The sequence below is a fragment of the Acinetobacter sp. CAU_H_S170_2 genome (genome assembly GCF_058890445.1).
The window spans coordinates 2,761,295-2,818,965 of the sequence record NZ_JBZYAE010000001.1; the positions used below are offsets into that span (position 1 = coordinate 2,761,295).

The following is a 57,671-nucleotide window of genomic DNA, read 5'->3' on the forward strand; positions in this document are numbered from 1 at the left end:
TGCGCACCTGTTTGTACTAAAGCAGGCGTATTTGGCATCACACGAACAATACGATCACTGTCAACTAATGCAGCAATCGTGGCAATTTCAGCACCCGCAACAATCGAAATAATCAACTTACCGTCAAATAAACCGTTTAATGGCTTTAAAACATTGGCTAAAACTTGAGGTTTAACCGCTAAGACCACGACATCGGCTTCACGAATAGCAGATGCGTTGTCCTCAGTCACCACCAAGTCTTTTTCAGCCAATAAATGACGAACTTGTTCAACAGGATCAGAAACCGTAATGCGAGTTGAAGGTAAACCACGTGAAATCAAGCCACCAATGAGGGCTTGAGCCATGTTACCACCGCCGATAAAACAAATATTACGATTCAACACTGCGCTCATGATTATTTCTCTATCCTGAATTTTTTAACTAAGCGATTAAATTTGGTTGCCATCCACCCGCTTCACAATAAGCCGACTCGACCAACCAAAATCCTTTAGGCGTAAAAACACCAAGCATAACATTATCTATGCTTAATATTTGTATTGTATGACGTTGCCACGGAAAAATTTGTGCGCTCTGAATGGCTTTTTTCAACGGCCATGCCCCAACACGCCCATACAAATGCAATTTTTCTCCACCTAAACGTGGTTTTATCTGTAAAGGCTGCTCTAACAATTTAGCAGACAGTCCATATTTTTGTGTTTCAATGCGAAATTTCCCTGAAGCCAATGCATAAGCTTGATCTAAACTAAACCGTTGCTCAATTGACTCAATCGTCTGAAATTGTTCCGCCAAATACTCGGCTTTACTAACACGAAAGAGCTGTTGTTGATAGCGTACATAATAATACTGATTCCAATGCAATGCGGCTTGGGCATCCACTTTGGATTCAATCACTTCATCAAACAAGCGTTGCACCATATCAAAAGCAGGGCGATATAAATCCTCACCTTTCATCCAAGCAGAGAGCAACTGTCGCTGTCTCGGTGCAGATAACTGACGAAATGGGGTTAAGTTTAAAACCGCAGCATTCCCGCAACTGGCCCAATCTTGTGCCAACACATCAGCCAAAATCGTTTCGGCATCCTGCATCAAATAACTGGTACGTGCCAAAGCTTGCTGCATTTTCGGAAAGCGTTGTTCTAAGATTGGCCACAATTCAGCTCGGCACCATGCCCGATCATAACTGGTATCAAAATTGGTTTGGTCTTGAATATTTCTCAGTTGTATCTCAGCAGCCCACAGCTCAATTTGCTGTCTGGACAAAGCCAATAGCGGGCGCCAAATTGTAAATTGCTCTCGTATGTCGATGCTCTGCATGGCAGCAAGTCCATGAATCCCCGCACCAGAGAGTAAACGGAGTAAAACGGTTTCGGCTTGATCTTGTTGATGATGAGCGAGAACTAAAATTTCATTGGCAAGAAGATGCTTCTGAAAGGCAGCATAACGTGCACTACGTGCTTGGCTTTCTACATTGCCTGTATCAACATCCACCGCTTGAATCACACATGGGACATCCAAGACATAGCATTGTTCTTGAACAAAGCTGCCCCACTGCGGACTGACATCCTGCAATTGATGATCAATATAGATGGCACGAATGCGCTTGGGAAATAAATGAGACATCAAATGGAGTAGCAACATGGAATCCATGCCACCACTACATCCGATTAAAAAATGAGGCTGTTCAGGCGTATCCTGAAACTCAGTTAAGACACTAGCCCTAAATTGTCGCTGCCAAACTTCATTAAACGTTGGTAACGTGCTTCGCATCGTTCATTCGCATCCATTGGTTGCAACTCAGCCAATGCATCTTTTAAAACGGTTTTTAAAGCATGCATGACTTGTTCTGGGTTGAGATGAGCGCCTTCACCTTCATCGACCACATATTCAACAATACCAATTTTCTGTAGTTTTTCAGCAGTCAAGGCCAAAGCTTCGCTGGCTTGCTCTGCTTTTTCAGCTGTTTTCCATAAAATAGACGCACAGCCTTCAGGTGAAATGACTGAATAAATACTATGGGATAACATCACCACACGGTCAGCCACACCAATACCCAGTGCACCACCTGAACCGCCTTCACCAAGTACGGTTGCAATGACAGGCACTTTCAAGCTTGAAAGTTGTGCCAAAGATGTTGCAATTGCTTCAGCCTGACCACGTTCTTCTGCACCCACACCTGGATATGCACCCATGGTGTCAATAAAGGTAAAGACGGGTAGATTAAAACGTTCAGCCATATCGAGTAAACGTTGTGATTTACGGTAACCTTCTGGGTTACTCATACCAAAGTTATGTTGTAACTTTTCACGCGTACTACGACCACGATGTTGACCCACAATCATGACTGGCTGACCATCAAAGCGAGCTAATCCACCGATCATTGCACCATCATCACCAAATAAGCGATCACCATGCAAAGCATCAAATTCGGTAAAAATTTCACTCACATAATCTAAAAATTGCGGACGCTCAGGATGACGTGCAATTTGAACCGTCGTCCATGCTTTGGATTGCGCAGCTTTATTCTTCATAGCTCAACCATAAATCCCTAATTGACCAATTTATTCATCGACAAATTGTTCTGATTGGATATCCAGCTCAACATCCCAATGCTTAAATTGCGCTTGCTCATCATGCAAGTCTGCAACCAGCAAAGGCCATTGCGCGGCATTACCAGAAACACTCAGCTGCCATTGTTGCGCATTGCCTACTGTTAATTCAATGGCAGGAAGCATCTGATCGCTACGACTATGATTCAGTAAAACTGCGAGGCGAAGTAACAAACACAGATAAACTAATTTGTTGCCACCAACCTTCATCACATCGACACGTGCGTCACTGCGCAGCTTACGACGGTGATGGGCCACCAAATGCGACAGATGGTTTTGATCGATTTGCGAGAAACCCGCAATGTCAGAATGTTGCAATAAATATGCACCATGACGATGGTAGCCCGCATGACTAATTGCTAAACCAATTTCATGCAGATAAGCTGCACGACGCAGTAAATCACTGTCTTCCGTGGTTAATTTCAGTGAATCCGCCACACCATCGAACAAATGCTGAGCCATGTTCACGACTCGTTCAGCTTGTTTTGGATCGGCGTTATAACGGCCCATTAACGCTTGTACAGAACGATCTCGAATATCTTCATGTTGAAAACGTCCCAGCAAGTCATACATCACCCCTTCGCGTAGGGCACCATCTGAATACACCAGTTTATCCAGTTCGAGTACATCGAAAATGGCATAAAGTATAGCGATTCCGGCTGGCAAAACTGCTCGACGGTCTTCTTTTAGACCATCAAATTCCATCTCAGCGACATGTTTGTATTTGAGCAATTTTTCTTTAAGCTTATCTAAACCGTCACGGGTGAGTTCTTCTTTTTCATTACTCCAACCCATATTTACGGTAATTTGACGACACGCTTTGATGGTTCCACTCGAACCGACCACTGTATCCCAACCCGCTTCTTTATAGGTATTGGCAATACCTGACAGCTCCTTACGTGCTGCAACCACGGCTTTATCAAAACTTTTTTGGTTAATTTCACCATCGACAAAGAAGGCTTTAGTAAATGCTACACAGCCCATTTGTAAAGATTCGGTATGAATGGGCTCAAATTCTTCACCAATAATCAGCTCTGTTGAACCACCACCGATATCAATCACAAGGCGGCGCCCACTGTTCACCATGGTATGCGATACACCCAAATAAATCAGTCGAGCCTCTTCACGACCGGCAATAATTTCGATGTGCTTCGGCAAAATTTCTGCCGCTTTTTGAATAAATTCATGTCCATTTTTGGCTTGGCGTAGTGCATTGGTCGCCACAATTCTTAAACGATTCGGCTGAACCGAACCTAAACGTCCGACAAATCGAGATAAGCAGGCCAAACCACGTTGCTGTGCGGCTTCTGTTAAGTTTTTATTTTCATCTAAACCCGCTGCTAACTGTACTTTTTCTGACATTGACGCAACTTTTTTCACTTCGCCATGGTCCACTCGCGCAATCGCTAAGTGGAAGCTGTTCGACCCCATATCGATGGCAGCAAGTAACTCTTCATCAATCAAAAAATCAGACATGATTTAATATAAACCTATACAGAATTGTGCTTAGATTAATTCACCTCCATGCAATTTAAAAGCCATTTATGGTCAGAAATTGACGAGCTTTTAAAATTTCGGCATATATGACAATTGTGTTACACGATCAGTAACATCGTGAGCTTCAATTAGACAAATTCAAACTAAAGGTTGAAAATTTAGTAATCCATCTACTCAGTGATAGCAGGCTATGACATACTATTAGCCATAAAACTATCCAAAAATTGAAACTGGAGCTATCCATGTCTGGCAATATCGTAAATACAACTGATACAAACTTCGACGCTGATGTACTTCAATCAGACGTTCCTGTGCTTGTTGACTTCTGGGCAGGCTGGTGCGCGCCATGTAAAGCAATTGCACCTGTATTAGAAGTATTGGCGAACGAATACGAAGGTAAAGTGAAGATTGTTAAAGTTGACGTGACTTCTTGCGAAGCAACGGCTGTGAACTATAACATCCGTAACATCCCTGCATTACTTATGTTCAAAAATGGTGAAGTTGTTGCTCAACAAGTGGGCGCTGCACCAAAATCGAAATTGACTGCTTTCATTGAAGAAAACATTTAAGCATCCGTTTAGATTGAAAATGAAATACGCTGTCTAAACAACAGCGTATTTTTTTCGGCTATAAATTGACAAGTCTGTCTTTCTCTCTTATATTGCATGATCAAGAGATAAAGGATTATTCAATCCTGTCATTTTCTTAAAAGACACAACACATAAGATCGCCGCTCGGCAATACAAATTGTTTTGACACGTTTCTCTTCAAACAATGAATCAGTCCTCTGAATTGTTATAGTTCAAATACAATTGCGTTACTTCATTGCATGTCTGCGGCTAAATGTTGCTTCCTTTTCATCCTGTAATTTAGAATTTTTGATTCTTATCTGACCTCCTATGAATTTAACCGAACTCAAGAAAAAACCGATTGGCGAACTCATCAAAATTGCTGAATTTATGGGCCTCGAAGGAATGGCTCGTAACCGTAAGCAAGACATTATTTTTGCCATCTTAAAGCGCCATGCGATGAATGGCGAAGAGATCTTTGGTGATGGCGTTTTGGAAATTCTGTCAGATGGCTTCGGCTTCTTACGCTCTGCAGCAGGTTCTTACCTTGCAGGCCCAGATGACATTTATGTTAGCCCATCTCAAATTCGTCGTTTCAATCTACGTACTGGTGACACCATTACGGGAACCATTCGCCCACCCAAAGAAGGCGAACGTTATTTTGCACTGTTAAAAGTGAACCAAATTAACTACGACACGCCAGAAAACTCACGTAACAAAATCTTGTTTGAAAACTTAACACCACTTTTCCCAACTGAGCAATTGGTGATGGAACTTGGTAACGGGACGACAGAAGATTTAACCGCACGTGTAGTTGACTTGGTTGCACCTATCGGTAAAGGCCAACGTTCAATTATCGTAGCGCCGCCAAAAGCGGGTAAAACCATGTTGTTACAAAACATCGCTCAGTCGATCGTGCGTAACAACCCAGAGTGTTTCCTGATCGTTCTTCTCATTGACGAACGTCCTGAAGAAGTGACGGAAATGGAACGTACTGTTCGTGGTGAAGTCATTGCGTCAACGTTTGATGAATCTCCTGCTCGTCACGTTCAAGTGGCTGAAATGGTGATTGAAAAAGCAAAACGTTTGGTTGAGCACAAGAAAGATGTTGTGATTCTGCTCGACTCCATTACCCGTTTAGCACGTGCTTACAACACCGTTGTGCCTTCATCTGGTAAGGTTTTAACTGGTGGTGTGGATGCACATGCGCTGGAACGCCCTAAGCGTTTCTTCGGTGCAGCACGTAATATTGAAGAAGGTGGCTCACTAACCATCATTTCTACAGCTCTGATTGAAACAGGCAGTAAAATGGATGAAGTGATCTACGAAGAATTTAAAGGTACAGGTAACCAAGAAATTACACTGGATCGCCGTATTGCGGAAAAACGTGTCTTCCCTGCGATGAACATCAAAAAGTCTGGCACCCGCCGCGAAGAGCGCTTAATGTCTGAAGATAATCTACGTAAAGTCTGGATTTTACGTAAGTTACTTCATACTCAAGATGAACTTGCAGCAATGGAATTCTTACTTGATCGCATGAAAGAAACCAAAACCAACGATGATTTCTTTGATCAAATGAAGCGTAAAGCAACCAGCTAATCCGACCTGCTTCATCTCAAAAGGCTGTCTTAACGACAGCCTTTTTATTTGGTTGACTTAGCTTACACAAAGCAACATTTCATCCGATTCTCTGTAAACTTATTTGCAAGTTTTTGATAAACAAAAATTTGAAATAAAAAACCTTCATCTTTTTAAATGTTTATTCAGCACTTCTCCAATACAAACCTCATCATTGATTGTTATTTTCTGTTAAAAAAGCCCTGTTTTTAGACCTTTTTTATCACTTTTTTCATCCCAGCTAGTAGCAATTCAAAATGCGCAGTGATAGCATATTTGCAGACCAGTTAGGCTGCTCCTGCATTGTTAGTCCCTAGCAAAATTAGGAACAATAAAAGCATACAACAGACTAACGTCGGTTTTTTTTAATCTCATATTTTAGAGAGTGATGCCATGTTATTCAAAAAAATCGCTATTGCTGCTGCAGTTGCTACTACTTTAGCTTTCGTTGGCTGTGCTAAGAAAGAAGAAGCTCCTGCTGCTGCTGCTGCATCTGAAGTTGCTGCTGCATCTGAAGCTGTTCAAGCTGCTTCTGAAGTTGCTGTAGATGCTGCTGCTGCTGCTTCTGAAGCTACTGTTGCTGCTTCTGAAGCTACTGCTGCTGCTTCTGAAGCTACTGTTGCTGCTGCTTCTGAAGCTAAAGCTCACTAATCTCTTAGAGATTAGTCAAAAAGAGAGCCCGTGGCTCTCTTTTTTTATGCTCAAATTTTATCAAAAAACAAAGCTCTACTATTTGGCAAGAATTGAATCAGCCAAATGATCATCAAAAATTCTAAGCAAAAAAAAGCAGATCAATCGATCTGCTCATTTCCCACACGCTGGCGGAATTTCTGCCCTGCGCGGAAGGTCACTACACGGCGTGCAGAAATCGGAATTTCTTCACCCGTTTTCGGGTTACGACCTGGACGTTGACGTTTATCACGCAACTCAAAGTTACCGAAACCAGAAAGTTTAACTTGCTCACCAGAGATTAGCGCTTGGCTAATCTCATCAAAGAACAACTCGACCATTTGCTTAGCTTCACGACGGTTTAAACTCGTGAGCTCACTTAGATGGTCAGCCATTTCCGCTTTTGTTAATGCTGTCATGAAGCCCTCAATGTCGCCTGATAAGTGTTTTCCAACACTTGTAAAATATGATCCATACCGGATTTAATTTCAGCATCTTCAAGCGTACGTGATGGGTGTTGCCAAAGAAGTGCAAATGCCAATGAGCGCTTACCGTCTTCAACGCCTTGCCCAGTGTACACATCGAACAACCAAGTCGAGTCCAAAAGCTCACCACCTGTTTTTTCGATAAGTTGCTGAATTTCACTTACATTTATCTTATCACTAATTAAAAGCGCAATATCACGTCTAACCGACGGAAAACGTGATAATTCTGTAAAATTAGATACATAAGTTTGCAAAACAGCCGATTGATCAAGTTCAGCCACCCAAGTCGTGCTCAAATCCAATGCATCCTCTAAAGTTGGATGTAATCGACCAAAGTAACCAATAGATTGGCCATCGACTAAAACCTCAGCAGACTGTCCTGGATGCAACCAGCTACGTTCAGAGCGAACATATTCAACCTGCACACGACCTGCTGCCAATACTTCTTCAATTTCACCTTTGAAATCAAAGAAATCCATAGCTTGAGGTTTAGCATGCCAAGTTTCTGACGTTTTTGCACCTGTTGCAATCACTGCAAGGGTAGGAATTTGTTTCAAATCATGAATAGATTCAGCGTCTTGATAGTCAAAACGTAAGCCTAGTTCAAAGAAACGTACACGGCTTTGTTGGCGGTTTACGTTGTATTGCACGCACGGAATCAAACTAGAGAGCAATGTTGAACGCATCACTGCTAAATCGCTTGAAATCGGGTTAGCCAAAGCCAAAGGATTCACAGCCGTATTGAGTTGCTTCTCAAGCTTTAAGTCTGCAAAGCTAAAGCTAATCGCCTCTTGATAACCCAAAGTCACGAGAGTTTGACGAAGCTGAGCCATTTCAAATTGGTCTTGATATTGCGCCAATTGCGCTTCAATTTTTGGCAAACTAATTTGAATATTGTCATAACCATGAATACGCGCAACTTCTTCAATCAGGTCTTGGTAGATCGCCATATCATAACGGTGTGAAGGCGGTACTACAGACCACTGACCTTCTGCTTTAACCGTCACAGCACAACCTAAACGGGTTAAGGCATCCGCGATAAATGCAGCATCTACGCGATAACCGAGCAATTGATCCACTTGTGCTTGTTCTAGCTCAATCACTTCACGCTTCGGTAAAACAGCTGCTTGTTCCGCTATCGTAATCGGACCAAACTCACCACCCGCCAATTCTGCAATCAATTGTGATGCACGGTGCATCGCGAGTATTGGGAGTTCAAAATCCACGCCACGCTCATAACGCTGTGACGCATCGGTATGTAAACCAAAGCTGCGGGCACGGCCTGCAATGGCTAATGGAGCAAAGAATGCAGACTCTAAGAAAATGTCTTGGGTTTCATCGGTAACAGATGAAGACAAGCCACCCATGATGCCTGCAATCGCTAATGCTTTTTCATCATCCGCAATCACCATGACTTTTTCATTGAGCTCAACTTCTTGTTCATTCAGTAGAACCAATTTCTCCGCCGTATTCGCTTGACGAACTTGGACTGAACCTTGAATTTTTGCTGCATCAAAAGCATGGAGCGGTTGACCCAACTCCATCAGTACATAGTTGGTAATATCAACCAAAATACTATGCTGACGAATCCCTGAGCGAACCAAAGCACGTTCCATCCATTCTGGGGTTGCGGCTTTGGTATTCACGTTTTTAATCACACGACCCAAATAGCGCGGGCAGCCTTCAGTGCTCACCACAACTTTTTTCTCATCAGCAATGGTCGCAGCAACGGCATTAATTTCAGGTGCAGTCACAGTCAGTTGGTTAATTACCCCAATTTCACGGGCAATACCACGAATACTAAAACAGTCACCACGGTTTGGCGTGATGCTGATATCAATGACATGATCATCTAAATTTAAATATTCACGAATATCCACACCGACAGGTGCATCAACGGGCAGCTCTAAAAGGCCATCAATTTTGTCTTCTAGATCAATTTCAGATGCACCACACAACATCCCTTGTGATTCAATGCCACGAAGTTTGCCTTTCTTGATTTTGAAATCGCCTGGAAGCACAGCACCAATGGTTGCCACAGGGGCTTTCATACCAACCCGTACGTTTGGTGCACCACACACTATTTGTAACGGCTCGCCTGAACCAATATTCACAGTGGTCACACGTAAACGGTCTGCATCAGGATGTTGCTCTACCGTCAACACTTCACCAACAACCACGCCAGTGAACGGTTTTGCCGCAGGCGATAAATCATCGACCTCTAAACCCAACATGGTCAGTTGATCAGATAAAGTATTGCTATCAACGGCTGGGTTAACCCATGTACGCAACCAATTTTCGCTAATTTTCATTTTGTTAAAAACCTATAAATCTAAATTTTTGAATCCCCCTCTAACTCCCTCTTTTGGAAAAGAAGGAGAACCCCGAGTCATCACAAACAACTCCTCTCCTTCAAGGAGAGGCTGGGAGAGGTATAAATCTGTTTAAGCAAATTGGCGTAAGAAACGCACATCGTTTTGGTAGAACATACGTAAGTCATTGATGCCATAACGAAGCATCGCAAAACGTTCCACACCTAGACCGAAAGCAAAGCCTTTGTATTTTTCAGGATCAATCCCTGCTGCCTGTAAGACATTTGGATGTACCATGCCACAACCAAGCACTTCTAACCATTTACCACGCTCATCCATAATATCCACTTCAGCGCTTGGCTCTGTGAATGGGAAATAAGATGGACGGAAACGTACTTTTAAGTCTTTTTCAAAGAATTCGTTTAACAGATTGACCAATAAACCTTTCAGTTCTGCAAAGCTAGTATTTTCAGCTACATACAAACCTTCAATTTGATGGAACATTGGCGAATGCGTTTGGTCAGAGTCACAGCGGTATACACGACCTGGGCACACAATACGAATCGGGGGTTGCTGGGTTTCCATGGTACGAATCTGCACACCCGAAGTATGGGTACGTAACAAATGTGTCGCATCAAAATAGAATGTATCGTGCATTGCACGCGCAGGGTGATGCCCTGGAATATTTAAAGCTTCAAAGTTGTGGTAGTCATCTTCAACTTCTGGGCCAGTTTCAATCACAAAACCGGCTTTGGTAAAGAACTGACAAATGCGCTCTTGCACTTGAGTAACAGGGTGAATACTACCAATCGTTTGACCACGACCCGGTAAAGTAATATCCACCGTTTCACTTGCGAGTTTTTGCGCCAACGCCGCTTGTTGTAATTGTGTTTGGCGTTCAGTTAAAGCACCGGTAATCGCTTCGCGAACTGCATGAATTTGCGCACCAAAATTTTTACGCTCTTCAGGGTCCATCTTGCCTAAAGCTTTGGATTGCTCAGCGAGCTGGCTTTTCTTACCCGTAAACTGCACTCGTACTTGATCGAGTGTAGCAAGGTCCTCTGCTGCTGCAATCGCAGCAAGCGCTTCAGTGGTCAGGGCTTCCAGTGACATAGTAACTCTCAAAGCAACAATTTATAAAATTAATAAAACCCCATATTCTATCAGTTTTTAAGCACGTTGATGAAGCTCTACGATCAGGAAAATTTGTTTAGTACATGGTTTTATAAACAGGTTAAGATAGTGTCATCACAGAAGAGAACAACAAACGATGTCGCTTGATCCTATTTGGCAACAACAACTTACTTTAGTTACTTATGGCAATGAATATTTACGCCACAACCTAAGTTTCCAACGTTGGTTAGAACATGCCATTTTTGACCGACATTGCTTTCAGTTTCGTGATCTGAATAGCCAACATTTACTGGCTCAGCATTTTCAGGTCTGGCTTGAAGCCTTAAAAAAACAAGGGGTCAAACAGCTCAGTCTGCATAGTTCAACATTGCTAGCAGACGAAAAGAACCCTAACCCAAATGTTGAACTCCTTGCGACCCCACATATTATTGTGAGCCATCAAGCACAACAAAAAACAGCTTGGATTTTTGGTAAAGAACTGGCTGAATGGTACAGCGCTGAACACGATTTTATAACTCCAAAAACGCAACAAAGCTCAATCCGTAGCGAAAATTTATGGCGTTTTGAACTGAATCACAAGCTCAGCAAACGTATTGAATCGGATTTACAAACGCCGAAATGGGATGAAATCGAAAACTTTACCGAACAAGAACTATTTAGTGCGTCATTTTCACAAGGTTTAGTAGAACCCGAGACACTAGACTTACCGTACTATGGACAACAAGAGGCCACAGATGAAGCCCACCGTCTCGCTCTTTTACCAACAGACTATACTGCCGATTATGCACATCAAACTCTGTATCGCTTAGATGCGTTATCAGCATTGATCCAGACTAAGATTCAACATCCTTACAATGCAGAAGGCCAAGTGCTCACGCCAGATGAGCAATTGAACCTACGTCATTTTGAGCAAAAGATTGATGATTTAAGTACCAAGTTTATCGTGAAAGTGGCCAATCACTATCAAACCGCGCAGCTCACACCCAAAGACACAACTACACCACTTGATGCTCGCAATCATTCAACACCTAAATTAAGTGCGATAGAGACCAAGCCTCATGAAACACACCACAAATCGGGGAAAACCGGGGTATTTGCTTTAATCATAATTACGATTTTGATCTGTGTAGTTGGCTATTATTTTGGCTTATAAGCTATTAGAGATATATCAAAGCGCTCCTCTCAAAAAGCGCTTTTTTATGGTCTCAATTTCTTCAGGCGGTAATTAGAAGATTGAAGGGCCGGATTTTGATTTGTACCTTATGCTGATTGGCATGTTGATTAATATAATGATTAACCGAAACCACCTCACCCTCTAGCTCCGCATCAGGTCCATACATAATTTTGACTGACTCACCTTTTCTGGGAATCATTTGTAATTCCACCGTGATACTTCCCTGTCCCATCCCAGTAATTTCTGCAAGCATATCCTGCTCCTTTTCTTTTTAATCTTTTTATTTATTAGGCATCGGCCACCTTTGAGATTAAAGCAGATTTATGTAACTAAAGCTTAAAGGTTCATATTGATCACTGAGTATGCACTGATATTTTTTATTTAAACGCTAAGCTTTTCAACAGCCAACTGATCTAAAAAATGACTCACCTGTTTTGGTGTCTTTAAATGAATCCACTGTATATGTTGATATTCAGGCATCTGCATCATTTTTAAGTATTTCTGTCGGTTTTTAGCATGCGTTTTGATCATCCACCAAATAATCGAATCCCGACCAAACATCCGTAGTAAGCTTTCCCGATTATTCGAGTTTTCCCATAAATCCTGTTGCGCCCATGCCCGCTGAACCGCATGCTTCACAGAACGGTAAAGGTTGATTGGAAACGGTAAGTCCAACCAAATGACAGTATCAATTTCCGCCCATTTCACAGGAATGGCGCGAGTATAGTTACCATCGATCACATAGCCCTGTGTCGCCTTCTGTACTTCTGCCTCAATCTTAGCAAAGAACACCTCATCGGGACATTCTTGCCAGTCATCCAGCCAAAATAGATTATCCAACTCGATATAATGCAAATCTAACTTTTCGGCCAAAGCTCTGGAAAATGTAGATTTTCCTGTAGCAGAAGTTCCTACGACATTAATTTTTTTCATAACCATCTACCCAAGACTCGAAAAGAGTTAAAAACTATATCTAGAAGTTTCAATACCTAAAACATTATTAGCAATAAAATTACAATTAAAGTAATAGCCTAAAAACTTAAACACCGATATTCTCTGCACCGACAAAACAATAATTTTTAGTATTTATTCAATTAGTAAAATATAGTTATCGGAATTAAAAAGTGTATCTAAATAGAGCTTATCGCCAAATTGCTTTTGTAAGCTATGGAAATGAATATTTAAATGGTGCCGTTGATACAGAGATCCTAGATAGACATCCATTATTATTCAACCATTTTCCAATATTACGTGATACTAAATACGGTACGCTTTTATGCGGTTCTGCTTCACATCTATTGGGTCGCCTACAAGAATCCGGAGCCATAAAACTGAGTTTACATGTTGCTCAAGACTTGCATATGGAACTCAATGACTCTTCAATTTTTTATTTTTCAACCGATAAAGAAAGTTTTTGTATTGTTGTGCATTATCCTCATAATGAATATAAAGTTTTAATCCTTAGCGATGAAAAACCAACATGGCAAAGTTTTGATGAATATGGAAACAAAGATTTTTATGATTATTCCAATTATTACCAAAATGTAGAGGCATACACGTTACACCACCCATCCCCTCAAGCAATTTCTACTATAGAACAAGACTTAAAGCCAATCAATTGGGATACTTTTTTTAAAGACACAGAAGCACGTCTTTATTTTAATGATATGGCAAAACAATATGGCAGTTATCCAATTCCATTAGATATCAATAATTGCTATGTCGGCGATTTATTCAATGATTCTATAAAAGAGCAGTATCCGATATTTCCATTCACTATTCGAAAAAATTACGCTTCGAATTTGATAGAAAATACAGCTTTATTAGAACAGCAATATTCCGCTGCATCACATTCAAAAAATGAATATTCCGATTATGTTCAAATGAATAGTAACGAAAAAGATACTTTTTCAGCAGCCTATAATCAACTGACCCTACTCCGCCCACTAATCTTTAAACACTGTGCAAATCAATATCAGTTTTCAGACATTAAAAATTGCAATTACTTGTCCAATATTCCCGAAACAACAAAAGATTCTTCTTTTTCTATTGAAAAAAACACCGTTCAAATTCCGACATCTAATGATGTAGTAGAAAATACCGCGCACCTAAAAGACATAGAACATCAAGTAGAAACAAAGAGCGTAGCTGTAAGCTCTTTTAATTTATTCAAAATCATGAAATTTTTATGGTACATCATTTGGTGTTACTGTGCATTGTGGACTTTGGCATTCTATTCCGTATCGTGGGGAAATACTTTTATACTAACGATTGCATTTTTATATGCACTTTATAAAAGCATCATCCATTCAAAACAATAAAAAAGACCGCTAAAAAGCGGTCTTTCTTTAAGTCTTAAAGACTTATGCAGCTAATGCATCTTTAGCTTTAGAAGCTAAAGCAGCAAATGCAACTGCGTCATGCATAGCGATGTCAGCAAGTACGCGACGGTCGATAATCACTTGAGCTTTTTTCAAGCCAGCGATCATACGGCTGTACGATAAACCATTTAGACGAGCACCAGCATTAATACGCGCAATCCATAGAGCACGGAATTGACGTTTTTTCTGACGACGGTCACGGTAAGCGTATTGACCCGCTTTGATTACTGCTTGGAACGCTACGCGATATACGCGTGAACGAGCGCCGTAGTAACCTTTAGCACGAGCAAGAATTTTTTTATGACGGCGATGAGCCTGTACACCACGTTTTACACGAGCCATTTATAATCTCCTTAGATGTATGGGCACATACGACGAACTGAAGCAACGTCACTCACGTGAACCATTACACAGCCGCGTAATTGACGAATACGCTTAGCAGATTTTTTGGTCAAAATGTGGCGTTTGAACGCTTGTTTACGCTTGAAACCGTTAGCAGTAGCTTTAAAACGCTTAGCTGCACCACGGCGAGTTTTCATCTTAGGCATAACAACCTCTTTTGAACACCTGTTCGGAACGTTTGCACCATTGCAAAACGACCTGCAGGTAAGGGAGCGAATATTCTAATCGAACTTTGTCTAAAACAAAAGCAAATAATCAACAATAAAAGCAAGCTTAGTTTATTTCCCGATAAGCTTTAAGCGATGAATTTATAACCAAGGTTTAGTCTAAGTCATATAATGCCTCATGCATTCCATACTGTACCCTTATGAACGCTACACAGGATGCTTTTGCCGCACTCAGATACCGAGACTTCTCTCTTGTTACACTCAATCAATTTTGTCTGACACTTGCCATTTTAATTCAGGAAATTATTGTGGCGTATTCCTTATATAAAATTACCAAAGACCCTCTCACTCTAGGCTTGATTGGTCTGGCAGAAGCAATCCCCTTTATTGCGCTCTCCTTATGGGGCGGTTATTTTGCCGATCGCTTTAATAAGCAAACCATCATGAAAATCTGCTTATTCTTTGCCATTCCTCTGCCCTTGGTTTTATGGGGGTTATTTCATGCTTATGGCTTAAAGCATATTGAACTCTCCACCCTGTCATGGGGTGTCTATGCCGTGATCTTTGGCCTAGGAACAATTCGAGGTTTCTACAATCCATCCGCAACATCACTCAAACCCTTTTTAATTCCTCGGGAAATTTATGCCAATGGTGCTACATGGACCACCATTGGTTGGCAAAGCGGGGTGATTATTGGGCCAATGCTCGGTGGATTTATGCTGGCATTTTTAGGCCGTGAAACCAGTTTAATCAGTGTAGCGGTACTGCTCAGCCTATGTTTCTTACTCGTCAATCTTTTAAGCAAACGCACTTTTCCTAAAATTGAAACGGAACGTGTACTAAAAAGTTTAGGTGAAGGCTTTCGTTTTATTGCCAAAACTAAAATTGTCCTCTGGGCCATCTCACTCGACTTAGTCTCGGTACTGTTTGGTGGTGTGATTGCTTTGCTCCCGATCTTTGCTGAAGATATTTTGAAAATTGGGCCCGAAGGATTGGGCTATTTACGGGCAGCGCCATCGATTGGTGCACTCATTACCATGATTGCGCTGACACGTTTTCCGCCCACCCGACATGCATGGCGCAATATGCTGCTTGCTGTTGCTGGTTTTGGCCTATTCACCTTATTGTTCGCTTACTCAAACTACCTCTGGTTATCTTTGTTTGCTCTTGCTATGACGGGTGCATGTGACAGTATTTCAGTGGTAATTCGTCAGACCATTTTACAAATTTATCCTCCTGAAAATATGCGAGGCCGTGTTGCAGCGGTAAATGGCATGTTTGTATCGAGTAGCAATGAACTGGGGGCATTTGAGTCAGGTCTTGCAGCAAAATATTTAGGCCCTGTGATTGCAACGGTTTTTGGCGGCAGCATGACGCTCTTGGTGGTCGCACTCAGTTGGGCTAAAACCAAAGACTTATTTGGTGTAGACATCACCCAAGCTGAGCAAAAATAGTTTTAATTTAACAATATAACTTGCGAGTCTTTCTAATTCAGGAAATACTCGCAACAATTATTTAAGTCATGCGCACTGGATGCGTTATAAAAGAAATCGACCATATGAAACCACTCTTCTTGCTCGCATTATCTACACTGCCCCTTCATCTCAGTCATGCAGCTCAGCCCCCATTAGAACTCACCATTCAAAAAAGTTCAGCTCAATCGGCGCATTTGACCACGCGTATTCAATGGCTAGATTTCCCCAAACCCCAATATAAAAATAGTGATTTAAACCAACAGAACCGTGCAGCAATTATTCGTGTGTATGCAGATGAAACAGGTGATGTAACCAAAGCGACAGTCCAAGAAACGACTGGAATCAAAGCTTTGGATGAAAAGCTGGTAAATGCCGTGCTTCAAGCTAAAGTAAAACCGTTTATGGAGGACGATACCGCTTTAGCTGTGATTGGTTATCAAGTTTTTAATTTAAACTTAACCCCAGATGATGCCGAAGCATGCAACTACACCTTTGACTCGAAGAACTGGCGTGCGCAACAACAGCAGCAAAAAGTGCCTTTTCAATATCAGGCTCAACCTAAGCTTGCGCTAGATTCAACGCAGTTAAATGATCATGACCGTCAAATTAAATTTAGCTTTAAAGCCGATAAACACGGCAACATCAAGAAGCCTAAAATTAGCAAAGGTTCAGGTATTTACGAGCTTGATCAACAAGTTTTACAAGCCGTTGCAAACAGCAAAGTCAGTGTTAAACGCACGGCAAGTACACTGTGGCTCTATAAAAAATCTAAATTTAAAGATGCGATAGAATTCGCTCTAAATGCTTGTCGTTAAAAATTTAGCATGACACGAGTTTTCACTCACTCGTGTCATCTCTATATCAACTTTAAACCCATTCAGCACATATAAGCATGTGACTAGTTGGTCTCTGAAAATAATTAGAACTGACTAAACATCCAATACACAAAAAGATAGCGTCCTATTTTTGCAATACTCACCATCACGACAAAACGAACAAAGTTTTCTTTGAGTAATCCTGCAATGAGGGTAATCGGATCACCAATAACGGGCACCCAACTGAGTAATAAAGACCAAAAACCATATTTTTGATAAATACCCTGCGCCTGCAACATCTTTTGCTCTGAGACGGGAAACCATTTTTTGTTTTTGTATTCCTCAACTTTCAAGCCGAGCCACCAATTCACACAGCTACCTAGAATATTGCCTAGACTGGCAACAGCTACCAACAACCACACTGAATACTGCATCTGAGCCAACAATCCCACCAAAACTGCCTCTGACTGTAACGGTAGCAGTGTCGCTGCCCCAAAAGCAGAAAGGAAAAGTAGTCCTAAGGCCCACATCATTTTATGATTTTAAACCCAGCTTTTTCTTGGTTGAGCTGTAAGCAAAACTTGACCAGATCAATGCCAGAATCAACAAAGACCAACGTGACCATGAATATTTATCGGCAATCGGTTCAATTGCAGCTCGAAGTACCACCTGATCTTTGGTATTCAGCAGTTCAATGATTTTTTGGATGTGTACCGCTTCAGCTACAAATAGCACCAAACATCCTGCAATCCCCACAATAATACTGAGATAGATTTTAGGATTCGCTTCAATAATGCGGGTTAAATTGAGGAAAAACTCTTTTTTCATTACGCTGATGTCCAAACAACCTTTCAACAAAAAAGCCACCCATCGGTGGCTTTAAAGAATGGCTTATACCTTGAAGGTGCTAAGCTTAACACAGTTCAAGTCAGCGCTTCTGTAACTAATTCACTTGAAGCGCCAACGCACGCTGAACTGCAGGACGCGCTTGAATACGCTCCATATAAGCCTTCACATTTGGATAGTCATTTATATCAATTTGTTGCCATTCATAACGCAAAATCCATGGGAAAATTGCCATATCCGCTATCGAATACTCGCCAGCCACATAGTTTTGACCAAAAAGCTGATTATCTAGTACAGCATACAAGCGCTTGGTTTCATTGACATAGCGTTCAGTCGCATACGCAATACGTTCGGGTGCAAATTTACTAAAGTGATGGTTCTGTCCAAGCATTGGACCAAAACCACCCATTTGCCACATCAACCACTGCTCAACTTCAACACGAGACTGTTCATCGCTTGGGTAAAACTGTGCTGTTTTACGCCCTAAATACTGCAAAATCGCCCCTGACTCAAACACAGAAATGGCTTCACCTTTAGGACCATCTTGATCCACAATCGCAGGGATTTTATTGTTGGGTGAAATGCGTAGAAAGTCGGGTTGAAACTGATCATTTTCTAAAATATTGATGGGAAAGACTTGATACTCCAAACCCATCTCTTCTAATGCAATGCTAATTTTATGTCCGTTGGGTGTTCCCCAATAGTACAAATCGATCATGTGGTTATCCTGCTACTTTTCTCGTTTTAGTTCATATTGTCGAGGTTTGATACTGTTTATAACATGATTCCAGCCTAGAAACATTAGGTTAAACTGAAATTGAAATCTTAAAATATGCATGACTAGCTTCATATAAATAGAATAATTATCAACCAAAGAGAATTTTTAAAAAAATCTTATTTTTTAATCTTGAAATTTCACAGAGCATCCAAATATTAAAAGTACAGCAAACATCCACACCGATTATTGCTGTGACAACCATGCTAATCGAGTCGCATAGGTTGCTTATTTATATCACTTTTCCTAATGATGGAGGTTTTATCAATGAGTAATTTAAGCTTAATGCCATTATTCCGTCGTAGTATCGGTTTTGACCGTTTAAACGATTTGTTTGATCATGCAATGCTCAGTGAAGCACCACATTATCCTGCGTACAATATTGAAAAAGTCGGTGATGATCACTACCGCATTGTCGTAGCTGCGACTGGTTTTAACCAAGATGAGCTCGCGATCGATTTAGAGAATCAGGTACTTAATATTTCAGGTCAACATGCTGATCAGACCAAAGACAATCATGCTGAGTTCTTGCATAAAGGCATCACACAGCGTTCATTTAAATTATCTTTACGTTTAGATGAACACATTGAAGTACAAGAGGCTAATTATGAAAATGGTTTACTCACCATCCAGCTACAACGGATTATTCCAGAAGAAAAAGCACCATGCCGAATTCCAATCAGACAGAAGAAATTAACAACTGAAAACACTGCGGCATAGTCAATCAACAAAATAAAAAAAGCACTGCATAGGCAGTGCTTTTTTTAAGATCAATGGATCATTACTTTTTCTTTTTAGGACCAAGCAACATACCCATTTGACGACCTTCCATTTTTGGTGATTGCTCAACAACACCAATTTCAGCCACATCTGCTTCAACTTTTTGAAGTTGAGCCAAACCAAGCTGTTGGTGCGCCATTTCACGACCACGGAAACGAAGAGTAATTTTTACTTTGTTGCCTTCTTCAAGGAACTTAGTGATTGCACGTAGTTTTACGTTGTAATCACCAACATCAGTACCCGGGCGGAGTTTGATTTCTTTCACCTGTACTTGATGCTGTTTTTTCTTCGCTTCTTTCTGCTTTTGCTTTAGATCAAACAAATGCTTGTTGAAGTCCATGATTTTACAAACAGGCGGTTCAGCGTTTGCTACGATCTCAACAAGATCAAGCTCAACACTTTCAGCAGCGCGTAATGCTTCTGCCAAGCTAACAATACCTTTTTGCTCACCATTTTCGTCTACAAGACGGACTTCTTTCGCACGAATTTCATCATTCAAAGCAGGACGGTTTGATTTGTTACCGCCCTGTTGATTACGGTCAGGCTGTTTAATCGCTGTTACTCCACAATGTACCGGCCGCGTTCGGCAACGGCTGCTTTTACTAGGTCAACGAAAGCGTCGATTGACATAGTACCCAAATTTGTTCCTGAGCGGGTACGCACGTTCACTGTACCTTCCTCTACCTCACGGTCCCCAAGTACCAGTAAGTAAGGAATACGCTCTAATGTACGTTCACGAATCTTAAAGCCGATTTTCTCATTTCTCAAGTCTGAAATCGCACGGAGACCGTTTTCTTTAAGTTTAGCGACGACTGACTCACATGCTTCCGCTTGTGAATCGGTAATGTTCATCACACATGCTTGGATTGGTGTTAACCAAGGTGGCATAAAGCCCGCATAGTGTTCGATTAGTATACCAATAAAACGTTCAAAACTGCCAAGAATTGCACGGTGCAACATAACAGGTTGATCACGATCATTGTCTTCAGTGACATATGACGCATCTAAACGTTCTGGCAAATTGAAGTCACATTGGATTGTACCACATTGCCATACACGGCCTAAGCAGTCTTTCAGTGAGAATTCAATTTTCGGACCATAGAATGCGCCTTCACCCGGTTGAAGTTCCCACTCCAAACCAGCAGCATCTAAAGCATCTGCTAAAGATTTTTCAGCCATATCCCAAAGTGCATCATCACCCACACGTTTTTCTGGACGTGTAGACAACTTCATTTGTACGTCTTCGAAACCGAAGTCTTTATACACATCTAAAGTCAGTTGAATGAAGTCAGCCACTTCTTGACCAATTTGCTCTTTGGTACAGAAAATGTGTGCATCATCTTGCGTAAAGCCACGCACACGCATAATGCCGTGCAATGAACCCGATGGTTCGTTACGGTGACATGAACCAAACTCAGCCAAACGAATTGGCAAATCACGGTATGATTTTAAACCTTGATTGAACACTTGTACGTGACAAGGACAGTTCATCGGCTTAATTGCATAGTTACGGCTTTCTGAATGCGTCGTAAACATGCCATCTGCATAGTTTGCAGCATGGCCTGATTTTTCCCAAAGCGTGAAATCAACCACTTGTGGGGTACGAATTTCAAGGTAACCATTATCTTGTTGTACTTTACGCATGTATTGTTCAAGTACTTGATAAATGGTCCAACCGTTTGGATGCCAGAACACCATACCTGGTGCTTCTTCTTGCATATGGAACAGGTCTAAAGCTTTACCAATTTTACGATGGTCACGCTTTTCAGCTTCTTCAATACGTTTAATATATGCAGCTAACTGTTTTTTATCAGCCCAAGCAGTACCATAAATACGTTGTAACTGTTCATTCTTCGCATCGCCACGCCAATAAGCACCTGACATTTTAGTCAACTTGAATGCTTTTAAAAATTTAGTATTTGGCACGTGTGGACCACGGCACATATCCAAATAATCTTGATGATAGTACAAGCCCATTTCTGTTTCTTCAGGCATGTCTGCAATCAAGCGTAATTTATAATCTTCACCACGCGCTGTGAATTCTGCAATCACCTCATCACGTGGTGTCATTTTTTTGATGACATCATAGTCTTGATCGATGAGCTTTTTCATGCGCTCTTCAATGGCTAACATGTCTTCTGGTGTAAATGGCTTTGCACTAAAAATATCGTAATAAAAGCCATCTTCAATGACAGGACCAATCACCATTTTCGCTTCAGGGAACAATTGCTTAACCGCATGTCCCACCAAGTGAGCGCAAGAGTGACGAATGATTTCGACACCTTCTTCGTCTTTAGGCGTAATAATTTGAAGGCTGGCATCCGTGGTAATCAAATCAGATGCATCGACTAAACGACCATCGACTTTTCCTGCAACTGTATTTTTCGCAAGACCTGGACCGATGCTCAGTGCAACGTCCATCACAGATACAGCTTGATCAAATTGTTTTTGATCGCCATTTGGCAAAGTGATAATTGGCATAAAAAATCCTTAAGGAGTGATGCCCCGTACCATGGAGCATGTCACCGCGAGATTATGATCGAGGTAAAACCTCAAAAGATAAAAACGGTGGATAAATAAAATCAGTCGAATTTTACACGTGTTATCCACAGGATTAAACCTTTTCCCCTAGAAAATTCACGTTTCAGCCCATTTTGAATTCATTTGCCAATCCATCAGCCTCCCTAGAATGAGGGAATTGATGTGCCGCAATCCTCATCGCTACATTTTAGAATGACTTTATCGGTCACTTTTTATTGAACAATGCTGCAACACAAGCATATACATATTGCTCACAAAACAAGCTAGAATCGACCTAAAAGCGCTTATATCGCACAGAATCCATAGATTCAGTTTAGATAAACTAAACAAAAAAGTTCAATAAATTCATCTAAAAAGCGCAACTCGACTAAAGCATAAATGCAAGATGGCTGAAAAATGCATATCTTTTAAGCAATGGAAAAATAATACTGAATTTGGAGTGATAAACATGGTCAGCGCTTATGACGAACTACCAAGAACCCCCGCAAACTTTGTGGCTTTGTCACCGCTGCGTTATTTAGAACGAGCTGCCTATATTTATCCCCATCAAGATGCCATCATTCATGGACACCGTCATATTTCATGGCGTGAAACTTATCAACGTTGTCGCCAATTTGCTTCTCAGCTGCAAAAACTAGGGATCACTAAGAATGATACCGTCTCGGTACTATTGCCCAACATCCCTGCAATGATTGAGGCACATTTTGCAGTACCCATGACAGGTGCGGTACTAAATACGCTGAATACACGTTTAGATGCCAAAACCATTGCATTCATGTTGGAACATGCCGAAACTAAAGTCCTTTTGGTCGATCCTGAGTTTGCATCGGTTGCACAAGAGGCTTTGGCTTTGGTCAAGCGCGACATTTTTGTGATTGATGTAGATGATGCTGAGTACGAAAACTGTTTTGCGGCTCCCATTGGTCAAATCGAGTATGAAGACTGGTTAACCGAAGGCGATGAAAACTTTGAGTGGCATTTACCTCAAGATGAATGGGATGCCATTAGCCTAAATTACACCTCGGGAACGACAGGTAACCCGAAAGGGGTGGTCTATCATCACCGTGGCGCTTATATCAATGCAGCCAGTAATATTATTGCTTGTGGCATGACACCACGTGCGACCTACTTGTGGACCCTCCCCCTGTTTCACTGCAACGGTTGGTGCTTTGCATGGACTATGGCAGCCAATGGTGGCACCAACATCTGTTTACGTAAAATTGACCCTGAACTCATTTTTAAACTCATCGCTGAACACAAAGTTGATTATTTCTGCGGTGCGCCGATTGTGTTATCAATGCTGATCAATACTCCAGAAGAGCAACGGGTTCACTTTGAGCACCGTGTCGAAGTGATGGTGGCAGGTGCTGCGCCTCCTGCTGCAATCATTGAAGGCATGCGTAATATTGGCATCAATGTCACCCATGTCTACGGTCTCACTGAAACCTATGGTCCTTCTGCGCTTTGTGCCTCTCAAGCAGGTTGGTCAGACTTATCGATTCAAGAACAAGCGCAGCTGCACTCACGCCAAGGTGTACCGTACCCACTGCAAGATGGCATGAAAGTCCTTGATCCAGATACCATGCAACCTGTACCGCATGATGGTCAAACCATGGGTGAAATTATGTTCCGTGGCAACATTGTGATGAAAGGCTACCTCAAAAACCCTGAGGCGACCGCAGAAGCGTTCGCTGGTGGTTGGTTTCATACAGGCGATCTTGCAGTCTGCCAACCCGATGGCTATGCCAAAATTACTGACCGCTCTAAAGATGTGATCATTTCTGGAGGCGAGAATATTTCATCACTAGAAGTTGAAGAAATTCTCTATCAACATCCTGCTATTTTAACGGCTGCGGTGGTCGCGAAACCCGATCCTCGTTGGCAAGAAGTGCCCTGTGCATTTATTGAACTCAAAGCAGGTAAAGAAACCACACCTGAGGAAATCATTGAATTCTGTAAGCAACATCTGGCACGTTTTAAAGTCCCGAAAGATGTAGTGATTACAGAAATTCCAAAAACGTCGACAGGCAAGTTACAAAAATTTGTTCTACGCGATTGGGCCAAAGAGCGTGCAACGGGCGAGTTTAGCTAAACATTCAGCAGTCTATACAAGCAAATACTCTCAAATAAAAAAGCGACCTTGAAGGTCGCTTTTTTTATGTCTAAATGACTTAATTATCTGAAATTAAAGCCACTTGCTGAATGTAGTTAAACAACTTCAAACGCGAAGCTTTAAGTTGTTCTTCATCAGCCTGCTGTTTCATATCACGGTGAATACGCAATACATGCTGACGAATGGTATGACGTTCCGCGGCATTATAGGTTTTGGAAAACTCATTAATGACCACATCACCATCTTTGATCATACGATCAACCCAACGCTGCAATTGAGCGGTTTTTTTCGCGCCTTGTTGCGGTGTCAAATAAGACAAAATCACCGTTTCATCTTCATTACGCAACAACTTCCCAATGCGTAAAAATTGGCGACGACGAGCTTCATTTGATGTAATCAGTTTCACATCCAAAAGGGCTTCAATCAAACGCTCTTCAACAGGTAAGTTTTGAATTTGTTTAGTGTTCAACTCTGCAAGTTGAGAACCCAAAGATGCCATACGTTGTACGGCTTTTTTCTGTTCAGTTTTACTTGCACGTCCTTCTAAAGATTCAAAGTCCTCTTCAGTAAAACTATGCGGTCGACGTGCCACGATTAATCTGCCTCGTAAAATTTTGCTGCAAATAGTGCCTGAATCTCAGATAAAGCTTGTTCTTCATCTGCGCCTTCAAGCACCAAGCGTAAAGTGGTGCCCTTTCCTGCGCCTAGCATCAGGAGGGACATAATATTTTTGGCATCCACCAATTTGTCTCCTTTTCCAATTTGGATTGAAGAACGGAATTTGGTGGTCACTTCAATGAGCTTGCCAGATGCACGCGCATGTAACCCTAGTTTATTAATTACGTCAACAGTTGTGTCAATCATGCCCAGTGCTTCATTTCTCGATGGAGGACCTGAATAGACCATTTTGCCTCAAGGGCTTTTTTTAGTCTATCCACAATATATACAGAGCGATGCTGCCCACCCGTACAACCAATTGACACGGTCATATAGTGACGATGCCCTTCAGCAAAAGCTGGTAACCATTTATCTAAAAACTTATAAATATCTTCGAACATTTCGTGCGTTTGCTCACTTTGTTCCAAAAATTTTTGCACAGGGGCATCTAGTCCTGAATACTTCCGCAGTTCTAAATCCCAATGGGGATTGGGTAAATGTCGAACATCAAACACATAGTCAGCATCCAACGGAATACCGTGTTTAAAGCCAAAAGACTGCAAAATCAAAATCAGGTTATCCGACTGCCCCAACTTTGACAGCAAGGTATGCTTTAAGTCGTGCACACTTTTATCGGTGGTATCAATATGCACAGTTGAGCGCAAATTAATCGGCAATAAAAGGGTTTTCTCTTCTTGAATGCACTGATTCAAACTTTGAAAGCGTGTCGCCAACGGATGCGGACGACGTGAAGCACTAAAGCGCGCAATCAGCTCTTGGTCACGCGTGGTCAAATAAATAATATCGACCGTACCATGCCTTTGCAATTGTTCAAACACCAAGTCGAATTCTTGCAAATCTGCACGTGTACTGCGTACATCCACACCAAGCGCCAACTGCTCAAGATTATTTTCCCGATCCAGTTTAGCCACAATCTCTGGGAGTAAGGCCAAAGGCAAATTATCAATACAGTAATAACCAAGGTCTTCCAATACTTGTAATGCAGAGGATTTACCCGAACCAGACTGTCCTGTAACAATTAAAATGCGCTTCATCTTAATCCTTTGAGAGGTGAGCTTGCCTAAATATGTTTCACTTTCAAGTTATCAATTAAACGAGTTGCCCCGAGTTTTGCCGCAACAAAAAGTACCACATCTTGGTCAAACGCATCCAATTTCTGCAATGCAGGTGTGCGTGCTTCCACATAATCCACAACAAAACCAGCCTGTGTCAATGTCGCCTTTATATTTGCTAACACATCAGCTAAAGCGGTACCGGCTTGTAGTGACTGTTCTGCCGCTTTTAAACTTTGATAAATGATCGGTGCTTTTTGACGGTTTTCTTCGCTTAAATAACCATTACGGGAACTTAAAGCCAAACCATCTTCTGCACGTGCAATTGCCACACCCATCACTTCAAGTGGCATATTCAAATCATGAACAAACTGACGAATCACAGCCAACTGTTGATAGTCTTTTTCACCAAAGAAAGCAAAATTAGGTTGCACAATATTGAACAGTTTCGTCACCACAACGGCAACACCATCAAAATGACCTGGACGTTGTAGACCACACAAATCATTGGTGATATCTGAAACAGTAATATTGGTCAAACGTGGACTGTTGCCATACATTTGCTCAACCGATGGTGCAAACACGATGTCACAACCAACCTCGGCCAACAAGCGCTGATCTTGTTCCAAAGTGCGTGGGTAACTGTCAAAATCTTCATTGGGTCCAAATTGAATAGGATTCACAAAAATGCTGACTACAACCACATCACAGAGTTTTTTCGCTTCGCGCACAAGGTTCAAATGCCCCTGATGCAAGTTGCCCATGGTCGGGACGAAACCAATACTTTTTCGAGCCGTTCGCGCAGGATTCAATGATGCTGATAGGCCTTGGATGGTGGTTTCAGTTTTCATGTTTTACAGCTCGACTTGGAATGTTTGTTCTTTCGCAGGGAATGAGCTATCAAGCACCGCTGCATGGTATGCCTTGAACGCATCCAAAATCGCCGTTTCCCCTGCTTGTTCTTTCATAAAGTTACGCACAAATTTTGCAACACGACCAAAAGTCAGTCCAAGCATGTCTTGTACTACCAAGACTTGACCATCGGTATCCACACCTGCACCAATACCAATGACAGGTACATGTGGGAACAACTCACTAATTTCTTTGCCGAGCTGCGCAGGCACACACTCTAATAACAGCACCGCAGCACCTGCATCAACCACCGCTTGGCAGTCCGCAATCAGTTGGTCTGCTGCTTCACGTGTACGTGCTTGTAATTTATAGCCACCAAACACATGTACAGACTGTGGGGTTAAACCTAAGTGTACACATACAGGAATACCGTTGCGTGTCAAAACCTGAACCGTTTCAGCCAGCCATGCTCCACCTTCGACTTTGACCATTTGTGCACCCGCTTGCATCACTACTTTTGAGCTTTGCAAAGCATCATTTAAGGTGGCATAGCTCATAAACGGTAAATCGGTCATGATTAAGGCATGCTGGTTACCACGGCGTACAGCTGCGGTATGGTAAGCCATATCTTCAACTGTAACAGGCAAAGTGGAATCACGACCTTGAATGGCCATACCGAGTGAATCGCCAATTAAAATGGTATCAATTTCAGCAAGTTCCATTGCCTTTGCCATACTTGCATCATAGCAAGTCAGGCAGGAAAATTTGCGACCTTCTGCTTTAAATTTTCTTAAGTCATTTAAACTAATCATCAAACTATTCCTTTCAACATCTTTAGCTCGGCTAAATTAAATCTCTGCCCAATTGCCTGCATCCAGCACGCTCAACGTGGGTTGTTGTACAACAGGCAACTGTTTCAACGCAATACCATCAATGTGTAAATTGGGGTCTAAATCCAGCAATGGAATCAACACAAAATCACGTTCCATCACACCGACATGTGGCACGGTTAAGCGTTCATGCTGAATTTTCTCTTCTGCATAAATCAGTAAATCTAAATCTAAAGTGCGCTCACCCCAATGGCGTAAACGTAAACGTCCCGACTCTTGCTCAAAACGTTGCAGTTCATCCAGCAAAGCCAACGGCGCCAAGTCTGTACTGAGTTGCACCACGGCATTTAAATAATTGGGTTGATCTTGCGGCCCCATCGGTGGGCTTTGATACAACTTGGAGATCTTCACACCGCCAAGACTAGCCAACTTGTGCACCGCTTCAGTCAAAATCACTTTAGAGTCGCCTAAGTTGCTACCTAGACCAATGTACGTGACGATGCTCATTGTGTCGGTCCAAAAATCACGCTGCTTAAATCACGCTGAACACGTTTACGTTTTAAAATCGGGTGATCTGCGCCAATCTCGGTCGAGCTGTGACCTGTTCCTTTACCAGTCTGGGTACGAGTTTCAGCGTGTTGCTTCGGTTTACGTGCGCGACGGCTGCGCGATTCTTGCTCTTGCACCAAAGGCTCAATTTCATGACTTACCGTTTTAGCAATCGCCGCTTCTTCAGCACTTGCTTTACCACTGCGACGTGATTTTGCACGTTGGCGGTTATATTGGCTGATGGCACGTTCTTTTTCATCGGTGCTCATCAACTGATAGGCATCCCACCATTGTCCCATGCCGAGCGTGCCGTCATCACCGGATTTTTCGCGAAGCAACAAGAAGTCAAAGCCTGCACGGAAACGTGCATGGCTAGATAAGGCTTGAATTTGCTGTGCCTTTGGGTTGAGTAAACGAGTTTGCATTTCCCACACTTCACGAATGAAGGTTTCAGCAAAGCGCGGAATAATAGTCCGCGTGGCTTGGCGTTTTAATACATCAAGTCCCGCTTGTGCACGAGCTTCAGCCGCAACCACACCTTTACCGCTATAAAACTCACAACGCTCTAAGAACGGCTGCCATAACAACACCGCATAAAAAAATGCAGGATTGATGGTTTTGCCCACTTGAATACGCTGATCGGTATTTTTAGCAGCACGTTCAATAAATGGGGTGATATTCGGTTGGATATCTGCAAATAACTGCTTCCAAATGCCGAAGTCAATCAGCATTGGCAACACACGATTTAGATGCCCCATCGTGAACAGCTTCTGAGATTCATCATATAAACGGTGCGGCGATACATCACGCAGCAACTGTGTCATTTCCAAGGTAAAAACGTCGAGAATTTGCTGATCGATTGAGAAACCTAATTTTGCAGCAAAACGTAAAGTCCGCAGCATTCGCACAGGATCTTCTTCAAAACGCGTTTGTGCATCGCCCAGTAGACGTAAGGTTTTATTTTTAATGTCATCCACAGCATGACAGAAATCTAAGACAACGCCCTTACGTGGCTGATAATACATTGCATTAATTGAAAAATCGCGGCGAGCAAAGTCTTGCTCGATTGTGCCCCAATTGTTATCACGCAAAATCATGCCTTGCGCAGAGGTGACTTCTTTCTTCGGCGGTGCACGGAAAGTTGCCACTTCAACCAACTCACGACCTGAATAGACATGAGCCAGCTCAAAACGGCGTCCGATAATACGGCAACGTCGTCCGAAAACTTCTTTTACCTGTGACGGTGTTGCATTGGTCACTGCATCAAAATCTTTGGGATTTAGGCCAAGCATCATGTCGCGAACACCGCCACCGACGATATACGCTTCATAGCCTGCCTTAGTTAATGCATCGATCACATCTAAAATGTAAGAAGGTAATTGAGCGGTTGATAAACCACATTTTGACGCGCGCAAAGTTTGCAAAAGCCGCTGTCTCCTACGCCTAAACGTAAAATTCTAAGATGACGCTAATCATATATCTAACACAATCAAAGGGCAATTTGATTATCGAAAGCAAAGCAGGATTCTGATCAATTCACGAATAAATGATACTGCTTTTTTCACAAGCCTAAACGGGTTTTATTTTTTGCAAAAATTGCCGGTCCAATCCCGCGCACCTGTTGTAACTCATCTATGGTCTTAAATGGCCCTTGTTTCTGGCGATAGGCCACAATTGCCTGTGCCTTTTTTAGACCCACACCCTGAAGTTGCTGTAATTGATCAACACTGGCTTGATTTAAACTAATTTTATTTGTGCTCGACACAGGTTGAGCCTGAACAGGAGACACAGCACGTTTCACGCTTTTAGGAGCTTGAATACGATCATCCCACGCCTGCTGCTCTGCTTTCCAGTTCAGATAGTTCTGATCAAAAGACTGTGCATAACTACTGGGTATCCACGCCAGTAAACTCAGTAATAACAACGCAATGATCAACAAACTTACTTTTATTTTTATCAATTCAAGCCACCATTTTTATTATTTCAGTTGTAATTTGGCTTGCTCCCACAGTTGATCCATTTCTTCTAAGGACATCTGCTCAATCTTTTTTTGTTGTTGCAAAGCTTGATCTTCAATGAAAGCAAAACGAGTACGAAATTTATGAATCGTACTCAAAAGCGACATTTCGCTTGAGACGCCCAGTTTACGTCCAACATTGATCATTGAAAATAAACAATCGCCAAATTCATCTGCTATTTCATCGGAATTTTGCTGTTGAACCGCATCTTTCAGTTCAGCTAATTCTTCTTCAAGCTTGGCATATGCACCTGCTACATCAGGAAAGTCAAAACCGATCCGTGCTGCATTTTTTTGAATCTGTTCCGCTTGTTGTAAGGCTGGGCCATGCTTGATGCTGTCTAATCGTGACTGTGCCTTACCTTGTTTTTCCTGTTGTTTAATTTGCTTCCAAAGCTCGCCTACATCTTCGGCAGACAAAGCTGAAAACTGCTGTGCTTGAAAAACATGGGGATGACGACGAATCAGTTTTTCTGTGATGGCATGGACCACATCTTGAAAATTAAAAGCCCCTTGCTCGGTATACATCTGTGACTGAAACACCACCTGTAGCAGTAAATCACCCAACTCATCACGCACCTCATCAGCTTTACCTGAACGCACGGCTGCTTCAACTTCATAAGCCTCCTCAATGGCATAGCGGGTTAAACTTTCTGGGGTTTGCTGTTGATCCCATGGACACTTTTCACGTAATTCACGCATCACGTTAAGCAATTGTTCCATGTTTATCTCTCTTCAAAAATCAAATTGATAAAAATTACATTATGACGGCATTCATTTGTTATGCTCAATCCAATCACAACAATAACATCAAGAAAAAGAGCAACAAGGAGCAGTTTCAATGCGCAGTATTTTGATTAGCGGTGCAGCCCAAGGTATTGGTGCGGCCATCGCCCGCTTATTTTATGCACATCACTACAAAGTCGGGATTTATGACATCAATAGCGCTCAAGCCGAACAGCTGGCAGCTAGCCTCGGCCCAAATGCCAAAGCAGGACAGCTCGATGTTTCCAACTATCAAGATTGGCAAACTGCTTTAGCCGAGTTTGTCGCATGGGCGGGCGAGCTCAATGTTTTGGTCAATAATGCAGGAATTCTATTCTCAGGGCCTTTTGAACACACAGAGATCAGCGCACATCACAAAACCATCTCGATCAATGTTAATGGTGTACTGAATGGCTGCCATGCTGCATTGCCCTATCTCAAACAAGCGAATTTTGCCCGCATCATCAACCTTTCATCGGCTTCAGCCATCTATGGTCAAGCTGATTTGGTCTCGTACTCTGCCAGTAAGTTTGCAGTACGCGGTATCACCGAAGGCTTAGATACCGAATGGCAGAAATATGGCATTCGCGTATTAGATGTTATGCCGCTATTTGTACAAACTGCCATGGTGCAAGATATGCAAGCGAAGAGTATTCAAAACATGGGGGTACACTTAACTACAGAAGATGTAGCGCAACACGTTTTTCAACGTGCTGTTGCAAAAGATACGGCACTCACTGCAACCCATCAAGCCGTGGGCGCCAAAGCCAAGCTTTTATTTCAACTGAGTAAAATCAGTCCCCAATTTCTCAATCGCCTGACCAATTTGTACCTTTCCAAATAAAAAGAGCCTGCAATTGCAGGCTCTTTTTTTTAATTCGCTTAGTTACCTTGCACCAAACGACGCGCACTAATAATGCCCGGTTGTTGCTCCAATCGTGCCAACAGTTTTGATAGTTGCGATAAACCTTTAACTTCAATCAACAATTTCATATTGGCAATACCGTCTGCTTCAGAGATGGTGTTGACCTGACGAATATTGATTTGATCGGAGAAAATCACTTGGGTCAAATCTTTGAGTAAACCACGGCGATCATAAGCTTCCACCACAATTTGTACACTCTGACCACGCGTTGGCTGCATTTCCCAATCGGCTTCTACTGCACGCTCCGGTTCATTTTGAATCATGCGTAAGTAGTCAGGACATGCCACTTTGTGAATGCTCACCCCACGGTTCAAAGTGATATAACCCGCAATTGACTCACCATGCACAGGCTGACAACACTGCGCCACATGCAGCTCAACGTTATCTAAACCATCAATCAAAATGCCATGCGCTGACAAGGTATGACTAGCACGTGGATTCAACGTTGGCTTCAGCACCAGTTCAGGTTCGTCCTGATCCAAATGCATATGGCGGTTCACCTGATTGATCAAGGCATGCAGACTAATGTCACCATTGACCAGTGCAATCAGAATATCTTCACCCGCTTTAACATTGAAATGATTGCAGTAATCATTCAAATCAATACTTTTTGGGTGAATTGCTAAACGTGAAAGTTCTTTGTTGAGCAGGTCACGACCCACTTCCAAGTTTTTACTGCGGTCTTGTTGTCTAAACCAATGGCGCAGCTTGTCACGCGCACGTGCCGTCTTGATATAACCTAAAGAGTTCACCAACCAATCACGGTTTGGCTCACGGTCTTTCTTGGTTAAAATCTCAACTTGCTCACCCGTTTTTAAGGTATAAGTCAGCGGAACATAGCGCTGATTCACTCGCGCGGCATAACACTTATTACCGACTTGAGTATGCACATGATAAGCAAAGTCGAGTACGGTCGAACCACGTGGGAGCTCTTTAATATCGCCATCACGGCTAAATACATAAATCTTCTCAAAATCCTCAAAATCTTGAATTTGCTCAAAATTTTCAGAGTCTTCATCCGACTTATGTACATTCGCATCGTTGCGCTCTTGATAGTGTTCAAGTACTGCACGCAATGAATGTAAACGATGGTTAAAAGAGCGATCGGTATTCTTACCGCCCTCTTTATAGTTAAAGTGCGAACACACCCCAAGCTCTGCTTCTTCATGCATGCTCTTGGTACGAATCTGAACTTCCAGTGATTTGTTTTCCGCAATCACAGCCGTATGCAGTGAGCGGTAACCATTGGCTTTGGGATTGGTAATATAGTCATCAAACTGATGCGGTATATGCCGCCAAATTTGATGCACAATCCCCAGCGAGTGATAGCACTCAGGTACGGTTTTAACCAAGACTCGAACGGCACGAATGTCATAGAGCTGATCGAAGCTCAGGTTCTTACTTTTCATTTTTCGATAAATCGAATAAATGTGTTTTACCCTGCCGCTAATTTCAGCTTCAATACCATGCTCATTCAAAGATGCACGCAATGTATCAATCACAAACTGAATATATTGCTCACGCTCCAGTCGCTTTTCATTCAGCAGCGTCGCAATTTCTTTATAGCGATCGGGTGCTAAATAGCGAAAGGCTAAATCTTCCAGTTCCCACTTTAACTGCGCAATCCCTAAACGGTGTGCCAGAGGTGAGTAAATGGTTAAGATTTCTCGTGCTACACGCTCTTGACGTTCTTTAGATGAAGTCGCCAATTCACGCAGTGCATAAGTTCGCTCAGCCAATTTGATCAGTACAACGCGCACGTCTTCCGTCACTGAAATCAACATTTTATAAATGCCGTTTAAGTGCTCGCGCTGATTGTTATTAAAGTGATCTTCGAGGCGTTTATTCTGCTCGATGAGATCAGACAACTTACCCATGGCCAAAGTGCCTTTGACCAGTGCATGCACTTGTTCGCCAAAATGCTCTTGTACTTCCGCCAATGGAATCACGCCTTCACGTACACCACGATAGAGCATCGCAGCAGCCAAGGTGTCTTCATCGACATGTAAATGGGCCAGAATATCCGCCATTTCAATACCGGTATAAAAGGTATTGGAACGATGATTAACCGTGGTTTCTAACTCTTTTTGTAAAGTCAAATTGGCAACTTCTTCGAGTTGCTCAAGCTTCGCATCATCTAATATGCTTCGAACACGATCTAACCATTCAGCCAAATCATGTTGAGCTTGTTCGGCATGCTCTACAGTCGCCTCCTGAGACAACTCATTAAGTCGCCCAGGTAGTTGCTCACGTACTGTGACCATACCCTTCTCCTACACTTTTACGCTTCATATTCTTTAATCGTTTATCTCATTATCTTTTTCAAACAATGCTATCGACTCAACGTGACCTGTGTGGGTAAACATGTCCATCACACCGGCTTTGACTAATCGATAACCCTGTTGTACCAACAGCCCCGCATCCCTTGCGAGTGTCGCTGGATTACACGACACGTAAACGATTCTTTTTGCACCAAAGTTAGGCATATAATGCATTATTTCCTCTGCGCCTGCACGTGGAGGATCTATCAATAATGCATCAAATCCTTGATTTGCCCAAGAATGATGCGAGAAATCTTTTGTTAAATCTTGTGAAAAGAACTTCAACTGACGAAGAGCATTACGTTCCGCATTTTCTGCACCACGTTGAACCATTTCTTCACTGCCTTCAACACCAACCACTTGTCCTGTTGCTCCCACGCATCGAGCCAAAGGCAAAGAGAAATTTCCTAGACCACAGAACAAATCGAGAACACGTTCTCCTTGTTTTAAATCTAGCAAGTCACATGCCAATTTCACCATTTGCGGGTTAATGGTTGAGTTTACTTGAGTAAAGTCATGTGGGTTAAATCCAAATGCCACATCAAAATCACTTAAACGATAATGTAAACGCATCTCTGCATGTTCATCATCCATACGCTTTAGACTGTCTGGGCCAGCAGCTTGTAAATACAATTGCCACCCTCTGTCTAACGCAAATTGTTTTAATCGGTTGACATCCTCGGTGTTTAATTTTTCAGTATGTCGCACCGTAAGGGCGATGTCACTATCCCCCATGGCCAATTCTATATGACCAATGGCCGCTTTGGCTGTTAGACTTTGGAGTAACTGCTTCAAGCGTGTGATTGAACCAAACGCTTGATCTAACACCAAACAACGATCAATTGAAGTCAGTTTATTGGTTTGACGCTCTCGAAAACCCACGACCAATTGGTCTTTGTGCGGCAAATAACGCACCCCAATGCGTGCTTTACGGCGGTAGTCTTCACGTAAAGAGCGCAAAGGTGGCAACCATTCTTCAGGTTGAATCCCAGCAAAATGCTGCAAATGTGATTTAAGCACTTCTTGCTTTAAACGAATTTGTTCATCGGGATGAATGTGCTGCATATTACAGCCACCACAGCTTTTAAAATGCGGGCACTTCGGCTCAACCCGAAAAGCAGAGGCTTCACTGAGGAGTTGAACAGCATCGGCTTCCTCTAAACGCTTTACCGCATGGGTAATCTGCGCTTTAACCGTTTCACCCGGCAACGCATAGCTAATAAAGACTTTTTTACCCTGCTTGTCCGCAGGATGGTCTGGATGCGAACCATAGTGCGCAATGCCGCGTCCTTCATGCGAAAGTGACTCAACCTGAAAAATATAACTGGGCTGTTGAGTTGGACGAGGTTTGGCTCTATGTTTCATGTGTACCTAAAGATGGGAAGGAGAAAAATCGGCAGCGGTAAAAGCCGTCTGCTGTGAGGTCTCACGCCACACCGACAAAAAGTCTTGATGCTGCGGTTGGGCCTGTAAAAACTGGATGGTTTGATCAATAAAATGACGGTGGTCTTGAGCGAGCAATTGCCCTTTGAGCAAGAGCCAACGCAAATACACCAACCATGTATTTAGCACATCACCTTCACAATAACTGGTGAGTTTGAGCCATTCCTGCGCCCGAACATATTCAGGTACATGATAAGCCCCATCGCCTCGTTTACCGGGATACCCCAATAAATGAGCAACATCATCTAGCTTTTGGAAATGACGTCCATTAAACATTGCCATCACATCCATCAGATCGATGTGACGCTGATGATAACGGTTCTGATAGTTATTATAGCGCTTTTGTGTGTCAATTTCGCCCTGATCGAACAAAGCAGGTGCAGTTAAACCATGATACATAGCGCGAAGCATGATTACAGGTAAGTCAAACTGAGCGCCATTCCAACTCACTAAAGTTGGTAAGCGCTTATCAAATATGGATAAAAACTTACTGAGGATTTCTGCTTCCGAATATTGCTCACGGCTAAAAGAAAAAAGTTTCATCTGGCCTTGGTCATCCAACCACAAGCCTGAAATACACACAATTTCATGCAAAGCCAAACGCTGAAAATCCATGCCTGATTCTTGGCGACGCAATTTGGTCAGTGCCGCCTCCAAATCAGCCTCAGGCAAATCTAAACCATATAAATGCGCCCCCGATCTCAAATCTGTCATTGTTTCGATATCAAAGGTGAGAACGGGTAAACGCATAGCAGGACTCTCTTTTATTGTTTTATTCAGGATCGACCACAGAGAAAAGACCCGTCGATAAATAACGGTCACCACGGTCACAAATAATGCACGCAATGACAGCACCAGGGTTTTCTTCAGCAATTTTAATCGATGCCCACACCGCACCACCTGAAGAAGTTCCTGCGCTAATCCCTTCTTTTTGCGCCAATTTACGCATGGTTTTTTCCGCTTCAATTTGCGGAATATCAATAATTTGATCAATCCGACTGCGGTCAAAAATCGTTGGTAAATATTCTTCAGGCCAGCGGCGAATCCCTGCGATACTTGAACCATCCGATGGCTGTAAGCCAATAATTTGAATGTCGGGGTTCATCTCTTTGAGATATTTAGAGACCCCCATAATGGTACCTGTAGTGCCCATTGAACTTACAAAGTGAGTGATTTTGCCACCTGTTTGCTGCCAAAGTTCAGGCCCAGTCGTTAAATAATGTGCTTCAACATTATCAGGATTACCAAACTGGTTGAGTACATGCCCTTTGCCTTCTTCTTGCATTTGCAAAGCCAAATCACGTGCACCTTCCATGCCCTGTTCTTTGGTCACTTCAATCAGTTCCGCGCCATAAGCACGCATTGCATCTTTACGTTCTTGGCTCATGTTGTTGGGCATAATCAGTTTCATCTGATAGCCACGCATCGCAGCAACCATCGCCAGTGCAATGCCGGTATTTCCACTGGTCGCTTCAATCAAGGTATCGCCCGGCTGGATTTGCCCTCGCTTTTCCGCTTGCATAATCATGTTATACGCGGGACGGTCTTTGACAGAACCTGCGGGGTTGTTGCCTTCTAACTTTGCCAATACTGTTGCTTGAGTGTGACTAGCCAGACGCTGTAAACGCACCAGTGGAGTTTTTCCAACATAGTGATCTAACAAAAATTCGTCTGCTTGAAAATCAGTGGATGTAGTACTCATTCTTTGCACCTTGATCGAGGTGCGCCTATTGTATGGAAAAATGCCAGTCCCTGCACCCATTTAGCGTGCTTTTTCGCGAAAGTGATTAAAGCACCATCGATTTTTTATAAAGCGTGCTACACTTCAAAGCATAGGGAATAAATCACTTGCACCATGTCAAATATCAATAAAAAGTTATTTAATCGTCTGCACTTAAACCATGCTTATGGACAGCTCATTGCACTTATTTTCGTGCCGATTATGATTTTGGCCTGTGTAGGTGCATTACTGGTTATTACCGAAACTTCAAATGCAGCCAAAGCCCAGCAGCGACAAATGGCGATTGCGATTTTAACGCGCTACCAGCTGGATGCAGAAGCGGCGATCAATTTGGTGAATGCCTCCCCTTGGCAGTATGAAAATGCACGTTATTTGATGCAAAAGATGTTAGATGAAAAACATCTGATTCGTGCCGCAATTATTGATGAAAAAGGCAATAACAAACTCAGCATTGGCTACCAAGACCAAGCGCCGTGGCCTGCGTTGAAAAAAAATACTGATTTTTTTGGCCCGATGAATTTTAAAGGTAATACAGTATATGGTTTGCCCATCAACCAATTTACAGGCACGCCTGCGCAGTTGGTGGTTGAATTAGATAACCAGCCTTTACAAATTGCCCGTTATCGCGTGTTGATTGTGTTGATTGCGACAGGTCTGTTGACACTATTACTACTTTTACTCTGTTTAAATTTCTACTCGCGACGCTGGATTGCGCCGATGTATGAAATTCGCATGCAGCTACAACGTTTAAATGCCGACACCCTCGATCAACACATGCTGATTAACAGTACTGGTGAATTACGCTTACTACAGCGCGATATTGCCAATGTGGTGAAACGCCTGCATTTTAGTTTTTTAGAATTGAAAGAACACACTGAGCAGACGGAAGACGATTTACGTCGAACCCTTGACACTTTAGAAGTACAAAACATTACCTATCGTCAAGCGCGTGACCAAGCCATTTCAGCAAGTCAGTCCAAGTCTGTATTCTTGGCCAATATCAGCCATGAACTGCGCACGCCACTGAACAGTATTGATGGTTTTATTCACCTGTTACTGCGTCAAGACAACCTCAACAATGATCAAAACCTGTATTTACAAACCATCCGTAAATCATCTGCACACTTACTAGCACTGATTAATGATGTTTTAGATTTTTCAAAAATTGATGCCGGTAAACTAGAACTCGATACTGCAACTTTTGATTTAGAAGAAGCAATTTTTGATGTTATGGATATGCTATCTCCTCTTGCTGCACAAAAGCATATCGATATGGCCTTTTACTATGCCGACAATGTGCCAAAGCATGTGGTTGGAGATGCCCTACGCTTCAAACAAATTTTAACCAACCTGATTTCCAATGCCATTAAGTTTACTCCTGATGGCGAGATCATCGTCCGCGCAAGAATGGAACAAGATGATATTGGACAGTGCCTATTGCACTTTAGTGTACAAGACAGCGGCATCGGACTCAGTGGAACCGACCGCAAAAAACTGTTTGAGTCTTTCTCGCAAGGTGATGCTTCAGTCACGCGCCAATTTGGCGGTACAGGTCTAGGCTTAGCGATTTCCAAACAGCTAGTGCATTTGATGCAGGGGCAAATTGGATTTGAGGACAACCAAGAACGCGCGCCCACCGAAAAAGGTTCCACCTTCTGGTTTACAGCCATGTTTATGGTCAATGAAGAAGATGAGTACGTTGAGCATCCTCAGTTTAGCGACATGCAAGTGGTTTCGTATTTGGCACATCCTGCAACGGCCAATATTCTGCGTCATTATCTTGAAGACTATGCTGTGGAGCACATCGAATCGAGTTCAATTTTAGACTTGTTCAGTCACCTCAACAGACTGCCTCAAGATGTGGAAAATACATGGTTAATTGTTGATCACAGTGGCGATACCGAAGCCTTATTAAAAGAAATTCGTCAGCGTTATAGCGGTAACCTTGCGGTTTATGGTTACCAGATGTCACTCGATTTGACTACGCTGAATGAGTATCGCGCACGACCCTTATACCAACCGCTCAGTCGGAGTGCTTTGATTCAATTACTCAGCAATCAACCGCTATTTGAAGAAGATGAAATGGAGTCCTTCAATGGTCAAGGCTTACATATTTTAGCGGTGGATGACCATCTCCCTAACCTGATTGTCCTTGAAGCCCTGCTGGGCGAATTGAATGTCAAGACAACAAAAGCTTTAAGCGGTCAACAAGCCTTAGAGATTTTACAAGAGCGTGCTGAACACGACAGCAAAGCTTTTGATTTGGTATTTATGGATATTCAAATGCCTGTCATGTCGGGGGTCGATACCACACGTGCCATTCGTGCGCTGGAGTCAACCATTGAAAACCATAAACGTTTGCCCATCATTGCCCTCACCGCACATGCATTAGCCGATGAAAAACAAAAACTACTGCAAGTTGGCATGGATGACTATGTCACCAAACCGATTCAAATTGATCAGATTATTCAAATCCTGACCCATTGGACCACTGATCGCTTCAACAAAGGCTCACCCGTTGAAAAAGCCATCGTGATTGAAGCACTCGATCCTAAGGTACTCGACTGGCAGCAAAGCTTACAGTTAGCCGCCAATAAAGAAGACTTAGCAGTCGACTTGCTGCGTATGTTAATGGATAGTTTTGATACTGAGCTGCATGAAATGAAACAGTTGATTGAAATGGAAGATTTCCCACAATTGGAGCATGTGCTACACCGCCTGTATGGTGCAACACGCTATGTCGGTGTACCCAACTTACAAGAAGCAACAGGGACATTTGAACAGTTTGTTTCAACCTTACGTAAAGAACGTCGTAAAGCAGATGAACAATTTGTTCAAGAAACCATCAAGCGTTTCAATGAACTCAAAGTTGTGATTGAACAAGTACAACATGCGGCACAGCAAATTTTAATCAAACATAGCCCATAAAACATTCAAAAGAGCATGACACCTAAGACAAGTTGTGACGTGACTCTTGGTGTCATTTATCCGTACGAGAGCTATGCTATGCTCCGTGCGAGCAAAAAATAAGAGTTCTCATCATGGCTTTACTTCGCATTGAAAACAAAAACGGCATTGCCACTGTTTCACTTAACCGTCCAGATAAACGCAATGCGATGAGTTTCGACTTGTTACGCGAATTGGTTAAAACTGCTGAAAAAATTAAAAAAGACCGCAGCATTCGCTGTGTCATCCTCACTGGTGAAGCGCAAGTCTTTAGTGCAGGCATTGATCTTGCCGATTTGAACAATCCGAAGAATCGCGCCTATGCCGCATGGGAACTGATCAAACCTGGACAAAGCCTCTTTCAAAAAGCTTTCCTAATTTGGCAAGAACTGCCTGTTCCTGTGATTGCCGCGATTGAAGGATTTTGCTTTGGCGCTGGTATGCAACTGGCTTTAGCGGCAGACATTCGTGTCGCACACCCTGCAACCAAAATGTCGATTATGGAAAGCCGTTGGGGACTGGTTCCTGATATGGGACTGACGCGTTCTTTGAAAGGTTTGATCGGACTAGATCTTGCCAAAGAGTTAACGCTTACGGCACGTATTTTCGATGCAACTTATGCCAAAGAAATCGGCTTAGTCACACATCTTGATGAATCACCGCTTGCTAAAGCCCAAGCCATTGCAGAAGAAATGTTACAACGCTCACCAGATGCACTCATGGCCTCAAAATATGTGTTGGATGCCATGCAGCATAAGCCTAAAAAATCCTTACGTTTGGAAAAAATTTGGCAGCTCAAATTACTGTTAGGTAAAAATAGCCAAATCGCACGTAAAAAAGATAAACAACCCGACGCGCAGTATCTACCACGCCAATACAAATAACAGTATTTAAGCACTGACAATCAAAGAGGGTCCCATGAGTTTCGATCGACACACTAAAATTGCATTTCTTGGCATGGGACTCATGGGCAGCCGTATGGCCACCCGCTTACTTCAAGCGGGTTTCGAGGTCGCTGTATGGAACCGCACCCGCAGTGCCTGCGATGCACTCATTGATTTAGGGGCGACAGACTTAACGCTACAGAATATTGCCGACCATCCTGTAATCCTAACCTGTTTAGCGGACGACAAAGCCGCACTCAGCGTTTATGAACAAATCGAACCGTTTTTGACGGCGAAGCAAGTGATTATCGACTTTTCCAGTCTTTCGGTGGAGCAAACCCTGAGCCTTGCAGCACGTGCCGAACAAAAACAGGTGCAATGGATCGACTCACCTGTTTCAGGGGGAACTATCGGTGCGGAACAAGGTACGCTGGTCATCTTTGCTGGTGGCGATGCACAGACGATTCAAGACTTGTCTTTGATTTATAATATCTTGTCGCAACGTGTCACCTGTATGGGCAACACAGGAACAGGACAAGCCACCAAAATTTGTAATCAACTGATTGTGGCAGCCAATAGCACGCTGATTGCAGAAGCGGTTGCTTTAGCATCCAAAGCTGGCGTGGACACTCGCTTACTCGCACCTGCGCTTGCAGGCGGTTTTGCCGATTCGAAACCCTTCCAAATTTTAAGTCCACGTATGGCGACTCATCTGTTTGAGCCCGTACAGTGGAAAGTTCAAACCCTGTCCAAAGACTTGAACAACGCCGTGCAGCTTGCTGCGCAGCACCAACTCGACATTCCTGTTGCAGCGCGAGCACTTCAGCAATTGCAAGTACACCAACAACAAGGCTATGCTGAAGCTGATCTTGCCTCAGTCATATTACAAGTAGAACAACAAGCCAAATAAAATCAGGAGAAAATCATGACCAAACTTGCTGTAAATTTATCCATGATTTTTACCGAAGTACCGTTGCTTGAGCGTTTTGCTTTAGCGCAAGCTGCTGGCTTTAAACATGTGGAAATCCAATTTCCCTATGAACTCAGCATTGAACAAATTCAAACTCAGCTGACGCTTTATGACCTAAGTCTCTGCCTCATTAACGTTCCTGCGGGCGACTTAATGACTGGTGGCAATGGACTCGCGGGTGTCCCCGGCAAAGAGCTAGAGTTTCATCACGCTCTTCAGTTAGCAGTGCAATACGCTAGCGCACTCAAAGTGCCAAATGTGAATATCCTTGCGGGTAAACAACCCCTAGATGCCGACCTACTGCCCTGTTTAAATACCTTGTCCAAAAACCTGAAACTGGCCTGCCATATGTTCAGTGAACATGACATTCAGCCTGTCTTTGAAATGATCAACGGCACCGATATGCCGCGCTTCTTAGTGCAAAATATTGCTCAAGCACAGGAAATGTTAGAAGCAGTACAACATCCTGCACTTAAAATGCAATACGACTGCTATCACATGGCGATGATGGGTGAAGATGTGTTGCAAGGGCTACAAGAAAATATTCAAGCTATTGGTCACATCCAATTTGCAGACTGTCCGGGGCGGCATGAACCAGATACTGCACAAATTATGTATGCAAATATTTTTGAATGGCTACAACACAGCCGTTATGACGGTTTTATTGCGGCGGAATATCGACCAAAAACTGTTTCAACTCAGTCCTTTGCATGGAAGGCAAAATACTTTGCCGCACATCCTCAAAGTTGAGCCATTGCAGATTTGAAATTTTCGCCTAAAAACGCTATATTATAAGATGAGTTATTGTCCGGAAAAATTCCCTTTATGAATTTAGAACCATCGCCCAGCGCTTCTAATTCTCACGATTTCGCAATGAATACCCAAGCTGCCGACGTACAAGCTTGCTTAAAAGTTGTACATGAAGCCCTTGAAGATGTAAAAGCAAAAGATATTTTAGCGATTGATGTCAGCCTAATCAGCAACGTCGCTGATGCAATTGTGATTGCAAGCGGTACATCAACGCGTCACATCAAAGCACTTGCTGATAACGTTGCTGAAGAAGCACGTAAAGCAGGCTTCCGCCCTCTCGGTGTCGAAGGCGAACGTGATGCAGAATGGATCTTGATTGATCTTGGCTTTGTTGTTGTGCACGTGATGTTGCCAACAGCACGTCGTTTCTACGACCTAGAAAGCCTTTGGCGTGCAGCCCCAGAAGAAACTGTAGCCTAATATGAAAAGAGCGACCTGAAGGTCGCTTTTTTTATGTATATTTTTATTTAAATTAAGCGATGCATATCGATCATTGGGTAACGCTCTTTCACTTGGCGCTTCACATGGGCATAGAGTTGATCTGCTTTTGCTGGACCATAAAATTCACAATAATTTTCATAACAGACCGTCAAGACCTGCGCATATTGAGTCATGGGCAAAGCTTCAAGTACTGCTCGATCATCCAAGGCCTGATATGTATCAATCACAATAGATAAAAGGTCTAGCTGCGTTTTCACCTCACGCTCAAACTCCTGCACATCAACGGCTTTGACTGCTTGACAGATATTTTGCATAAAAAACGTCAATGCATCGAGTAACACCACTCCCCCTTGTTCGCTTTTCGATGCTTTTGCAGATGGGTTCAACAACACTTGTTTTTCAACTTGGGCCATCTCGGCCAAGACATTTTTGAGCATGTCTTTTCGAAAGTAACGTAATTCTTCTGTGGTGCAAATTTCACTCAAAAAACGATTCAGGACAAAGGAGGGTTGATCACCATATTTCGCTTCCCAGTGATTCAATACTTGCTCTAAAAGTGTTCCTTGTAAGTACTGACTCAGTCCACGCTCGATCGCTTGGCGTTTTTGTAAAATAGTTAATGTTTCAGTCGACATGAGCTATCCTCTTTCATTAATGACGTTTGGTCATATCATCAGTTTCAAACGTCACATCACGCTGAAACTCGGGATAAGACAGTTCTGCATGTTCGGTATAGTCCAAGCCACGTTGTTCATGTTGTTTACTCACCCGCAAACCACCAAGCACAACGTCTAAAACTTTAAAGACGATCAACGCCACACCAAAACCCCAAGCAAAGGCTGTCAAAATACCCAAGCCTTGTACCGCAATGACCCCCGCATTAAACATTTGGTTTTCAAAAAATAGCCCCGCTGCCAATGTGCCCCATGCCCCACAAAAACCATGCACAGTCACCGCATCGACCACATCATCCAAGCGGAGTTTTTCCATCACCACTGGTAAAATACTGACCAGTACACCTGCAACCGCCCCACTGATGATGGCATACAGTGGACTCATGGTTGCACAACCCGCCGTAATTGCAACCAGCCCACCCAAGGAGGCATTAATGGTGCCGCGCATTAAAATTGCTTTACCACGTATTAGGGTATAAACCATATAGGCAACTGCCGAAGCACACGCCGCCAAATGCGTATTCAAGGCAATCCGCCCAATACTCACATCCGCCTTCACAGTAGAGGCCGCATTAAAACCAAACCATGCCAGCCATAGAACAAAACCGCCTAGCGCCACCAACGGTAAATTATGTCCTGCCAAATAATGGACCTGTCCATTGCGCCCAAACCGCCCTAAACGAGGCCCCAACACAATAATTCCGGCTAAAGCCACCCATCCACCAATCGAATGCACCACCGTTGAACCTGCAAAGTCAATGAAACCCATGGCTTTTAGCCAACCCTCGCCATCAAATAAGCTCCCCCAAGCCCATGCACCAAAAATCGGGTAGATCAAACCACTGACCACCGCAGCACTCACGATATACGCCACAAAGTGAATCCGCTCAGCCATCGCCCCACTGGCAATCGTCGTGGCGGTAGCCGCAAACATCATTTGAAAGAACAAGAGGTTCCAGTGCCAGTCATCCAGAACATTGGGGGCAAAATGCGAAGTTCCTATCCAACCACTCGAATTGACACCAAACATCAAACCAAAGCCAATCAACCAAAACACCAAGCCCCCTAAACACGCATCCATATAGTTTTTCATGAGTACATTAATGGTGTTTTTAGAGCGCACCGAACCACTTTCAATCAGGGCAAAACCTGCTTGCATGAAAAACACCAAGATGCCACCGAGCACCACCCAGACACTGTCAAGCGAGAGACGAATTTCTTGAATATTTTGAGCCTGTGTTGGCAGGGGTTCTGCAGCAAAACTGGGTAAAGTAATACAGCACACAAAGAAGAGTAAGTATTTTATTTTTTTCATGAATAATCCCCAAAAGATTATTCATCTCAATTGCAAAATCAATGCCAGTGTTTCAACACCTTACAGATATTTAATCATGATCCATGCCCACCAATATAAATGGACAATTCAAACAAGGCGAAAAAGCGATACACCATAAAAGGGCCAAAGCACATTTATCAGCTGATTGATAAAACATAGCTTTTAGTTTTTATAGTACTCATCCACAGCATAATAGTGGACCTTCTCTACCCATCGACCACGATTCAGCGTTCGCTCCGTCACTTTAACCTTTCCCTCTTGAACTGTTGCATCTTCAATAAATTCTTTGACTAAACTCAAACCGTGTTTAGGAATTACAATATATTCCGAACGGATGTGATAACAACATCCACTTTTATTGAAGGTTAAGATTCTTTTCTGTTTTTGATCGACCTCAAACATGCCCAAATTTTCATGAGTTAAGGCCGATAACTCCTGACTCAGCACAAATTTATTTTTAGTCCGATGAAAGACATAAACATCGTAAGTTGGCCCGCCATAAGCACCATAATTACCATTACGGATGGCGACATCCTCACTGCCGTCAAAATTAAAGTCGGCAAAAATCACGGCACTTTGCTCACCATAAAGCTGCACCACATTGACAGACGGTTTATCAGTTTCGTCCAGATCCATCGTCAATTCAGCCGAGGAAAACCGCTGAAAGCGCTGTGTTGTCCCTTTTAGGTAAAGATCAATATTGGCTTGTCCATCGCAGCTCCTGTCCGTACAGTTCGTCGTCATTTTTACATCATAGCGTTTCGATGCATTTTTTATTTCGAAGACTTGAGCCTGAGTAGTTTGACTCAAAACAAACACACCAAATATCAGCAGTACATGAAACCAGATCTGATTTATGTTCATATTGTTTTCTTATTGAAAAGCTAAACATCATCTTAGCAAAAGCTGCAAACATAAAAAAACCACCCGAAGGTGGTCTTTATACACTCTAGGAGGAGAATTAGTGTCCACCACCATTGATTGCTTTGGTCATATCTTCAACCACTTTCTTCGCATCACCGAAGATCATCATGGTTTTTTCGTTATAGAACAAGTCGTTGTCTAGACCTGCATAACCTGTCGCCATAGAACGTTTGATGACCATAATGGTACGTGCTTTATGTGCTTCAAGAATTGGCATACCATAGATTGGAGATGTTGGATCGTCTTTCGCCGCAGGGTTGACTACGTCATTCGCACCAATCACAAGCACCACATCTGTTGCAGGGAAGTCAGAGTTAATCTCATCCATCTCTAAGATGTCTTCATAAGCCACGTCAGCTTCAGCCAAAAGTACGTTCATATGACCCGGCATACGACCAGCAACAGGGTGAATGGCGAAGCGCACTTTTACACCTTGTTCTTTCAAGATTTCACACAGTTCTTTCACCGCATTTTGTGCACGGCCTTGTGCCATACCATAACCCGGTACGATCACAACACTATCTGCATTTGACATCAAGAAGCCTGCGTCATCTGCTGAACCAGAACGATGGTTTCGCTGTGCTTGTTCGCCTTTGTCTGCAGAAGCTACCGCAGTTCCACCCATTGCACCACCAAACAAAACGTTGATGATTGAACGGTTCATGGCTTTACACATGATGTAAGACAGAATCGCACCTGAAGAACCCACCAGTGAACCCGCAACGATCAACATGTTGTTTTCAAGTGTGAAACCAATACCTGCTGCTGCCCAACCAGAGAATGAGTTCAATAGCGATACCACCACCGGCATATCACCACCACCGACTGGTGCAATCCACACCCAACCGAATGCAAGTGCCAGTGCAGTCATGGCCCAGAATGCATTCATATTGCCTGTTGTGAAGAAGTACACACCACATGCCAGCATTGCAAGGAAAATCAGCGCTTGTACAGGCTTAACCCATGCACCAGAAATGGTTTTTGCCCATTTTTTTGCAGCCAATTTACCATAAGCAAATACAGACGCTGTAAAGGTAATCGCACCGACAAAACAGCCCACGAACAATTCAAATAAATGAACCTTGCTCATGTGTGCATGTTGCACACCCGCAGCAGTTAATGCCGCTTCATTTTGTGCAAATAAGGCAGTCAGTTGGTTGTTATGTAGAATTGCCGCGATTGCAATTAAAACAGCAGCCAAGCCCACCAAAGAGTGCATCAATGCGACCGTTTCAGGCATCTGCGTCATAGGTACAGTACGTGCGCGGGCAATACCCACAATCGCACCCAGCACCATCGCACCGCCAATCATCCAAATCACAGGATGATCTGCCACAAAGAAGGTGGTCACTACAGCAATCGCCATTGCGATCATGCCGTAGCGGTTACCTTGAATCGCTGTCTTCGGGCCAGACAAACCACGTAAAGTTAAGATAAAGAGGACAGCACCAATCAGGTAGAACCAATCCGCATAGTCTCGAATGAATTCCATATATTAGCCCTCTTTTTTCTTTTGCTTTGGCTTGAACATTTCAAGCATACGCGCTGTTACTGCGAAGCCACCGAAAATATTGATACTTGCTAAGAACACCGCAATTGCACCTAAGATGCTCACCACATTCACACTTTGGAATGCAACATTCGCATCAACACCAATTGCAGGAATCCCCACCGTTTGAATCATTGCGCCCACCACGATGATCGATGACAACGCATTGGTTACTGCCATAAGCGGTGTATGTAGTGCAGGCGTAACGCCCCACACGACGTAGTAGCCTACAAAGATGGCAAGGACGAAAATTGTAATTGTTTCAACCATGATCTATCTCCTTAACCACGCTTCAGCAGTACTTGACCGCCATGAGTTACTAGAAGGGCTTTTTGAATTTCTTCTTCAGGATTGATGGCAAAGTTTTTCTCTGCATCAAATAAAGTATCTAAGAAGTTCAAGACATTTCGTGCATACAAAGCAGAAGCTTCAGTTGAAACTGTAGACGGAATGTTTGGAATACCTAAAATGGTTACGCCGTTGTCAGTCACAACATTTTCACCATTTTTAGAGCCTTCAACGTTACCGCCTGTTTCAACCGCCATATCAAGGATGATTGAACCTGGTTTCATTTTGGCAACCGTTTCAGCTTTAATTAAGCGAGGTGCATCACGACCAGGTAAAAGTGCAGTGGTAATCACGATGTCTGCATTTGAAACAGCTTTATCTACAATGATGGCTTGATCGCGGATATAGTCTTCACCTGGCATCCAGCCATAACCGTTTTTAGCAGCGGCAGCAGCTTTTTGCTTTTCTTCATCAGACATAGGAACGTCTAACCATTTGCCACCCAAAGATTCCACCTGATCTTTCGCAGTCGGACGTAAATCCGTTGCTTCAACCACAGCACCCAAACGTTTTGCTGTCGCAATCGCTTGTAGACCAGCAACACCGACCCCCATGATCACGACACGTGCAGGTTTTACAGTACCCGCAGCCGTCATCAACATTGGGAACATGCGCTGGTACTCTGCCGCAGCAAGAAGCACTGACTTGTAACCCGACAAGTTAGCTTGTGAAGATAATACGTCCATGTTCTGCGCACGAGATAAAGTTCGTGGTAGTAGCTCCAAAGCAAATGCAGACACTTGTTGTGATGCAAATTGATCAAGCTCCGTATTACGGTACGGGTCAAACATGGCAATAACCGATGTATTTGGCGCAAGCTTTTGAATTTCAGCACCCTGAGGGGCACGTACTTTCAAAATCATTTGGCTACCGGTATAGGCATCATCTGTCAGCTTAGCACCGACTTGCTCATAAGCACTGTCGATATAAGCAGCTTTCACACCTGCTCTACGTTCAATCACTACACTATGACCAGCACTGATCAACTTTTTTACCGTTTCTGGCGTTGCGGCTACACGATTTTCACCGACGACAGTTTCGGCTGGAATTCCGATCTGCATGAGCGTCCCTCAAGCTAGTTTTTCTTAAAGTAAACATCACCGATTAGGCAATGTTTTCTCACAGGATGTTCTTATGAATTTTTGGATTCTAATGAAACTTTTTTAAAATACCACCCACTATTTATTTAATAAATACCCATATACTGAACTGGTGATTCATAAAAAATATTGGGTGATATCTCGTTTATTTACTTTGAATCCGCTTAAAAATTGATTTATTTCTCTTCAAATTCTGAGCTAGAGATCTTTTCACACTAAAATCTGTACTTTTTTTGCACAAAACCAAGTCCTTTAATTCCGCAGTATTGATCTTTTTGACCAATCCAAGAATATGAACCACCACGTTTAGATTAACCCGAATCCGTCATTCATCGAGCTTTACCATCTGTCGTCACGCAGACTTTGCAGACATTGACTTAAATGACAGTTTTGCCCCATTTGCAAAAGCTTCGAATTGGCCTGTCCCTATTTTTCATCGATCAAAAATGCCAATGCTCAAAATTTAGCTCAACTAAAACGCGTATTTGGAATGGATCATCTAAAAATACAAGGAGGGGTTGATCGCGTTTAACTAGATCTGAAACGAGAAATAACCAACAAAAATGTTTTTTTCATATTTTATCGGATGATAATGGCACGCATTGACATACTAACCCCAAGCAAAAATGCACCATAATTGAGCAAAAATACCTTAAATAGATGAATATTTCAGTAATTGGTCCCAAATCTTTGATGTGTAAGATGAGTAAAAATGATCGAATGCAACAATTTCATACAAAATAGACAGGCATGTTCAGAATTTTTTAAAGATTTTTATTATTTTTTGACAGGAAATTCGAAACATCATCATTTTTTGATTGTATTAGATGAAAACGTCGGCCTGAGAACAGGTCATACTATTTGCTGTGTCTTCATCTTCGACTTATTTTTTTATGCAGCCTTTTCTCGCTTGTTTTAGGCTTTTGAATCAGCTTCGTATACAATTTCTGAAACGATGCATCTATTTAGCTCAAAGCACGATGTAAACGTCATTCTAAAAAATACTCCCTCATCAAAGGCTCATTATGAATACTTCTTTCGACATCAGTCGAGACAAATCTCTGCTCTGGCTGATGGCAATTGTCTGCGGCTTATGTGCAGGGGCAAACTATTATTGCCAGCCTTTGATTTCCTCTATTCAGCAAAGCTTTCAAGCACCAGAAGAACAAGTAGCTTTGACCGTGACCTTTGCTCAAGTCTCCTATGCTTTGGGTTTACTGTTCATTGTGCCCTTAGGCGACATGTTGAACAAAGCCAAACTGATTCCATTCCTGATGTTTGGCGCATCTGCTGGGCTGTTTATCTGTGCGACATCCACCAACTTATCGATGCTCTGGCTAGGCACCATTATTACAGGACTCTTTTCAGTTGCAGCACAAGTGCTGATTCCTCTGGCTACGATGGCAGTCAAACCTGAAAAAACGGGAGAAGTGGTCGGTTTCCTCATGAGTGGCTTACTGGTCGGAATTTTACTATCGACCAGTGTGGCGGGATTACTCTCAGATTTATGGCACTGGAAAATGATTTATGTGCTGAGTGGCATCGCCATGTTTGCTTTGGCCCTTCTGATGAAAGGAAAACTCCCCCAACTACCAAAACTTAAAATCACCTATTTCGACATTTTTAAGTCCATGGGGAGTCTGCTGCAACAAGAGCCTCGTTTGGTGTTTCGCTCAATCACGGGTGGATTTGCTTTTGCTGCCATGAGTATGCTGTTTTCAACCATTGCCCTACTTTTAACCTCTGAGACATTTCAACTTTCGGATGTTTTAGTCGGCGTGGTAACTTTAGTCGGCGTATTTGGTGCACTCTCCACTCAGTGGATTGGTAAATGGGCCGATCGCGGTTATACCCTGCTTTTGACTTGGGTCGGCTGCGGGACGTTAGCCCTCAGTTGGGTGTTCCTATATTTAGGCGGGAGTTCACTCATCAGCTACATCATCGGTTATGCACTGATTAACTTAGGGCTTGCAACCACACACAGTTGTAACCAAAACGTGATTTTCCGTTTACGCCCCGATGCGAAGTCTCGGGTGAACTCCATCTATATGACCTTATATTTTATTGGTGGTGCGTGTGGCTCGGCACTAGGTGTCTATGCATGGCATCACGGCGGTTGGAGCAGTACGTGTTTAGTCGGTATTACACTGGTGATGATGGCAGGTGTCTTTGCTCTGCTGGATACCCTATATAGCAAAAGACATGGTATTGCTTAACCCTCAAAAAAGACAGTTTACTGAGTAAACTGTCTTTTTATTTGGACACTACTTTTTTAGCTCTAACTGACCTGAGCCACGGGATAAAAAGGTTTCCCCAAATCGAGGCTATCGGCATTTTCCAAAGCAATGTACAAAAATGCGGGCAGCAAAGCCGATAAAATTTGACAGCCATCTTGTAGCTGCTTGCGGTTCAACGAACTCTTATAGGTTGAACCGCCATGCATCAGCTGATTTCTCAAGGTATATAAACGGTTAAACAGTACCAGTAAAATATCGACCGAATGCTTCTGCTGTAGCGCTTTCGCCACTTTCTTCTTTTCTTGTTCAAGCTGAGCCTTACAGACCTCTAAAGCAATTTTCTTATTTTGATAGTCCCAATACCCTTGATAGGTGTATTGGTTGTCTAAGAGCATACGAATAGGCTGACTAAATTTGTCCCATAAAATGCTATAAATTCTATGATCGACATCATGTTGGCAAATTAAATGTAAGAACTGACGTAAACTCTGTTTGTCCTGACTTTGCCCCAAGTCTTGTGCATATATCGCATTGAAGGAAATCCAGAGGCTGATAAATTGTAAATCGGGATCATGATCGAGCAGTAATGCCTGCTTCAACCAACTCAGCCCGCGATGTATTCTCAGATTAAACTCATCACTCTGTTGTACTTTTTTAGTTTTAAAAATTTCTTCTAAAAGCAACATCGGCTTTTCCTATACTTTATTCTTCTATGTATTCAACATACTGAATGATTAAGCTAAATTCAATTCAACCCTGCTAGGACATAGTGATTGATAAATCCCGCTAGTTCAGTGTGAAGGTTCTATCGAAAAAAAACATTCTGTTTTCTATATTTCAATGTATCTAATGAATATTGGCTGCTCCTCTTACCATTAATTATAAGTTCTAAGCTTGATAAAAGCAGATAATATCTCTCAATGAATGTATTCCATTTTTGTGATAGTATTGCGTGCTATCGGAAATACCTGAATAAAAATGAAGCATCGAGTTTCATTTTTCGTCCATTCCCAAAGATCCTCCTATCAGTAATGAATGCATTTCAGCTCATTACATTGTGCTGTATCGTGCTCAATAAATGGATTGACGCTTTGGCTTTGCGACATCTGATTTTCATGTAATTTCCCACATATTTCTTTGCACCACTTCTACTTCAAAACATAGTGCGTTAACCATGTATTTGCCGATAGAAACTGATGAACACTGATGAAGAGTCTGATTTTTTAATGAATACTGACAAAACCATTGAAACCCCTCAATCTCCACGAATCAGTGTTGCACCGATGATGGATTGGACAACAAAATAAAATAATCCATTAATTTACAGCAACTTAAAATAAAAAAATTAAGTTAAGGTGTAAATTTGGAGTAAACTTTATTTTTATGTATCAAAACATAAATCTTCAATATTTTCACTCCCAAATAGATTATTCACAGTTACAAGAGCTGTATCAGATAGTGTTTGAGTAGCTAACACAGCTAGTCTTGTCATTGGACGAGAAATTTATACATAAAATAGATTACGGGCTCTATGAAAACCATCGAAGTTTGCCGTAGTCTAAGCTGGAAAGACTACAAGGCTGTTACCTCGGGTCTGAAAGCGATTTATCAGGCAAGTACAGAGGAAAATGCTTTAAAGTCCCTAGACATCTTCTGTGATCAATGGAATCACCAGTATCCCAAAATTGGAGAATCCTGGCGGGCCAATTGGGAAAATATCCGAACGATCTTTAGCTATCCAGCCGAAATACGTCATGCAATTTATACAACAAATGCGATTGAGTCGTTGAATAGCGTAATACGCCATTCAACGAAGAAGAGGAAAATCTTTTCATCTGATGACTCAGTAAAGAAGGTCATTTACTTAGCAACATCAAATGCTGCGAAGAAATGGACGATGCCAATTCAAAATTGGCGTTTAGCAATGAATTGGTTTACGATTCAGTTCGATGATCGATTAAAAGATCATTTATAAAAAATGGAACTTACACAAAATAATTTACAGGCTCAATATCCATAAAGTATTGAGGGGCAATGCAAACCTATCTATACACTGCCTTAAAATGCATAGCTCTTAAACATTAGCCAAATAAGCATCTATTTCATCTACCGTTGCTCTTGCTGTTCTAGAAACCCCAATTAATGTTGCAGATGCCATGCCTGTCCATTCCCCATAGCCAACCAACCAAAGGTTATTTACTTTTATTGAGCGTCCATCATTCACAGCAACTGTCTGATCAGGTTCTACTACATCAAGACTTCTTAAGTGATTCAATGAAGCTTTAAACCCTGTACACCAAATCACAGCATCTACAGCTTGTGTTGAACCATCAGCCCATATAACCGAATTCTCTTCAAATGCAGTAAAAGGTTCTCGGCTATGTAATACGCCACGTTCGCGGGCCTCTTTGACACTGTCAATCATGACAATATCACCCAGACCACCAACGGGTTGATCAATCACACGACCTTCCTGTTGAGCTTTTAAACGTTCAGTTGCCCGAAGAAATAAAACACGCCCATCAACATCATCCGATAAAAATTGAGGTGGTGTTACTGTGACCCAAGTGGTATCTGCAACTTTTGAGACTTCGGCAAGAATTTGTGCCCCTGAATTACCACCACCAACCACGATCACTTTTTTATTAATAAAAGGCTCTGGATTTACATAATGGGCTGAATGCGTTTGTAATCCTTCAAATCGTTCATGTCCTTCATAATGCGGAATATAAGGTTGACTCCATGTTCCTGTCGCACTGACCACCGCTTTAGCTCGCCAATATTGATCGCCAGCATACACATCTAAATAGCCATCTTTTTGTTCGATATGATCGACATGAACTGGTCGAATAATCGGAAATTGATAGCGTTGCTCGTATGCAGACAAGTAGTCAATCACTTCATTTCGCGTCGGGTAGGTTTGTTCAGTTGTTGGCATCATCCAACCTGACAACGAACTCCAAGTATTTGGAGAAAAAAGACGAAGAGATTCCCAAGCATGTGACCATGCACCGCCCGCCTGAGATTGGTCATCTAAAATAATAAATGGAATTTTCTTACGTTTGAGGAAATAAGCTGTGGCAAGGGCTGCCTGACCGCCACCAATAATGACTACATCGACTTCAGCTTGTAATTGAGTCAAAGCTTCTCTCCTATTATTTATTGTCATAATCAAAATAACGCCCAGTCTGCTCAACAGACTGGGCGTATTTCATACAATTTTCAAGCGTTTAAATGAGCCTTTCAATTGCTTAATTGATCAAGATACTTTTCGGCATCCAAAGCTGCCATACAGCCTGAGCCTGCCGAAGTAATTGCTTGACGATAAATGCTGTCAGCAACGTCACCCGCAGCAAATACCCCTGCCACAGAAGTTGCTGTTGCATTGCCTGAAGTACCACTTTGTACTTGAATGTAGCCATCACGTAGGTTGAGTTGGCCGTCAAACATACCTGTATTCGGTTTGTGACCAATAGCAACAAATAAGCCCTGAACTTCAACATCTTGTATGCTTTCGTCCAAAGTTGACTTCAAGCGAACTGAAGTAACACCAGTATTATCACCTAAGACTTCATCAACTTGATTGTTCCAAAGAATACTAATTTTGCCTTCTTTTTCTTTGGCAAAAAGATGATCTTGTAGAATTTTCTCTGAACGTAAACTGTCTCTACGGTGAACTAAGGTGACATGTTCAGCAATATTAGAAAGATAAAGTGCTTCTTCAACTGCTGTGTTACCACCACCCACGACCATGACTTTTTGATTCTTATAAAAGAAACCATCACAAGTTGCACATGCGCTGACACCTTGACCCATGAATTTAGCTTCAGATTCAAGACCCAAGTATTGTGCTGTCGCACCTGTTGCAATAATCAGTGCATCACAAGTAAAGTCTTCCATGTCGCCTTTTAGCACAAATGGACGGACGCTTAAATCAACTTCATTGATGTGGTCATACACAATTTCTGTACCAAAGCGTTCAGCATGGGCTTGCATTCTTTCCATAAGTGCAGGACCAGTTAAACCTTCTGGGTCGCCCGGCCAGTTATCTACCTCAGTGGTCGTTGTTAATTGACCACCAAGTTGTATACCCGCTATCAATGTAGGTTTTAAGTTTGCACGTGCTGCATACACAGCAGCACTATAACCCGCAGGCCCTGAACCTAAGATCACTAATTTAGAATGTCTCTTTTGCATTTCTGATCACCTAAAGTTTATAAGCTACGTTGATTGACACGCTTAGATAATTCTTCTACCGACTCTTTTCGCTCTGAATAACGGTCCGTGAGGTACTGACTCTGCCCACGAGTGAGCAAGGTGAACTTATATAGTTCTTCCATTACATCGACAATTCGATCATAGAAGGATGAAGGTTTCATCCGTCCATTTTCCTCAAACTCTAAAAAAGCTTTAGGAATAGACGATTGGTTCGGAATGGTGATCATCCGCATCCAACGGCCTAAAATACGCATCTGGTTTAAGCTGTTAAAAGACTGTGAACCGCCACTGACCTGCATCAAAGCTAAAGTCTTACCTTGCGTTGCACGAATTGCACCGCCTGCCAATGGTATCCAGTCAATTTGCGATTTGAAAATTGAACTCATGGAGCCATGACGCTCAGGCGAACACCACACCATGCCTTCTGCCCAAGCGAGTAAATCATGCAACTCTTTAACCTTTGGATGTTCAGTGTCCGCATCTTCAGGTAAAGGCAGCCCTTTAGGATGAAAGATTTTTACTTCGGCACCAAACTGCTCCAAGATACGTCCTGCTTCCATTACGGCCAAACGGCTGTATGAACGCTCACGGTTTGAACCATACAGCAGCAAAATACGGGGTGGATGATCCAACTCTTTAGCTTGTACCTTTTCTAAAGTCGGTTGATCCAAAAGATTCATATCTACATTTGGGAGAGTCATAGAAATTACACCTCTGCTTTAAAAAACTTTTTTCTAAGCCACAAAGACACACTGACCAAAGCAATCAGCACTGGCACTTCAACCAGTGGACCAATTACAGTAGTAAACGCCACAGGTGAAGCTAAACCAAAAGTTGCAATCGCTACAGCAAGTGCCAATTCAAAGTTATTTCCCGCAGCAGTAAAAGAAATTGCTGTGGTTTTAGGATAATCGTTCCCCATCCATTTGCTCATGAAGAAGCTGATGAAGAACATCACAATAAAGTAAATGGTCAATGGAATCGCAATACGCAAGACATCCATCGGTAAGCTCACCACATCGTTCCCTTTCAGGCTAAACATCGCCACAATCGTGAACAATAAAGCCAGTAGACTCAGTGGACTAATCTTAGGTAAGAAGACATTTTGATACCAATCCAAACCTTTAGCACGAACTAAAATGAATCGGGTCATAAAGCCAAGAAAAAATGGAATCCCTAAGTACACCAGTACCGCATGGGTAATCGTCCAGAAATCCACATTGATCACTTGCCCTGCAACGCCAAAATAAGGCGGTAAGAAGGTCAAGAATAACCAAGCATAAGTACTAAAAAACAAAATCTGAAAGATACTGTTAAAAGCGACCAATGCTGCGACATATTGATTATCACCACAGGCCAAACCATTCCAGACTAAAACCATCGCAATACATCGTGCTAAACCAATCAGGATTACGCCTGTCATGTATTCCGGATAACTCTGTAAAAATATGATTGCCAATGCAAACATGAGCACGGGAGCGATCAGCCAGTTTTGTACTAAGGATAAAGTTAGTGTTTTCTTATCCTTAAATACTTGCGGCAACGTCGCATAGTCCACTTTTGCCAATGGCGGATACATCATCAAAATCAAACCGATTGCAATCGGGATATTGACGGAATCCACACTCATTTTATCCAACGCCACTGAGGCTTGTGGAAAGAACACACCTATCGCTATTCCCAACCCCATCGCAATGAAAATC

General features: G+C 42.5%; 56 protein-coding genes and 2 pseudogenes (2 of these 58 running past the window's edge). 17 read left to right on the forward strand and 41 right to left on the reverse strand.

Annotated elements, in window-relative coordinates:
- The 4 genes in view from proC to ppx are tightly spaced (at most 30 nt apart) and all read right to left on the reverse strand, a layout consistent with a single transcriptional unit that may run on beyond the window.
- Positions 1-392, reverse strand: partial view of a pyrroline-5-carboxylate reductase gene (proC, locus tag AC5EUN_RS13555; protein WP_159153653.1) — the beginning only. Its footprint begins 439 nt before the window's first position; the window shows 392 of its 831 coding nt (coding positions 1-392); it begins with the start codon at positions 390-392; its stop codon lies beyond the left edge, outside the window.
- A gap of 28 nt (positions 393-420) precedes the next feature.
- A complete protein-coding gene (gene tilS / locus AC5EUN_RS13560) occupies positions 421-1,767 on the reverse strand; it encodes a tRNA lysidine(34) synthetase TilS (RefSeq protein ID WP_159153652.1) in 1,347 nt (448 codons plus the stop codon).
- Positions 1,704-2,528 (reverse strand): acetyl-CoA carboxylase carboxyltransferase subunit alpha, encoded by an 825-nt coding sequence (locus AC5EUN_RS13565; protein ID WP_078388708.1) that lies wholly within the window; start codon positions 2,526-2,528, stop codon positions 1,704-1,706. Before AC5EUN_RS13565 ends, tilS begins: the two co-directional genes overlap by 64 nt.
- A 30-nt stretch (positions 2,529-2,558) precedes the next feature.
- Positions 2,559-4,082 (reverse strand): exopolyphosphatase, encoded by a 1,524-nt coding sequence (gene ppx / locus AC5EUN_RS13570; RefSeq protein ID WP_004692262.1) that lies wholly within the window; start codon positions 4,080-4,082, stop codon positions 2,559-2,561.
- 263 nt (positions 4,083-4,345) lie between these two features.
- On the opposite strand from ppx, the gene trxA reads away from it, so the two are divergent.
- The 3 genes from trxA (at position 4,346) to AC5EUN_RS13585 (ending at position 6,940) form a co-directional block, all read left to right on the forward strand.
- Complete coding sequence (gene trxA / locus AC5EUN_RS13575; RefSeq protein ID WP_004692264.1) at positions 4,346-4,672, forward strand: thioredoxin; 327 nt, start codon at positions 4,346-4,348, stop codon at positions 4,670-4,672.
- Positions 4,673-5,002: 330 nt separating this feature from the next.
- Positions 5,003-6,271: a transcription termination factor Rho gene (gene rho, locus AC5EUN_RS13580; RefSeq protein WP_004692266.1), complete on the forward strand. Its 1,269-nt coding sequence runs from the start codon at positions 5,003-5,005 to the stop codon at positions 6,269-6,271.
- A gap of 411 nt (positions 6,272-6,682) precedes the next feature.
- Positions 6,683-6,940, forward strand: a complete 258-nt coding sequence (locus tag AC5EUN_RS13585; protein ID WP_004979199.1) for a hypothetical protein — start codon at positions 6,683-6,685, stop codon at positions 6,938-6,940.
- A gap of 140 nt (positions 6,941-7,080) precedes the next feature.
- On the opposite strand, the gene AC5EUN_RS13590 is transcribed toward AC5EUN_RS13585, so the two are convergent.
- From AC5EUN_RS13590 to pheS, 3 genes are all read right to left on the reverse strand, one after another.
- On the reverse strand, positions 7,081-7,377 hold the full coding sequence (locus AC5EUN_RS13590) for an integration host factor subunit alpha (RefSeq protein WP_004649746.1): 297 nt from the start codon (positions 7,375-7,377) through the stop codon (positions 7,081-7,083).
- Positions 7,374-9,755, reverse strand: a complete 2,382-nt coding sequence (gene pheT, locus AC5EUN_RS13595; RefSeq protein WP_159153651.1) for a phenylalanine--tRNA ligase subunit beta — start codon at positions 9,753-9,755, stop codon at positions 7,374-7,376. Before pheT ends, AC5EUN_RS13590 begins: the two co-directional genes overlap by 4 nt.
- Positions 9,756-9,887: 132 nt before the next feature.
- Positions 9,888-10,868, reverse strand: a complete 981-nt coding sequence (gene pheS / locus AC5EUN_RS13600) for a phenylalanine--tRNA ligase subunit alpha (RefSeq protein WP_004979194.1) — start codon at positions 10,866-10,868, stop codon at positions 9,888-9,890.
- A gap of 157 nt (positions 10,869-11,025) precedes the next feature.
- Here pheS and AC5EUN_RS13605 point away from each other — a divergent pair, with 157 nt between their 5' ends.
- On the forward strand, positions 11,026-12,042 hold the full coding sequence (locus AC5EUN_RS13605; protein WP_493352381.1) for a hypothetical protein: 1,017 nt from the start codon (positions 11,026-11,028) through the stop codon (positions 12,040-12,042).
- A gap of 61 nt (positions 12,043-12,103) precedes the next feature.
- Here the strand turns inward: AC5EUN_RS13605 and AC5EUN_RS13610 are convergent, their stop codons facing one another.
- The gene (locus AC5EUN_RS13610) at positions 12,104-12,316 is read right to left on the reverse strand and encodes a KOW domain-containing RNA-binding protein (protein ID WP_004692273.1); all 213 of its coding nucleotides are present in this window, start codon (positions 12,314-12,316) and stop codon (positions 12,104-12,106) included.
- Positions 12,317-12,444: 128 nt separating this feature from the next.
- Complete coding sequence (locus AC5EUN_RS13615; protein ID WP_159153650.1) at positions 12,445-12,996, reverse strand: P-loop NTPase family protein; 552 nt, start codon at positions 12,994-12,996, stop codon at positions 12,445-12,447.
- A 191-nt stretch (positions 12,997-13,187) separates the two neighbouring features.
- Between AC5EUN_RS13615 and AC5EUN_RS13620 the strand changes: the two genes are divergently transcribed.
- Positions 13,188-14,384 (forward strand): hypothetical protein, encoded by a 1,197-nt coding sequence (locus AC5EUN_RS13620; RefSeq protein ID WP_159153649.1) that lies wholly within the window; start codon positions 13,188-13,190, stop codon positions 14,382-14,384.
- 42 nt (positions 14,385-14,426) lie between these two features.
- Here the strand turns inward: AC5EUN_RS13620 and rplT are convergent, their stop codons facing one another.
- Both rplT and rpmI read right to left on the reverse strand, forming a co-directional pair.
- Positions 14,427-14,786, reverse strand: a complete 360-nt coding sequence (rplT, locus tag AC5EUN_RS13625; RefSeq protein ID WP_004692276.1) for a 50S ribosomal protein L20 — start codon at positions 14,784-14,786, stop codon at positions 14,427-14,429.
- A gap of 11 nt (positions 14,787-14,797) precedes the next feature.
- Positions 14,798-14,992, reverse strand: coding sequence for a 50S ribosomal protein L35 (rpmI, locus tag AC5EUN_RS13630; RefSeq protein WP_004278281.1), 195 nt, complete (start codon positions 14,990-14,992; stop codon positions 14,798-14,800).
- Positions 14,993-15,213: 221 nt separating this feature from the next.
- Here rpmI and AC5EUN_RS13635 point away from each other — a divergent pair, with 221 nt between their 5' ends.
- Together AC5EUN_RS13635 and AC5EUN_RS13640 are read left to right on the forward strand one after the other, a co-directional pair.
- Complete coding sequence (locus AC5EUN_RS13635; RefSeq protein WP_279742585.1) at positions 15,214-16,467, forward strand: MFS transporter; 1,254 nt, start codon at positions 15,214-15,216, stop codon at positions 16,465-16,467.
- Positions 16,468-16,571: 104 nt separating this feature from the next.
- Positions 16,572-17,303 carry a TonB C-terminal domain-containing protein gene (locus AC5EUN_RS13640; RefSeq protein ID WP_159153647.1) on the forward strand — a complete coding sequence of 244 codons (732 nt, stop codon included), beginning with the start codon at positions 16,572-16,574 and terminating at the stop codon, positions 17,301-17,303.
- 104 nt (positions 17,304-17,407) lie between these two features.
- On the opposite strand, the gene AC5EUN_RS13645 is transcribed toward AC5EUN_RS13640, so the two are convergent.
- The 3 genes from AC5EUN_RS13645 to AC5EUN_RS13655 form a co-directional block, all read right to left on the reverse strand.
- Positions 17,408-17,836 carry a YqaA family protein gene (locus AC5EUN_RS13645; RefSeq protein ID WP_159153646.1) on the reverse strand — a complete coding sequence of 143 codons (429 nt, stop codon included), beginning with the start codon at positions 17,834-17,836 and terminating at the stop codon, positions 17,408-17,410.
- A gap of 1 nt (position 17,837) precedes the next feature.
- Entirely contained in the window at positions 17,838-18,131 is a 294-nt protein-coding gene (locus AC5EUN_RS13650; protein ID WP_114836810.1) for a hypothetical protein, read from the reverse strand.
- 115 nt (positions 18,132-18,246) lie between these two features.
- Positions 18,247-18,867, reverse strand: a complete 621-nt coding sequence (locus AC5EUN_RS13655; RefSeq protein WP_159153645.1) for a glutathione S-transferase family protein — start codon at positions 18,865-18,867, stop codon at positions 18,247-18,249.
- Positions 18,868-19,191: 324 nt separating this feature from the next.
- Between AC5EUN_RS13655 and AC5EUN_RS13660 the strand changes: the two genes are divergently transcribed.
- Positions 19,192-19,644, forward strand: a complete 453-nt coding sequence (locus tag AC5EUN_RS13660) for an Hsp20 family protein (protein ID WP_159153644.1) — start codon at positions 19,192-19,194, stop codon at positions 19,642-19,644.
- A gap of 61 nt (positions 19,645-19,705) precedes the next feature.
- Here the strand turns inward: AC5EUN_RS13660 and infC are convergent, their stop codons facing one another.
- Positions 19,706-20,257: a translation initiation factor IF-3 gene (infC, locus tag AC5EUN_RS13665; protein WP_050796974.1), complete on the reverse strand. Its 552-nt coding sequence runs from the start codon at positions 20,255-20,257 to the stop codon at positions 19,706-19,708.
- 5 nt (positions 20,258-20,262) lie between these two features.
- Positions 20,263-22,185 carry a threonine--tRNA ligase gene (gene thrS, locus AC5EUN_RS13670; RefSeq protein ID WP_005400751.1) on the reverse strand — a complete coding sequence of 641 codons (1,923 nt, stop codon included), beginning with the start codon at positions 22,183-22,185 and terminating at the stop codon, positions 20,263-20,265.
- Positions 22,186-22,693: 508 nt separating this feature from the next.
- Between thrS and AC5EUN_RS13675 the strand changes: the two genes are divergently transcribed.
- Positions 22,694-24,337, forward strand: coding sequence for an acyl-CoA synthetase (locus AC5EUN_RS13675; RefSeq protein ID WP_148826699.1), 1,644 nt, complete (start codon positions 22,694-22,696; stop codon positions 24,335-24,337).
- 79 nt (positions 24,338-24,416) lie between these two features.
- Here AC5EUN_RS13675 and yjgA read toward each other — a convergent pair whose 3' ends face one another.
- From yjgA to mazG, 9 genes are all read right to left on the reverse strand, one after another.
- Positions 24,417-24,950, reverse strand: a complete 534-nt coding sequence (gene yjgA, locus AC5EUN_RS13680) for a ribosome biogenesis factor YjgA (RefSeq protein WP_005400753.1) — start codon at positions 24,948-24,950, stop codon at positions 24,417-24,419.
- 2 nt (positions 24,951-24,952) lie between these two features.
- On the reverse strand, positions 24,953-25,222 hold the full coding sequence (locus AC5EUN_RS13685; protein WP_010325935.1) for an HPr family phosphocarrier protein: 270 nt from the start codon (positions 25,220-25,222) through the stop codon (positions 24,953-24,955).
- Positions 25,219-26,070: an RNase adapter RapZ gene (gene rapZ, locus AC5EUN_RS13690; protein ID WP_159153643.1), complete on the reverse strand. Its 852-nt coding sequence runs from the start codon at positions 26,068-26,070 to the stop codon at positions 25,219-25,221. The genes AC5EUN_RS13685 and rapZ overlap by 4 nt, the downstream gene beginning before the upstream one ends.
- Before the next feature lie 26 nt (positions 26,071-26,096).
- Entirely contained in the window at positions 26,097-26,939 is an 843-nt protein-coding gene (panC, locus tag AC5EUN_RS13695) for a pantoate--beta-alanine ligase (protein ID WP_159153642.1), read from the reverse strand.
- Between the two features lie 3 nt (positions 26,940-26,942).
- On the reverse strand, positions 26,943-27,752 hold the full coding sequence (gene panB, locus AC5EUN_RS13700; RefSeq protein ID WP_004692301.1) for a 3-methyl-2-oxobutanoate hydroxymethyltransferase: 810 nt from the start codon (positions 27,750-27,752) through the stop codon (positions 26,943-26,945).
- A gap of 36 nt (positions 27,753-27,788) precedes the next feature.
- Positions 27,789-28,277 carry a 2-amino-4-hydroxy-6-hydroxymethyldihydropteridine diphosphokinase gene (gene folK / locus AC5EUN_RS13705; RefSeq protein ID WP_159153641.1) on the reverse strand — a complete coding sequence of 163 codons (489 nt, stop codon included), beginning with the start codon at positions 28,275-28,277 and terminating at the stop codon, positions 27,789-27,791.
- Entirely contained in the window at positions 28,274-29,743 is a 1,470-nt protein-coding gene (pcnB, locus tag AC5EUN_RS13710; RefSeq protein ID WP_159153640.1) for a polynucleotide adenylyltransferase PcnB, read from the reverse strand. The genes folK and pcnB overlap by 4 nt, the downstream gene beginning before the upstream one ends.
- Positions 29,744-29,880: 137 nt before the next feature.
- Positions 29,881-30,279 (reverse strand): ComEA family DNA-binding protein, encoded by a 399-nt coding sequence (locus AC5EUN_RS13715; protein ID WP_159153639.1) that lies wholly within the window; start codon positions 30,277-30,279, stop codon positions 29,881-29,883.
- A gap of 18 nt (positions 30,280-30,297) precedes the next feature.
- Positions 30,298-31,059, reverse strand: a complete 762-nt coding sequence (mazG, locus tag AC5EUN_RS13720; RefSeq protein ID WP_159153638.1) for a nucleoside triphosphate pyrophosphohydrolase — start codon at positions 31,057-31,059, stop codon at positions 30,298-30,300.
- Between the two features lie 118 nt (positions 31,060-31,177).
- On the opposite strand from mazG, the gene AC5EUN_RS13725 reads away from it, so the two are divergent.
- On the forward strand, positions 31,178-31,945 hold the full coding sequence (locus AC5EUN_RS13725; RefSeq protein WP_159153637.1) for an SDR family oxidoreductase: 768 nt from the start codon (positions 31,178-31,180) through the stop codon (positions 31,943-31,945).
- Positions 31,946-31,983: 38 nt separating this feature from the next.
- On the opposite strand, the gene AC5EUN_RS13730 is transcribed toward AC5EUN_RS13725, so the two are convergent.
- Genes AC5EUN_RS13730 through cysM form a run of 4 tightly spaced genes read right to left on the reverse strand, consistent with a single transcriptional unit; the run spans position 31,984 to position 37,492 of the window.
- Positions 31,984-34,290, reverse strand: coding sequence for a RelA/SpoT family protein (locus AC5EUN_RS13730; RefSeq protein WP_004979149.1), 2,307 nt, complete (start codon positions 34,288-34,290; stop codon positions 31,984-31,986).
- A gap of 33 nt (positions 34,291-34,323) precedes the next feature.
- Complete coding sequence (gene rlmD / locus AC5EUN_RS13735; RefSeq protein ID WP_159153636.1) at positions 34,324-35,712, reverse strand: 23S rRNA (uracil(1939)-C(5))-methyltransferase RlmD; 1,389 nt, start codon at positions 35,710-35,712, stop codon at positions 34,324-34,326.
- Between the two features lie 6 nt (positions 35,713-35,718).
- A complete protein-coding gene (locus AC5EUN_RS13740) occupies positions 35,719-36,540 on the reverse strand; it encodes a 3'-5' exonuclease (protein ID WP_004692313.1) in 822 nt (273 codons plus the stop codon).
- A gap of 22 nt (positions 36,541-36,562) precedes the next feature.
- Positions 36,563-37,492: a cysteine synthase CysM gene (gene cysM, locus AC5EUN_RS13745; RefSeq protein WP_005400763.1), complete on the reverse strand. Its 930-nt coding sequence runs from the start codon at positions 37,490-37,492 to the stop codon at positions 36,563-36,565.
- A 153-nt stretch (positions 37,493-37,645) separates the two neighbouring features.
- Between cysM and AC5EUN_RS13750 the strand changes: the two genes are divergently transcribed.
- The 5 genes from AC5EUN_RS13750 (at position 37,646) to rsfS (ending at position 43,561) form a co-directional block, all read left to right on the forward strand.
- Positions 37,646-40,459, forward strand: coding sequence for a GacS-like sensor histidine kinase (locus AC5EUN_RS13750; RefSeq protein WP_010325926.1), 2,814 nt, complete (start codon positions 37,646-37,648; stop codon positions 40,457-40,459).
- A gap of 113 nt (positions 40,460-40,572) precedes the next feature.
- Positions 40,573-41,361 carry a crotonase/enoyl-CoA hydratase family protein gene (locus AC5EUN_RS13755; protein WP_010325925.1) on the forward strand — a complete coding sequence of 263 codons (789 nt, stop codon included), beginning with the start codon at positions 40,573-40,575 and terminating at the stop codon, positions 41,359-41,361.
- A gap of 34 nt (positions 41,362-41,395) precedes the next feature.
- Positions 41,396-42,271: an NAD(P)-dependent oxidoreductase gene (locus tag AC5EUN_RS13760; protein WP_159153635.1), complete on the forward strand. Its 876-nt coding sequence runs from the start codon at positions 41,396-41,398 to the stop codon at positions 42,269-42,271.
- Between the two features lie 15 nt (positions 42,272-42,286).
- On the forward strand, positions 42,287-43,081 hold the full coding sequence (locus tag AC5EUN_RS13765) for a hydroxypyruvate isomerase family protein (RefSeq protein WP_159153634.1): 795 nt from the start codon (positions 42,287-42,289) through the stop codon (positions 43,079-43,081).
- 75 nt (positions 43,082-43,156) lie between these two features.
- Positions 43,157-43,561: a ribosome silencing factor gene (rsfS, locus tag AC5EUN_RS13770; RefSeq protein ID WP_004692321.1), complete on the forward strand. Its 405-nt coding sequence runs from the start codon at positions 43,157-43,159 to the stop codon at positions 43,559-43,561.
- Between the two features lie 47 nt (positions 43,562-43,608).
- Here the strand turns inward: rsfS and AC5EUN_RS13775 are convergent, their stop codons facing one another.
- The 6 genes from AC5EUN_RS13775 to AC5EUN_RS13800 all read right to left on the reverse strand — a co-directional run bounded on the left by AC5EUN_RS13775 (position 43,609) and on the right by AC5EUN_RS13800 (position 49,474).
- Positions 43,609-44,217, reverse strand: a complete 609-nt coding sequence (locus AC5EUN_RS13775) for a hypothetical protein (RefSeq protein ID WP_159153633.1) — start codon at positions 44,215-44,217, stop codon at positions 43,609-43,611.
- 16 nt (positions 44,218-44,233) lie between these two features.
- Positions 44,234-45,571: an ammonium transporter gene (locus AC5EUN_RS13780; RefSeq protein WP_159153632.1), complete on the reverse strand. Its 1,338-nt coding sequence runs from the start codon at positions 45,569-45,571 to the stop codon at positions 44,234-44,236.
- A 183-nt stretch (positions 45,572-45,754) separates the two neighbouring features.
- Complete coding sequence (locus AC5EUN_RS13785) at positions 45,755-46,456, reverse strand: FG-GAP repeat protein (protein ID WP_159153631.1); 702 nt, start codon at positions 46,454-46,456, stop codon at positions 45,755-45,757.
- 97 nt (positions 46,457-46,553) lie between these two features.
- Positions 46,554-48,008 (reverse strand): NAD(P)(+) transhydrogenase (Re/Si-specific) subunit beta, encoded by a 1,455-nt coding sequence (locus AC5EUN_RS13790; protein WP_004692329.1) that lies wholly within the window; start codon positions 48,006-48,008, stop codon positions 46,554-46,556.
- Between the two features lie 3 nt (positions 48,009-48,011).
- On the reverse strand, positions 48,012-48,335 hold the full coding sequence (locus tag AC5EUN_RS13795) for a proton-translocating transhydrogenase family protein (protein ID WP_004692331.1): 324 nt from the start codon (positions 48,333-48,335) through the stop codon (positions 48,012-48,014).
- A gap of 11 nt (positions 48,336-48,346) precedes the next feature.
- The gene (locus tag AC5EUN_RS13800; RefSeq protein ID WP_159153630.1) at positions 48,347-49,474 is read right to left on the reverse strand and encodes an NAD(P) transhydrogenase subunit alpha; all 1,128 of its coding nucleotides are present in this window, start codon (positions 49,472-49,474) and stop codon (positions 48,347-48,349) included.
- A gap of 1,064 nt (positions 49,475-50,538) precedes the next feature.
- Between AC5EUN_RS13800 and AC5EUN_RS13805 the strand changes: the two genes are divergently transcribed.
- Positions 50,539-51,729: an MFS transporter gene (locus AC5EUN_RS13805; protein ID WP_159153629.1), complete on the forward strand. Its 1,191-nt coding sequence runs from the start codon at positions 50,539-50,541 to the stop codon at positions 51,727-51,729.
- A gap of 62 nt (positions 51,730-51,791) precedes the next feature.
- Here AC5EUN_RS13805 and AC5EUN_RS13810 read toward each other — a convergent pair whose 3' ends face one another.
- Positions 51,792-52,436, reverse strand: coding sequence for a HEPN domain-containing protein (locus AC5EUN_RS13810; protein WP_058868943.1), 645 nt, complete (start codon positions 52,434-52,436; stop codon positions 51,792-51,794).
- A gap of 695 nt (positions 52,437-53,131) precedes the next feature.
- Positions 53,132-53,308: pseudogene (locus AC5EUN_RS13815) on the reverse strand (UvrD-helicase domain-containing protein); the annotation flags it as partial.
- Here AC5EUN_RS13815 and AC5EUN_RS13820 point away from each other — a divergent pair.
- Positions 53,303-53,725 (forward strand): annotated as a pseudogene (locus tag AC5EUN_RS13820) (transposase); the annotation flags it as partial. The pseudogenes AC5EUN_RS13815 and AC5EUN_RS13820 sit on opposite strands and share 6 nt — an antisense overlap.
- A gap of 99 nt (positions 53,726-53,824) precedes the next feature.
- On the opposite strand, the gene AC5EUN_RS13825 reads toward AC5EUN_RS13820, so the two are convergent.
- The 4 genes from AC5EUN_RS13825 to arsB all read right to left on the reverse strand — a co-directional run.
- Positions 53,825-54,892, reverse strand: coding sequence for an ArsO family NAD(P)H-dependent flavin-containing monooxygenase (locus AC5EUN_RS13825; RefSeq protein WP_151707333.1), 1,068 nt, complete (start codon positions 54,890-54,892; stop codon positions 53,825-53,827).
- A gap of 101 nt (positions 54,893-54,993) precedes the next feature.
- Positions 54,994-55,947: a thioredoxin-disulfide reductase gene (gene trxB, locus AC5EUN_RS13830; RefSeq protein WP_219190880.1), complete on the reverse strand. Its 954-nt coding sequence runs from the start codon at positions 55,945-55,947 to the stop codon at positions 54,994-54,996.
- 17 nt (positions 55,948-55,964) lie between these two features.
- Positions 55,965-56,669, reverse strand: coding sequence for an arsenical resistance protein ArsH (gene arsH, locus AC5EUN_RS13835; RefSeq protein WP_279735402.1), 705 nt, complete (start codon positions 56,667-56,669; stop codon positions 55,965-55,967).
- 5 nt (positions 56,670-56,674) lie between these two features.
- Positions 56,675-57,671, reverse strand: partial view of an ACR3 family arsenite efflux transporter gene (gene arsB / locus AC5EUN_RS13840; RefSeq protein ID WP_493352387.1) — the 3' portion only. 47 nt of this gene lie beyond the right edge of the window; only the last 997 of its 1,044 coding nucleotides appear in the window; its start codon lies off the right edge, out of view; the stop codon is at positions 56,675-56,677.

Coding starts and splice junctions, on each gene's coding strand:
- tilS (WP_159153652.1), bottom strand. CDS start 1,767: ATGCGAAGCACGTTACCAACGTTTAATGAAGTTTGGCAGCGACAATTT.
- AC5EUN_RS13565 (WP_078388708.1), bottom strand. CDS start 2,528: ATGAAGAATAAAGCTGCGCAATCCAAAGCATGGACGACGGTTCAAATT.
- ppx (WP_004692262.1), bottom strand. CDS start 4,082: ATGTCTGATTTTTTGATTGATGAAGAGTTACTTGCTGCCATCGATATG.
- trxA (WP_004692264.1), top strand. CDS start 4,346: ATGTCTGGCAATATCGTAAATACAACTGATACAAACTTCGACGCTGAT.
- rho (WP_004692266.1), top strand. CDS start 5,003: ATGAATTTAACCGAACTCAAGAAAAAACCGATTGGCGAACTCATCAAA.
- AC5EUN_RS13585 (WP_004979199.1), top strand. CDS start 6,683: ATGTTATTCAAAAAAATCGCTATTGCTGCTGCAGTTGCTACTACTTTA.
- AC5EUN_RS13590 (WP_004649746.1), bottom strand. CDS start 7,377: ATGACAGCATTAACAAAAGCGGAAATGGCTGACCATCTAAGTGAGCTC.
- pheT (WP_159153651.1), bottom strand. CDS start 9,755: ATGAAAATTAGCGAAAATTGGTTGCGTACATGGGTTAACCCAGCCGTT.
- pheS (WP_004979194.1), bottom strand. CDS start 10,868: ATGTCACTGGAAGCCCTGACCACTGAAGCGCTTGCTGCGATTGCAGCA.
- AC5EUN_RS13605 (WP_493352381.1), top strand. CDS start 11,026: ATGTCGCTTGATCCTATTTGGCAACAACAACTTACTTTAGTTACTTAT.
- AC5EUN_RS13610 (WP_004692273.1), bottom strand. CDS start 12,316: ATGCTTGCAGAAATTACTGGGATGGGACAGGGAAGTATCACGGTGGAA.
- AC5EUN_RS13615 (WP_159153650.1), bottom strand. CDS start 12,996: ATGAAAAAAATTAATGTCGTAGGAACTTCTGCTACAGGAAAATCTACA.
- rplT (WP_004692276.1), bottom strand. CDS start 14,786: ATGGCTCGTGTAAAACGTGGTGTACAGGCTCATCGCCGTCATAAAAAA.
- rpmI (WP_004278281.1), bottom strand. CDS start 14,992: ATGCCTAAGATGAAAACTCGCCGTGGTGCAGCTAAGCGTTTTAAAGCT.
- AC5EUN_RS13635 (WP_279742585.1), top strand. CDS start 15,214: ATGAACGCTACACAGGATGCTTTTGCCGCACTCAGATACCGAGACTTC.
- AC5EUN_RS13640 (WP_159153647.1), top strand. CDS start 16,572: ATGAAACCACTCTTCTTGCTCGCATTATCTACACTGCCCCTTCATCTC.
- AC5EUN_RS13645 (WP_159153646.1), bottom strand. CDS start 17,836: ATGATGTGGGCCTTAGGACTACTTTTCCTTTCTGCTTTTGGGGCAGCG.
- AC5EUN_RS13650 (WP_114836810.1), bottom strand. CDS start 18,131: ATGAAAAAAGAGTTTTTCCTCAATTTAACCCGCATTATTGAAGCGAAT.
- AC5EUN_RS13655 (WP_159153645.1), bottom strand. CDS start 18,867: ATGATCGATTTGTACTATTGGGGAACACCCAACGGACATAAAATTAGC.
- AC5EUN_RS13660 (WP_159153644.1), top strand. CDS start 19,192: ATGAGTAATTTAAGCTTAATGCCATTATTCCGTCGTAGTATCGGTTTT.
- thrS (WP_005400751.1), bottom strand. CDS start 22,185: ATGCCAATTATCACTTTGCCAAATGGCGATCAAAAACAATTTGATCAA.
- AC5EUN_RS13675 (WP_148826699.1), top strand. CDS start 22,694: ATGGTCAGCGCTTATGACGAACTACCAAGAACCCCCGCAAACTTTGTG.
- AC5EUN_RS13685 (WP_010325935.1), bottom strand. CDS start 25,222: ATGATTGACACAACTGTTGACGTAATTAATAAACTAGGGTTACATGCG.
- rapZ (WP_159153643.1), bottom strand. CDS start 26,070: ATGAAGCGCATTTTAATTGTTACAGGACAGTCTGGTTCGGGTAAATCC.
- panC (WP_159153642.1), bottom strand. CDS start 26,939: ATGAAAACTGAAACCACCATCCAAGGCCTATCAGCATCATTGAATCCT.
- panB (WP_004692301.1), bottom strand. CDS start 27,752: ATGATTAGTTTAAATGACTTAAGAAAATTTAAAGCAGAAGGTCGCAAA.
- folK (WP_159153641.1), bottom strand. CDS start 28,277: ATGAGCATCGTCACGTACATTGGTCTAGGTAGCAACTTAGGCGACTCT.
- mazG (WP_159153638.1), bottom strand. CDS start 31,059: ATGGAACAATTGCTTAACGTGATGCGTGAATTACGTGAAAAGTGTCCA.
- AC5EUN_RS13725 (WP_159153637.1), top strand. CDS start 31,178: ATGCGCAGTATTTTGATTAGCGGTGCAGCCCAAGGTATTGGTGCGGCC.
- AC5EUN_RS13730 (WP_004979149.1), bottom strand. CDS start 34,290: ATGGTCACAGTACGTGAGCAACTACCTGGGCGACTTAATGAGTTGTCT.
- rlmD (WP_159153636.1), bottom strand. CDS start 35,712: ATGAAACATAGAGCCAAACCTCGTCCAACTCAACAGCCCAGTTATATT.
- AC5EUN_RS13740 (WP_004692313.1), bottom strand. CDS start 36,540: ATGCGTTTACCCGTTCTCACCTTTGATATCGAAACAATGACAGATTTG.
- cysM (WP_005400763.1), bottom strand. CDS start 37,492: ATGAGTACTACATCCACTGATTTTCAAGCAGACGAATTTTTGTTAGAT.
- AC5EUN_RS13750 (WP_010325926.1), top strand. CDS start 37,646: ATGTCAAATATCAATAAAAAGTTATTTAATCGTCTGCACTTAAACCAT.
- AC5EUN_RS13755 (WP_010325925.1), top strand. CDS start 40,573: ATGGCTTTACTTCGCATTGAAAACAAAAACGGCATTGCCACTGTTTCA.
- AC5EUN_RS13760 (WP_159153635.1), top strand. CDS start 41,396: ATGAGTTTCGATCGACACACTAAAATTGCATTTCTTGGCATGGGACTC.
- AC5EUN_RS13765 (WP_159153634.1), top strand. CDS start 42,287: ATGACCAAACTTGCTGTAAATTTATCCATGATTTTTACCGAAGTACCG.
- rsfS (WP_004692321.1), top strand. CDS start 43,157: ATGAATTTAGAACCATCGCCCAGCGCTTCTAATTCTCACGATTTCGCA.
- AC5EUN_RS13775 (WP_159153633.1), bottom strand. CDS start 44,217: ATGTCGACTGAAACATTAACTATTTTACAAAAACGCCAAGCGATCGAG.
- AC5EUN_RS13780 (WP_159153632.1), bottom strand. CDS start 45,571: ATGAAAAAAATAAAATACTTACTCTTCTTTGTGTGCTGTATTACTTTA.
- AC5EUN_RS13785 (WP_159153631.1), bottom strand. CDS start 46,456: ATGAACATAAATCAGATCTGGTTTCATGTACTGCTGATATTTGGTGTG.
- AC5EUN_RS13790 (WP_004692329.1), bottom strand. CDS start 48,008: ATGGAATTCATTCGAGACTATGCGGATTGGTTCTACCTGATTGGTGCT.
- AC5EUN_RS13795 (WP_004692331.1), bottom strand. CDS start 48,335: ATGGTTGAAACAATTACAATTTTCGTCCTTGCCATCTTTGTAGGCTAC.
- AC5EUN_RS13800 (WP_159153630.1), bottom strand. CDS start 49,474: ATGCAGATCGGAATTCCAGCCGAAACTGTCGTCGGTGAAAATCGTGTA.
- AC5EUN_RS13805 (WP_159153629.1), top strand. CDS start 50,539: ATGAATACTTCTTTCGACATCAGTCGAGACAAATCTCTGCTCTGGCTG.
- AC5EUN_RS13810 (WP_058868943.1), bottom strand. CDS start 52,436: ATGTTGCTTTTAGAAGAAATTTTTAAAACTAAAAAAGTACAACAGAGT.
- trxB (WP_219190880.1), bottom strand. CDS start 55,947: ATGCAAAAGAGACATTCTAAATTAGTGATCTTAGGTTCAGGGCCTGCG.
- arsH (WP_279735402.1), bottom strand. CDS start 56,669: ATGACTCTCCCAAATGTAGATATGAATCTTTTGGATCAACCGACTTTA.